This window comes from Rhodobacter sp. NTK016B (assembly GCF_017303295.1).
GTDB lineage: Bacteria > Pseudomonadota > Alphaproteobacteria > Rhodobacterales > Rhodobacteraceae > Pararhodobacter.
Map to the genome: position 1 here is coordinate 1 of NZ_JAFKOK010000002.1, position 57,090 is coordinate 57,090.

Annotated in this window: 52 protein-coding genes and 1 tRNA gene (1 of these 53 only partly in view); 23 read left to right on the forward strand and 30 right to left on the reverse strand. The window is 66.6% G+C overall.

Annotation, left to right across the window (positions count from 1 at the left end):
* A partial coding sequence (locus JI664_RS02315; protein ID WP_207012112.1) for a hypothetical protein occupies positions 1-416 on the reverse strand: 416 nt, incomplete at its 3' end.
* Between the two features lie 271 nt (positions 417-687).
* Here JI664_RS02315 and JI664_RS02320 point away from each other — a divergent pair.
* Positions 688-1,140, forward strand: a complete 453-nt coding sequence (locus JI664_RS02320) for a DUF302 domain-containing protein (protein WP_207012113.1) — start codon at positions 688-690, stop codon at positions 1,138-1,140.
* Positions 1,141-1,170: 30 nt separating this feature from the next.
* On the opposite strand, the gene msrQ is transcribed toward JI664_RS02320, so the two are convergent.
* A complete protein-coding gene (msrQ, locus tag JI664_RS02325) occupies positions 1,171-1,818 on the reverse strand; it encodes a protein-methionine-sulfoxide reductase heme-binding subunit MsrQ (protein ID WP_207012114.1) in 648 nt (215 codons plus the stop codon).
* Positions 1,818-2,720, reverse strand: a complete 903-nt coding sequence (msrP, locus tag JI664_RS02330) for a protein-methionine-sulfoxide reductase catalytic subunit MsrP (protein WP_207012115.1) — start codon at positions 2,718-2,720, stop codon at positions 1,818-1,820. The genes msrQ and msrP overlap by 1 nt, the downstream gene beginning before the upstream one ends.
* Positions 2,721-2,980: 260 nt before the next feature.
* On the opposite strand from msrP, the gene JI664_RS02335 reads away from it, so the two are divergent.
* A complete protein-coding gene (locus JI664_RS02335; RefSeq protein ID WP_207012116.1) occupies positions 2,981-3,472 on the forward strand; it encodes a fasciclin domain-containing protein in 492 nt (163 codons plus the stop codon).
* A 94-nt stretch (positions 3,473-3,566) separates the two neighbouring features.
* Here the strand turns inward: JI664_RS02335 and JI664_RS02340 are convergent, their stop codons facing one another.
* The 6 genes from JI664_RS02340 to xylF form a co-directional block, all read right to left on the reverse strand.
* Positions 3,567-4,943 (reverse strand): FAD-binding oxidoreductase, encoded by a 1,377-nt coding sequence (locus JI664_RS02340; RefSeq protein ID WP_207012117.1) that lies wholly within the window; start codon positions 4,941-4,943, stop codon positions 3,567-3,569.
* Between the two features lie 175 nt (positions 4,944-5,118).
* The gene (gene xylA, locus JI664_RS02345) at positions 5,119-6,420 is read right to left on the reverse strand and encodes a xylose isomerase (RefSeq protein ID WP_207012118.1); all 1,302 of its coding nucleotides are present in this window, start codon (positions 6,418-6,420) and stop codon (positions 5,119-5,121) included.
* A 14-nt stretch (positions 6,421-6,434) separates the two neighbouring features.
* Positions 6,435-7,868 (reverse strand): xylulokinase, encoded by a 1,434-nt coding sequence (xylB, locus tag JI664_RS02350; protein ID WP_207012119.1) that lies wholly within the window; start codon positions 7,866-7,868, stop codon positions 6,435-6,437.
* Positions 7,868-8,632: an ATP-binding cassette domain-containing protein gene (locus tag JI664_RS02355; RefSeq protein ID WP_207012120.1), complete on the reverse strand. Its 765-nt coding sequence runs from the start codon at positions 8,630-8,632 to the stop codon at positions 7,868-7,870. Before JI664_RS02355 ends, xylB begins: the two co-directional genes overlap by 1 nt.
* The gene (locus tag JI664_RS02360) at positions 8,632-10,056 is read right to left on the reverse strand and encodes a sugar ABC transporter permease (protein ID WP_207012121.1); all 1,425 of its coding nucleotides are present in this window, start codon (positions 10,054-10,056) and stop codon (positions 8,632-8,634) included. Before JI664_RS02360 ends, JI664_RS02355 begins: the two co-directional genes overlap by 1 nt.
* A 72-nt stretch (positions 10,057-10,128) precedes the next feature.
* Positions 10,129-11,166, reverse strand: a complete 1,038-nt coding sequence (gene xylF / locus JI664_RS02365; protein WP_207012122.1) for a D-xylose ABC transporter substrate-binding protein — start codon at positions 11,164-11,166, stop codon at positions 10,129-10,131.
* A gap of 218 nt (positions 11,167-11,384) precedes the next feature.
* On the opposite strand from xylF, the gene JI664_RS02370 reads away from it, so the two are divergent.
* Both JI664_RS02370 and JI664_RS02375 read left to right on the forward strand, forming a co-directional pair.
* Positions 11,385-12,659 (forward strand): ROK family transcriptional regulator, encoded by a 1,275-nt coding sequence (locus JI664_RS02370; RefSeq protein WP_286173791.1) that lies wholly within the window; start codon positions 11,385-11,387, stop codon positions 12,657-12,659.
* Positions 12,660-12,661: 2 nt separating this feature from the next.
* Entirely contained in the window at positions 12,662-14,149 is a 1,488-nt protein-coding gene (locus JI664_RS02375; RefSeq protein WP_207012503.1) for a CRTAC1 family protein, read from the forward strand.
* 177 nt (positions 14,150-14,326) lie between these two features.
* On the opposite strand, the gene JI664_RS02380 is transcribed toward JI664_RS02375, so the two are convergent.
* Together JI664_RS02380 and JI664_RS02385 are read right to left on the reverse strand one after the other, a co-directional pair.
* Positions 14,327-15,667, reverse strand: coding sequence for a cytochrome-c peroxidase (locus JI664_RS02380; RefSeq protein ID WP_414707707.1), 1,341 nt, complete (start codon positions 15,665-15,667; stop codon positions 14,327-14,329).
* Positions 15,668-15,716: 49 nt separating this feature from the next.
* On the reverse strand, positions 15,717-16,649 hold the full coding sequence (locus JI664_RS02385) for an AEC family transporter (RefSeq protein ID WP_207012124.1): 933 nt from the start codon (positions 16,647-16,649) through the stop codon (positions 15,717-15,719).
* Between the two features lie 203 nt (positions 16,650-16,852).
* Between JI664_RS02385 and JI664_RS02390 the strand changes: the two genes are divergently transcribed.
* Positions 16,853-18,640, forward strand: a complete 1,788-nt coding sequence (locus JI664_RS02390; protein ID WP_207012125.1) for a gamma-glutamyltransferase family protein — start codon at positions 16,853-16,855, stop codon at positions 18,638-18,640.
* A gap of 88 nt (positions 18,641-18,728) precedes the next feature.
* Complete coding sequence (locus JI664_RS02395; protein ID WP_207012126.1) at positions 18,729-19,487, forward strand: sulfite exporter TauE/SafE family protein; 759 nt, start codon at positions 18,729-18,731, stop codon at positions 19,485-19,487.
* Between the two features lie 18 nt (positions 19,488-19,505).
* Here the strand turns inward: JI664_RS02395 and JI664_RS02400 are convergent, their stop codons facing one another.
* Positions 19,506-20,873: an aspartate aminotransferase family protein gene (locus tag JI664_RS02400; RefSeq protein ID WP_207012127.1), complete on the reverse strand. Its 1,368-nt coding sequence runs from the start codon at positions 20,871-20,873 to the stop codon at positions 19,506-19,508.
* 112 nt (positions 20,874-20,985) lie between these two features.
* Between JI664_RS02400 and doeB the strand changes: the two genes are divergently transcribed.
* Entirely contained in the window at positions 20,986-21,978 is a 993-nt protein-coding gene (gene doeB / locus JI664_RS02405) for a N(2)-acetyl-L-2,4-diaminobutanoate deacetylase DoeB (protein ID WP_207012128.1), read from the forward strand.
* Between the two features lie 81 nt (positions 21,979-22,059).
* On the opposite strand, the gene JI664_RS02410 is transcribed toward doeB, so the two are convergent.
* Together JI664_RS02410 and JI664_RS02415 are read right to left on the reverse strand one after the other, a co-directional pair.
* The gene (locus JI664_RS02410) at positions 22,060-22,437 is read right to left on the reverse strand and encodes a hypothetical protein (RefSeq protein WP_207012505.1); all 378 of its coding nucleotides are present in this window, start codon (positions 22,435-22,437) and stop codon (positions 22,060-22,062) included.
* Between the two features lie 171 nt (positions 22,438-22,608).
* Positions 22,609-23,655, reverse strand: coding sequence for an alkane 1-monooxygenase (locus JI664_RS02415; protein ID WP_207012129.1), 1,047 nt, complete (start codon positions 23,653-23,655; stop codon positions 22,609-22,611).
* A gap of 134 nt (positions 23,656-23,789) precedes the next feature.
* Here JI664_RS02415 and ftsY point away from each other — a divergent pair, with 134 nt between their 5' ends.
* Positions 23,790-24,911: a signal recognition particle-docking protein FtsY gene (gene ftsY / locus JI664_RS02420; protein ID WP_207012130.1), complete on the forward strand. Its 1,122-nt coding sequence runs from the start codon at positions 23,790-23,792 to the stop codon at positions 24,909-24,911.
* A gap of 4 nt (positions 24,912-24,915) precedes the next feature.
* Here ftsY and JI664_RS02425 read toward each other — a convergent pair whose 3' ends face one another.
* Positions 24,916-25,395 (reverse strand): MgtC/SapB family protein, encoded by a 480-nt coding sequence (locus tag JI664_RS02425; RefSeq protein WP_207012506.1) that lies wholly within the window; start codon positions 25,393-25,395, stop codon positions 24,916-24,918.
* A gap of 132 nt (positions 25,396-25,527) precedes the next feature.
* On the opposite strand from JI664_RS02425, the gene JI664_RS02430 reads away from it, so the two are divergent.
* The gene (locus tag JI664_RS02430; protein ID WP_207012131.1) at positions 25,528-26,427 is read left to right on the forward strand and encodes an EamA family transporter; all 900 of its coding nucleotides are present in this window, start codon (positions 25,528-25,530) and stop codon (positions 26,425-26,427) included.
* Here JI664_RS02430 and JI664_RS02435 read toward each other — a convergent pair.
* The 4 genes from JI664_RS02435 to JI664_RS02450 all read right to left on the reverse strand — a co-directional run bounded on the left by JI664_RS02435 (position 26,424) and on the right by JI664_RS02450 (position 30,096).
* Positions 26,424-27,422 carry an LLM class flavin-dependent oxidoreductase gene (locus JI664_RS02435; RefSeq protein ID WP_207012132.1) on the reverse strand — a complete coding sequence of 333 codons (999 nt, stop codon included), beginning with the start codon at positions 27,420-27,422 and terminating at the stop codon, positions 26,424-26,426. The two genes, JI664_RS02430 and JI664_RS02435, sit on opposite strands and share 4 nt — an antisense overlap.
* A 165-nt stretch (positions 27,423-27,587) precedes the next feature.
* Positions 27,588-28,778 carry a UbiH/UbiF family hydroxylase gene (locus JI664_RS02440; protein WP_207012133.1) on the reverse strand — a complete coding sequence of 397 codons (1,191 nt, stop codon included), beginning with the start codon at positions 28,776-28,778 and terminating at the stop codon, positions 27,588-27,590.
* A gap of 83 nt (positions 28,779-28,861) precedes the next feature.
* Complete coding sequence (locus JI664_RS02445) at positions 28,862-29,101, reverse strand: hypothetical protein (RefSeq protein ID WP_207012134.1); 240 nt, start codon at positions 29,099-29,101, stop codon at positions 28,862-28,864.
* Positions 29,102-29,391: 290 nt separating this feature from the next.
* Positions 29,392-30,096, reverse strand: coding sequence for a pyrimidine 5'-nucleotidase (locus tag JI664_RS02450; protein ID WP_207012135.1), 705 nt, complete (start codon positions 30,094-30,096; stop codon positions 29,392-29,394).
* Between the two features lie 144 nt (positions 30,097-30,240).
* On the opposite strand from JI664_RS02450, the gene JI664_RS02455 reads away from it, so the two are divergent.
* On the forward strand, positions 30,241-30,894 hold the full coding sequence (locus JI664_RS02455) for a GntR family transcriptional regulator (protein WP_207012136.1): 654 nt from the start codon (positions 30,241-30,243) through the stop codon (positions 30,892-30,894).
* 42 nt (positions 30,895-30,936) lie between these two features.
* Here JI664_RS02455 and JI664_RS02460 read toward each other — a convergent pair whose 3' ends face one another.
* The 3 genes from JI664_RS02460 to JI664_RS02470 all read right to left on the reverse strand — a co-directional run bounded on the left by JI664_RS02460 (position 30,937) and on the right by JI664_RS02470 (position 34,770).
* Entirely contained in the window at positions 30,937-32,793 is a 1,857-nt protein-coding gene (locus tag JI664_RS02460) for a glycosyltransferase family 2 protein (protein WP_207012137.1), read from the reverse strand.
* Positions 32,794-32,969: 176 nt separating this feature from the next.
* A complete protein-coding gene (gene carA / locus JI664_RS02465; protein ID WP_207012138.1) occupies positions 32,970-34,139 on the reverse strand; it encodes a glutamine-hydrolyzing carbamoyl-phosphate synthase small subunit in 1,170 nt (389 codons plus the stop codon).
* A 190-nt stretch (positions 34,140-34,329) separates the two neighbouring features.
* Positions 34,330-34,770 (reverse strand): GNAT family N-acetyltransferase, encoded by a 441-nt coding sequence (locus JI664_RS02470; RefSeq protein ID WP_207012139.1) that lies wholly within the window; start codon positions 34,768-34,770, stop codon positions 34,330-34,332.
* A gap of 146 nt (positions 34,771-34,916) precedes the next feature.
* On the opposite strand from JI664_RS02470, the gene JI664_RS02475 reads away from it, so the two are divergent.
* Positions 34,917-35,708: an inositol monophosphatase family protein gene (locus tag JI664_RS02475; RefSeq protein WP_207012140.1), complete on the forward strand. Its 792-nt coding sequence runs from the start codon at positions 34,917-34,919 to the stop codon at positions 35,706-35,708.
* 238 nt (positions 35,709-35,946) lie between these two features.
* Here the strand turns inward: JI664_RS02475 and JI664_RS02480 are convergent, their stop codons facing one another.
* Entirely contained in the window at positions 35,947-37,827 is a 1,881-nt protein-coding gene (locus tag JI664_RS02480; RefSeq protein ID WP_207012141.1) for a serine protease, read from the reverse strand.
* A 306-nt stretch (positions 37,828-38,133) separates the two neighbouring features.
* Between JI664_RS02480 and JI664_RS02485 the strand changes: the two genes are divergently transcribed.
* The 4 genes from JI664_RS02485 (at position 38,134) to glyS (ending at position 42,659) form a co-directional block, all read left to right on the forward strand.
* Entirely contained in the window at positions 38,134-39,078 is a 945-nt protein-coding gene (locus JI664_RS02485) for a glycine--tRNA ligase subunit alpha (protein ID WP_207012142.1), read from the forward strand.
* Complete coding sequence (locus tag JI664_RS02490; protein ID WP_207012143.1) at positions 39,075-39,587, forward strand: DUF6446 family protein; 513 nt, start codon at positions 39,075-39,077, stop codon at positions 39,585-39,587. Before JI664_RS02485 ends, JI664_RS02490 begins: the two co-directional genes overlap by 4 nt.
* Positions 39,588-39,649: 62 nt before the next feature.
* Complete coding sequence (locus tag JI664_RS02495) at positions 39,650-40,510, forward strand: DUF1206 domain-containing protein (protein WP_207012144.1); 861 nt, start codon at positions 39,650-39,652, stop codon at positions 40,508-40,510.
* A 91-nt stretch (positions 40,511-40,601) separates the two neighbouring features.
* Positions 40,602-42,659 (forward strand): glycine--tRNA ligase subunit beta, encoded by a 2,058-nt coding sequence (gene glyS / locus JI664_RS02500; protein WP_207012145.1) that lies wholly within the window; start codon positions 40,602-40,604, stop codon positions 42,657-42,659.
* A 103-nt stretch (positions 42,660-42,762) separates the two neighbouring features.
* On the opposite strand, the gene rnpA is transcribed toward glyS, so the two are convergent.
* Both rnpA and rpmH read right to left on the reverse strand, forming a co-directional pair.
* On the reverse strand, positions 42,763-43,098 hold the full coding sequence (rnpA, locus tag JI664_RS02505; protein ID WP_207012146.1) for a ribonuclease P protein component: 336 nt from the start codon (positions 43,096-43,098) through the stop codon (positions 42,763-42,765).
* Between the two features lie 121 nt (positions 43,099-43,219).
* Complete coding sequence (rpmH, locus tag JI664_RS02510; RefSeq protein ID WP_207012147.1) at positions 43,220-43,354, reverse strand: 50S ribosomal protein L34; 135 nt, start codon at positions 43,352-43,354, stop codon at positions 43,220-43,222.
* Positions 43,355-43,644: 290 nt separating this feature from the next.
* Here rpmH and JI664_RS02515 point away from each other — a divergent pair, with 290 nt between their 5' ends.
* The 5 genes from JI664_RS02515 to trpS all read left to right on the forward strand — a co-directional run bounded on the left by JI664_RS02515 (position 43,645) and on the right by trpS (position 48,675).
* Positions 43,645-44,364, forward strand: coding sequence for a TVP38/TMEM64 family protein (locus tag JI664_RS02515; protein WP_207012148.1), 720 nt, complete (start codon positions 43,645-43,647; stop codon positions 44,362-44,364).
* 3 nt (positions 44,365-44,367) lie between these two features.
* Positions 44,368-45,780: a dihydrolipoyl dehydrogenase family protein gene (locus tag JI664_RS02520; protein WP_207012149.1), complete on the forward strand. Its 1,413-nt coding sequence runs from the start codon at positions 44,368-44,370 to the stop codon at positions 45,778-45,780.
* 22 nt (positions 45,781-45,802) lie between these two features.
* Positions 45,803-47,191 (forward strand): sensor histidine kinase, encoded by a 1,389-nt coding sequence (locus tag JI664_RS02525; protein WP_207012150.1) that lies wholly within the window; start codon positions 45,803-45,805, stop codon positions 47,189-47,191.
* A 121-nt stretch (positions 47,192-47,312) separates the two neighbouring features.
* Positions 47,313-47,389 (forward strand) — tRNA-Arg (locus tag JI664_RS02530).
* Between the two features lie 284 nt (positions 47,390-47,673).
* Positions 47,674-48,675 carry a tryptophan--tRNA ligase gene (gene trpS / locus JI664_RS02535; RefSeq protein WP_207012151.1) on the forward strand — a complete coding sequence of 334 codons (1,002 nt, stop codon included), beginning with the start codon at positions 47,674-47,676 and terminating at the stop codon, positions 48,673-48,675.
* Positions 48,676-48,699: 24 nt separating this feature from the next.
* On the opposite strand, the gene JI664_RS02540 is transcribed toward trpS, so the two are convergent.
* Positions 48,700-50,325, reverse strand: a complete 1,626-nt coding sequence (locus tag JI664_RS02540; protein WP_207012152.1) for a thiamine pyrophosphate-binding protein — start codon at positions 50,323-50,325, stop codon at positions 48,700-48,702.
* A gap of 211 nt (positions 50,326-50,536) precedes the next feature.
* Here JI664_RS02540 and JI664_RS02545 point away from each other — a divergent pair, with 211 nt between their 5' ends.
* The 3 genes from JI664_RS02545 to JI664_RS02555 all read left to right on the forward strand — a co-directional run bounded on the left by JI664_RS02545 (position 50,537) and on the right by JI664_RS02555 (position 53,709).
* Positions 50,537-51,301 (forward strand): tellurite resistance TerB family protein, encoded by a 765-nt coding sequence (locus JI664_RS02545; protein WP_207012153.1) that lies wholly within the window; start codon positions 50,537-50,539, stop codon positions 51,299-51,301.
* Positions 51,302-51,400: 99 nt separating this feature from the next.
* Entirely contained in the window at positions 51,401-52,141 is a 741-nt protein-coding gene (locus JI664_RS02550) for a heparan-alpha-glucosaminide N-acetyltransferase (protein WP_207012154.1), read from the forward strand.
* 98 nt (positions 52,142-52,239) lie between these two features.
* Positions 52,240-53,709 (forward strand): class I adenylate-forming enzyme family protein, encoded by a 1,470-nt coding sequence (locus JI664_RS02555; protein WP_207012155.1) that lies wholly within the window; start codon positions 52,240-52,242, stop codon positions 53,707-53,709.
* On the opposite strand, the gene JI664_RS02560 is transcribed toward JI664_RS02555, so the two are convergent.
* From JI664_RS02560 to JI664_RS02575, 4 genes are all read right to left on the reverse strand, one after another.
* Positions 53,704-54,159: a PaaI family thioesterase gene (locus JI664_RS02560; RefSeq protein ID WP_207012156.1), complete on the reverse strand. Its 456-nt coding sequence runs from the start codon at positions 54,157-54,159 to the stop codon at positions 53,704-53,706. The genes JI664_RS02555 and JI664_RS02560 overlap by 6 nt on opposite strands.
* Positions 54,152-54,970: an IclR family transcriptional regulator gene (locus tag JI664_RS02565; RefSeq protein WP_207012157.1), complete on the reverse strand. Its 819-nt coding sequence runs from the start codon at positions 54,968-54,970 to the stop codon at positions 54,152-54,154. Before JI664_RS02565 ends, JI664_RS02560 begins: the two co-directional genes overlap by 8 nt.
* 71 nt (positions 54,971-55,041) lie before the next feature.
* A complete protein-coding gene (locus JI664_RS02570) occupies positions 55,042-56,046 on the reverse strand; it encodes a winged helix-turn-helix transcriptional regulator (protein ID WP_207012158.1) in 1,005 nt (334 codons plus the stop codon).
* A 34-nt stretch (positions 56,047-56,080) separates the two neighbouring features.
* A protein-coding gene (locus JI664_RS02575) for a carotenoid oxygenase family protein (protein WP_207012159.1) crosses the window boundary here: on the reverse strand, positions 56,081-57,090 show its 3' portion. It continues 544 nt past the right edge of the window; only the last 1,010 of its 1,554 coding nucleotides appear in the window; its start codon lies off the right edge, out of view; its stop codon occupies positions 56,081-56,083.

Below are 57,090 nucleotides of genomic sequence, written 5' to 3' on the forward strand. Positions count from 1 at the left end.
TCGAAATGAACCAAACCGCCCACATATCCCTTCATATACCAAATTTTCAAAAAGCGTTCCGAACACAAAACGAAGAACTCGCTAGTCTTGCCTAGCGCCTTCGCTCGCCTCGCATCCAGATATGTTGTTGGCGTTTCCGCCGCCGTCGCTGCTTCGTTCGCGTTTCCGCGTCCCCGCCGCTTCGGTGAGGCGGTATCTAGGCCCCGGCGCCGAAACCCGCAAGAGGAAAAATGCAGGCCCATCGCGATTTTTTTCGCAGAACCGTCACAAGCCCTTGTTTTATTGGCTCTGTCAGCGCGAACAAAATCGACGACCCGCACCGGGCCGCCGGATGCCCGTTCTTTGAGCGGGGTGAAAATTGCGCAGGACCCCGGGCCGGGCGCAATTTCCTGACCGGATGGACAGGATTCGGCCATTTGCGCCCGAATCCCGACTCGGATTCGGGCCCGATTCACGGCGATTCTGGCCAATTTTTTTTCGCTACCCCCTGAATCGGCCCCGACTCGGCTCCGACTCATCCTCGATTCCCGGCGACGCGGGTGTGAATCGCTTCAACGGGCCCTGTTCCTTGCCCATAGCCGCCCTGCCCCGTCGTCTGCGCCGAACTGGACAGGTGCAACTCGGACAGAAACATGCGTGAATGCGAATATTGATCCGGGGCGAGTCGCCCCAATACGGGAGGACCTCATGGCCTATCAACTACGTGCCGCCATCACCGGCGCGCTGCTTACCGGCGCGCTCACCGTCTCAAGCCCTGCCCTGGCCGATGAGCTGCGGCTCACCCCCAGCGGCATGTCTTTCGAGGACACGACCTTCGCGCTGGAAAACGCGATCGTCGGGCGCGGGCTGGTGGTCGACTATGTCAGCCATGTGGGCGAGATGCTGGAACGCACGCGCGAAGCCACGGGCAGCGACGTCGTGCTGTTCACCAATGCCGAGATTTACATGTTCTGCTCGTCCACCGTCTCGCGCGCGGTGATGGAGGCCGACTGGCAAAATGTCGTCTATTGCCCCTATGGCATCCATGTCATCGAACGGCCGGGCGAAGAGGTCATGATCGGCTACATGCACAAGGACGCAGAAAGCATGATCCCGGCCAACGAGCTGCTGGCCGGGATCATCGACGAAGTCACCTGGTAATTGGGCACCTGATAGCAAGGCGTGCCACCCTCAGCGGGTGGCCGCAGCCCCCATCGGCGGCGCGGCACGCGATTGCCGCCGCTTGGGGATCAGCCGGACCGCCAGAAGGCCGATCACGGCACCGAGATAGAGGAACGGCTCCCACGGATAGCCTTTCACCAGCCAGACGAAGTGAATGGCCCCCAGAAGAATCGCCGGATAGGTCAGCATATGGATCCGGCGCCAGACCAGCGGACCCAGCTTGCGGATCGACAGGTTGTTCGAGGTCAGCGCCAGCGGGATCAGCATCAGGAAGGCCGCAAAGCCGATGGTGATATAAGGGCGCTTGACGATCTCACCGCCGATCCGCGACAGCGATTGCAGGTCCAGCACCGTCCAGACGAGGAAATGCGCCAGCAGGAAGAGGAAAGCGGTGACGCCCAGCGCCCGGCGGTACTTGATTAGGCTGACATTGGTGAAACGGCGCAGCGGCGTCACGACCAGCGTCGCCACCAGAAGCTGCAGCGCCAGCAAGCCGTAATCCCGCTCGAGCGCGTTGATCGGCTCGGGCCCCAGCTGCCCGCTCAGACCCAGCCAGAACAGCCAGCCCATCCAGGCCAGCCCGATCAGATAGATCGGCCAAGCGGGCACATGGCGCTGCGCCCGGTTGATCCGCTGCGCAAGGGTGACGGAGGCCATCAGTAATTCTCCCGCAGGTCCATGCCCTCGTAGAGCGCGGCGACCTCGTCCTCATAGCCGTTGAACATCAGCGTATCCTGCCGGCGCGAGAACAGCCCGCCGCCGATCTGCCGTTCGGTGGCCTGGCTCCAGCGCGGGTGGTCCACTTGGGGGTTCACGTTCGAATAGAACCCGTATTCGCGCGCGTTGAGATTGTTCCACGTCGTCTCGGGCATCGTGTCGGTCAGGGTGATCCGCACGATCGACTTGATCGACTTGAAGCCGTATTTCCACGGCACGACCAGCCGGATCGGCGCGCCGTTCTGCTTGGGCATCGGCTCGCCATAGATGCCGGTCGCCAGCAGCGTCAGCGGATGACGCGCCTCATCAAGCCGCAGACCTTCGATATAGGGGAAGGGAATGACACCACGCCGCACGCCCGGCATGTTGTCGGGCTGCACCACCGTCTCGAACGCGACGAACCGCGCGCCTGACTGCACACCCACCCGGTCCAGCACGTCCGACAATTCGACACCGTTCCACGGCACGACCATCGACCAGGCCTCGACGCAGCGGAAGCGATAGATCCGCTCTTCGATATCGAGCCCGTCCAGAAGATCGGCCAGCGCGTAGTCGCCGGGATTGTCGACCATGCCGTCGACGGTGATCGACCACGGCTCGACCTGCAGCGCGTCGGCATAGCGCATCGGGTCTTCCTTGCCGGTGCCGAATTCATAGTAATTGTTGTAGCTCGAAATCTGCTCGAGCGTGTTGGGTTCAAGCCCCTGAGCCATGGCGCCCCGTCCGGCCATGGACAGCGCGGTGGCCCCGGCCATCCCCGCCATGATCTGGCGACGGTTGAGCCACAGCGCCTTGGGGGTCACATCGGCTTGGGTCAGGTCGTTCGTCCAGCGACGGGCCATCTCTGTCTCCTTTGCTTCGCACCGGCGCCGCGCGCTCAATGCCTTTGCAGGACAATACGACCGCCAGCCCCTGTCGTTTCACCGGATTCGAGAAAATTCCCGTCGCATGCGTCAACTAAATGTGAGTGGAAAGCCAAACGCGCCCCGGCTTTGCGCAAATCCGCGCCCGGTCAAGGGTGATGCACGGGTTTGTGAGGGTGATCCACGGACGCGCGCTGACCGTTTCCCCCATACAACCAACATCCAATGGGAGAGTCACCATGCTTCGCACAACTGCTATCACCCTCGCCTCGGTCTGCGCTTTTGCCGGGACCGCATGGGCGGATGATCACGGCACCATGGCCGGTGGCGAGATGGATATCGTCGATATCGCCGTCGAGAACGGCAACTTCACCACCCTCGTCGCCGCGGTCGAGGCCGCGGGTCTGGTCGACACGCTGAAGGGCGAAGGTCCGTTCACCGTCTTCGCGCCGACCGACGAAGCCTTCGCGATGTTGCCCGAGGGCACGGTCGAAGCGCTGCTCGACGATACCGAGGCGCTGACCGGCATCCTGACCTATCATGTGGTGCCCGGGGCCGTCATGGCCGGTGACCTGACCGAGGGCATGACCGCCGAAACCGTCAACGGCCAGAGCGTCACCTTCACGCTGGAAGGCGGCCCGCAGGTCAATGGGGCCAACATCATCATGACCGATATCGAGGCCTCGAACGGCGTGATCCACGTCATCGACACCGTGCTGATGCCGGAATAAGCCGGTTCCACTATCCGGTCTGCCGCCCCGCGTGCCCAAGCGCGGGGCGGCTTTCATTCCGGCCCCGGTTTGCGCCCGCTTACGGCGCGAAGCGTCAGCCCAGAACCTTGCCCGGATTGAGCCGCCCTTCGGGATCGAAAGCCGCCTTGAGCATCCGCATCGTCGCCAGAACCTCGGCCGGGCGGTATGCCTCTAGCGCCGCGCGCTTTTCCAGCCCCACGCCATGCTCGGCGGAAATCGCGCTGCCTTCGAACCCGGCCAGCACGCCATAGACCACGGCATCGACCGCCGGACGCGGCGGGACCTCGCCATCCAGCATCAGCGACAGATGCAGGTTGCCATCCCCCACATGGCCGAAGACCAGAACCGAGATATCGGTGAATTCCGCCGCGACCCGCGCCTGCAATTGCTGCACGTAAGGGTCCAGATCGGCCAGCTTCAGCGACACGTCGTAATGATAGCCCGGCACATCATTGCCGCCGATGACCCCGGCCCCCTCGCGGATGCGCCAGATGCGGGCGCGCTCAGACCCCGATTGGGCCAGCACGGCGTCGCGGATGGTCCCGTCCTCCATCATCGGCACCAGCGCCTCGGCCAGCGCGGATTGCGCGGCGCCATCGTCAGTGCCGAACGCCTCGACGATCAGGAAAAGCCCGGGCCCGTCCGGCCCCGCCTCGACCGGCAGCGGCGTGACGCCCTGAAGCTCGGCGCAGCGGCGGTAGCAATCGGGCCAGATCCCTTCGAGCGCCGCCAAAGCGTCTCCCAGCGCCAGCCGCAGCCGGGGCATGAAATCCGACAGCGCCTGCGGGTCGATGCCCAGCAGCGCGGTGGCGATCGCCTTGGGGCGCGGGAACAGCCGCAGCGCGACCTTGGTCACAAGCCCCAGCGTGCCCTCGGAGCCGATGAAGACCTGTTTCAGATCGTAGCCCGCATTGTTCTTCATCAGGGGCGAGGTCAGGTCCAGCACCGTCCCGTCCGCACGCACGACCTCAAGCCCCAGCACGCTGGCCCGCATCATGCCGTAGCGCAGCACCCGGATACCGCCCGCATTGGTCGAGACCATGCCCCCGATGGTGCAGCTGTCACGAGCGCCGATATCGACACCCGCCATCAGGCCACGCGGTTCCAGCGCGGCATCCAGCTGCGCCAGCGTCACCCCTGCCCCGACCAACGCCACACCCTGCGCCGGGTCGATCTGCTCGATCCGGTTCATGCGCTCGAAGGACACGATGATCTCGCCCGGGGCCGAGGCAGTGCCTTCGACCAGCCCGGTAACGCCGCCCTGCGCCACCACCGGCACGCCCGGCGTGGCTTTCAGCACCGCCGACAAGTCGGCGGCATCGGCGGGGCGCACCAAAAGCCCTGCATCCAGCGAATGTGCGCACCAGCCCGGGTTCCTGAGCGACAGTTTCTCAGGCCCGAGCACATGCTCGGCACCGACCAGTGGCCCAAGGATTTCCGCCAGCGTCATCGCAGCCCCCGTGTCACCGCCCGCGCGGAGCAGCCATGAAAAATCCGGGCGATCCTGTCACGGAGCGCCCGGATATGTAAGAGGCCCGGTTCGGCCCGCCCTGCGCTGTCAGGTCAGCGTCCGGGGCAAGCCAAGGGGGTATCGCGCCGATGTCCCAATACCGGAACAGAGCGCGTTACAGATAGCGGTTGACCAGATTTTCCAGCCGCTCCTGCCGACCCGAACGCGGCTGCGGGTTGATCTTCTTGTCCTCGACCAGATGCGCGATGGTATCGAGATCGCTCTCCATCAGCGCGCGCCCGTCCGAGGTCTCCCAGCCCGCGTAACGCTCGTTCCGCGCCGCTTCCAGCTTGCCGTCTTCCAGCATCCGCGCCGCCGCCTTCAGACCGGCCGCGCAGGCATCCATGCCGCCGACATGGGCAAGGATCAGATCCTCGGGGTCCAGCGACTGACGGCGCAGCTTGGCGTCGAAATTGGTGCCGCCGGTGGTGAAACCGCCCGCTTTCAGGATCTCGTAATAGGCCAGCGTCATCTCGGGGACGTTGTTGGGGAACTGGTCGGTGTCCCAGCCCGATTGATAATCGTTCCGGTTCATGTCGATCGAGCCGAAGATCCCCAGCGAGGATGCCAGCGCCAGCTCATGCTCGAAGCTGTGGCCCGCAAGGATCGCGTGGCCCTGCTCGATATTGACCTTCACCTCGTTTTCCAGCCCGAAATCCTTGAGGAAGCCGTAAACCGTGGCGACGTCGTAATCGTATTGATGCTTGGTCGGCTCCTGCGGCTTGGGTTCGATCAGAATCGCGCCCTTGAAGCCGATCTTGTGTTTGTAATCGACCACCATCTGCAGCATCCGCCCCGCCTGCGCGCGCTCGCGCGCAAGATCGGTATTGAGCAGCGTCTCATAGCCTTCGCGCCCGCCCCACAGGACATAGTTCTCACCCCCCAGCCGATGCGTGGCATCCATGCAGGTCTTGATCGTCGCCGCCGAGAAGGCGAAGACCTCGGGGTCGGGGTTGGTCGCGGCACCGGCCATAAAGCGGCGGTGGCTGAACAGGTTCGCCGTGCCCCAAAGAAGCTTGGTCTCCGAGCTTTCCATCTTCTCGGCGAAATACTCGGTGATCTCGCGCAGCCGCGCGGTGTTCTCGGCAAAGCCCTCGCCTTCGGGGCGCACATCGACATCGTGGAAGCAGAAATACGGCGCGCCGAGGATCTCGAACATCTCGAAGGCCACGTCGGCCTTGAGCTTGGCGTGATCCATCGACTCGCCGAACCACGGGCGTTCGAAAGTCTGGCCCCCGAACGGGTCGCCGCCGGGCCATGCGAAGCTGTGCCAATAGGCCACCGCAAAGCGCAGATGATCCTTCATCGGCTTGCCCAGAACCAGCTCGTCCGGGTTGTAATGCCGGAAGGCGAATTCGTTGTCGCTGTCGGGGCCCTCGTAGCGGATCTTGTCGATGCCGTGGAAGAAGTCGGTCATGGGAGTGTCCTGTATCAGAGGGTCTTGATCGCGGCATAAGCCGCCTTGTAGCGCTGATGCGCCTCAGCAAAGGCCGGGGCCAGCGCGGTGTCGGGATCGTGGCTGCGCGCGACGGGGGGCGCGGTGGCGATTTCGGGTCCGGCGCCGGTGGCCGCCATCATCCCCAGACGCGCCGCACCCAGCGCCGCGCCGAATTCGCCCTGTTCGGGTACATCCAGCGGAAAGCCGCAGGCCGTGGCCAGCACGTCGAGCCAGTAGCCCGAGCGCGCACCCCCGCCGATGGCCAGCGCACGCGCGATGGTGGTGCCCGTGGCGCCCAGCGCATCGCGGCAATCGGCAAAGGCGAAGGCCACGCCCTCCATCACCGCGCGCGCCGCCGCCTGTGCGTCGGTCGCATGGTCGAGATGCAGGAACTGGCCCCGGATCGCCGCGTCGTTATGGGGCGTCCGCTCGCCGCCCAGATAGGGCAGGAACAGGGTATGCGCGGGCGCGCGCAGCGCCCCCAGATCCGAAGTCAGCGCCGCCGCCGATTGCCCGGTCAGCCGTGACAGCCAATTCAGCGCATCGGTCGCAGCAAGGATCACGCCCATCTGGTGCCATGTTCCGGGCACGGCGTGGCAAAAGGCATGGACCGCCGTCGCCGGATCGGGCCGGTAACGGTCATTGGCGGCAAACAGCACGCCCGAAGTTCCAAGGCTGAGAAACGCCTCGCCCTCGCGCACCACGCCCGCACCGATCGCGGCGGCGGCATTGTCGCCCCCGCCCCCGGCCACGACGCAGGCGGGCAACCCAAGCTCGGCGGCCAGATCGCCGCGCAGCGCCCCCGAAACCGCGGACCCTTCGACCAGTCGCGGCATCGACTCGCGCGACAAACCGCAGATGGCCAGCAGCCGGTCCGACCAGTCGCGCGCGCCGGTATCGAACCACGCGGTTCCGGCGGCATCCGACATCTCGGCCACATACTCGCCGGTCAGATAGAAGCGCAGGTAGTCCTTGGGCAGCAGGATCTTCGCGGTCTTCGCGAAGATCTCGGGCTCGTTGCGGCGCACCCATTCGACCTTGGGCGCGGTAAAGCCCGGAAAGACGATATTGCCGGTGATCTCGCGAAACGCGGGATCGGCATCCATCTGCGCCGCTTCAACATGGCTGCGGGTATCGTTCCACAACATGCAGGGCCGCAGGACCTTGCCGTCCTTGTCCAAAAGAGTCGCGCCGTGCATGTGCCCCGACAGCCCGATGCCGGTGAGTACGGCGCAATCATGCTGTGCCCGGATCGCCGCCAGCGCTTCGCGCACGGCTTTTTCCCAACTTTCGGGGTTCTGCTCGGACCAGCCGTCATGCAGCCGTTCCACCGTCAGCGCGACGCTGTGCTCGGCCAGAACGCGCTGGTCGTCATCGATGAGGATCGCCTTCAGAGAAGACGTCCCCAGATCCAGTCCAATATACATCAGGCCGCCAGATGTTCGGGTTTCTTGCCCAGGATGATCATCGCGAGGATGTCGTCCTCGGTCACCTCATCCACCTTCACCACGCCGACCAGCTCGCCGTTCTTCATCACGGCCGCGCGGTCACACAGCTTCTTCACCTGATGCACGTCGTGGTCGATCAGGAAGATCCCCAGCCCCTGACGCTTCAGTTCGTCGATCAGGTCGGCGACCATCTGCGTTTCCTGCGGGCCAAGCGCTGCGGTCGGTTCGTCCATGATCAGCACGCGGGCATTGAAATAGACCGCGCGCGCGATGGCGACCGACTGACGCTGACCACCCGACAGGGCCGAAACCGGCGCGTTGAACTTGCGGAAATTGGGGTTCAGGCGCCCCATGATCCGGCGCGTCTCGGCCTCCATCGCGCCATCGTCGACGAATCCCAGCGCGGTGGTGATCTCGCGGCCAAGGAACAGGTTGGCCGAGGCATCGAGATTGTCGGCCAGCGCCAGCGTCTGGTAGATCGTCTCGATATTATGAGTGCGCGCGTCGCGCGGATTGGTGATCTCGACTTCCTTGCCGTCGACGAAGATCTGCCCCGCATCCTTGCGATACGCGCCGGACAGGCACTTGATCAGCGTCGATTTGCCCGCGCCGTTATGGCCCAGAAGGCCCACGACCTCGCCCGGGAAAAGATCGACACTGACGTGATCCACGGCCTTGATGCCGCCGAAGGAAATCGAGATGTCGCGCATCTCGACCAGAGGGGTTCCGGTACGATCGACCATCACAGCACTCCCTTGCGCTTGAAGAAGACACCCAGGACCACGGCAGCGACGGCCGAGACCGCGAAATACAGCGCGCCGAAGAACATCAGGATCAGGATAGGCAACACAATCAGGTGGAACAGCAGCGCCTTGGGCCGGACCGCCGGAACGCGGTAAGCGATGTCGAGAAGCACGGCTTCGACCAGCACGGCGCCGACGACGATGTTCTGGAACGGCGCATCGACACCGATCATCGCCATGCCCGATTGCAGCGATTGCATGATCAGCGCGCCCAGCACGGCCCCGTAGATCGTGCCAAGCCCGCCCGACAGCGCGGTCCCGCCGATCACCGCCGCCGCGATGACCCGCAGCTCATCGAGCGTGCCGATATCGTTGGCGTGGTTGGTCAGACGCGCCGAGGCCACGACCGCCGACAGGGCGCACAGAAAGCCCATGATGGCGAAGACCTTGACGGTCAGGAAGCGGGTATTGATGCCCGACAATTCAGCCGAATCCGGGTTGCCGCCGGTAGCAAAGATATAACGGCCCAGCCGGGTCTTGCGGGCGATCACGGTCATGGCAATGGCCACGAGGATCAGCAGAAGAACCGAGATCGGCAGCCCATAGCCCATCGAGAACCCTTCGGGCACCGTTTCGCCGCGCGCCTCGAAGATGCGGCGCAGGCGGCCGATCGGCACCTGATAGGCGTTGAGAATGCCGACAAATCCAAGGATCAGCACCACGAACACGGCCGCCAGCGCGCCTTCGGCCCAGAGCGGCTTGACCGGGAATTCATGCGAGATTTTCGCGCGCCGGGCCGAGAACACGATCCACACCGCCGCAGCGGCGGCGATGGCGCCCAGGATCCAGCTCCAGCTTGTGCCCAGCGTGCCGTTGATGCCGCCGAACAGCTGGAAATTCTCGTCCAGCGGGCCGATTGTCTGGCCGCCGGTCAGGTACCACGCCACGTTGCGCCACACGAGCAGACCGCCCAGAGTGACGATGAAAGCGGGGATGGTCAGATAGCCCACCAGCCAGCCCTGCGCGGCCCCGATCGCGGTGCCCGCGACAAGCCCCGCAAGGATGGCGAGCGGTGCGATGGCCCAGTGGCCCAGCTCCAGCCCCATCAGGTTGGGCAGCCACGCTTGCTGCATCATCGCCATCACCGCCGAGCAGGTCGCCAGCAGCGCTCCGACAGACAGGTCGATATGGCGGGTGACGATGACGAAGACCATGCCGGTCGCCATGATCGCCACGCTGACGGTCTGGATAGACAGGTTGAAAATGTTGCGCGGGCTGAGGAAACGGCCACCGGTCATCAGATCGAAGGCAATGCAGATCAGCGCGAAAGCGGCGATCATGCCCAAGAGCCGCGTGTCGATCTCCAGCGACTCGATCAGGGAACGGCGCCGGGGCGTCTGGGCGGGGCGCGCGGTATCGCTCATGGCGGAACTCTCGGTGCAGGGAATGGGGATAAAGGGGCCCCGGCAACGTGGTCGCCGGGGCCTGTGCTCAGATCAGTTGCACGGCGCGGGGCCGTCGGACACGCCCTGGCAGAGCGCTTCCTGCGAGATCCAGCCGGCATCGACCACGACCGACAGGTTGTCGGCGGTGATCGGCACGGGGGCGAGGAACATCGACGTCATCGTCGTGCCACCCGGCGAGGTCCATTCCTCGGCACCCTCGATATCGGCCATCGCGGTGCCGCGGGCCAGTTGCACGGCGATCTCGGCGGCGGCGCGGCCCAGTTCGCGGGCATCTTTCCACACCGACACGGTTTGCGTGCCCAGCGCGATGCGGTTCAACGCGGCATGGTCGCCGTCCTGACCCGAAACCGGGATGCCCTGCATGCCCTGCGCGGTCAGCGCCGCGACGACGCCACCGGCGGTGCCGTCATTCGACGCGACGACCGCGTCGACACCGTTATCGGTGGCGGTCAGGATCTGCTCCATGTTGCGCTGCGCGTTGGCGGGCAGCCAGCCATCGGTATAGGCCTCGCCGACGATCTCGATGGCGCCCGAATCGATGGCGTCCTGCAGGATCTCCTGCTGGCCGCCGCGCAGGAAGTCGGCGTTGGGATCGGTGGGCGAGCCCTTGATCATCACGTAGCGCCCTTCGGGCATCGCCTCGAACACGGCGCGGGCCTGCATCCGACCGACTTCGACATTGTCGAAGGTCAGGTAGAAGGCGCGCGGGTCTTCGATCAGGCGATCATAAGCGATGACCGGAATGCCCTCGTCTGCCGCAGCCTGAACCGCCGGGCCGATGGCCTGAGCGTCCTGCGCCAGAACGATCAGAGCGTCGACGCCCTGCGCGATCAGCGCCTCGATATCGGAAAGCTGCTTGGCCGAGGACGATTGCGCGTCGGCCGAGACATACTCGGCCCCCGCCGCTTCGAGCGCGGCAACGATGGCGGTCTCGTCGGTGCGCCAGCGCTCTTCCTGGAAATTGGACCAGCTGACACCGACCGTGATGTCCTGCGCCAGCGCCGTGGTGGCCGCGGATGTCATGAAACCCGCAGCCGCGACGGCTGCGGCGTACAATGCCTTGCGCATGTATTTCCTCCCTGGATAACGACCCGAAAGCACGGGCCTCGGGCTCCTCCCGATGCAGGGAGAATAATTTATTTTGTTTAGGTGTCAAAATAAATATTCTCGCATCCGCCTGATTTTCGTGTTTGAATGCCCTTCAAAGGGCGATCCATGAACGCTTCGGGGAGGAAGCCGGGTCGCGCCGCGCCGCAGCGAGGAGATATTATTTTATGGATGAACTAATGTCGGCCGCTTCCCTGACGCAGCGCCCCGATGAGTCGACGGCCCCGTCCGGCTGTGGTCCGCTGCTGCCCGGTCCCGAGATCGACACCAAACCGCTGCGCCAGAAAGTGTTCGAACATGTCCGCGCCACCGGGCAGGCCGCGCGCGCCGAGGTCTCTCGCGCGCTGGGGATCAGTGCGGGCTCGGTGACGCAGGTGACGTCGGATCTGATCGAGCGCGGTTATCTGCAGGAATCCGACGACGCAACGCGCGACCGGCGCGAAACCGGGCGCGGACGGCCCTCGGTCGCGCTGTCGGTGGTGCCCGAAGCGCATCGCGTTGTCGGTATCAAGCTGTCCGACGAACGCCACACTGCCGTGCTCGCGGATTTCGCCGGCACGATCCTGGCCGAGGCGATGCTGCCCACTCCGGCGGTGCGCAAGTCGCTCGACCAGATCGCCGGCGAAACCGCACAGCTTGTCGATCTTGTGCTCGACAAGGTCGGGCTGACGATCACCGACATCGCGGCGGTGGGCGTCGGGATTTCGGGCCTCGTCGATCCGATCGAGGGGCTGGTGCCGTGGTCGCCGCTGCTCGAAGGCGAGAATCTCGCGCTGGCTGAACGGCTGACGCGCAGGCTGGGCTGCCCCGCGCTGGTCGACAACGACGCCAACATGCTGACGCTTGCCGAGCTGTGGTTCGGCGCCGGGCGGGCGAATTCCGACTTTGCGGTCGTGACCATCGAACACGGCGTCGGCATGGGACTGGTGGTGGGTAATCGGCTTTATCGCGGCACGCGCGGGATGGGGATGGAGCTGGGCCATATCAAGGTGCAGCTCGACGGCGCGCTGTGCCGCTGCGGACAGCGTGGCTGTCTCGAGGCCTATCTCGCCGATTACGCACTGGCGCGCGAGGCGGGCACGGCGCTGGGACGCAACCCGCGCAACATGGCCTCGGCACAAACCATGCTCGACACGCTCTTCACCGAAGCCAAGGGCGGCAACAGCGCGGCGCGGTCGATCTTCAGCCGTGCGGGTCGCTATCTCGCCGTGGGGCTGTCCAACATCATCCAGCTTTTCGACCCCGCGCTGATCATCCTGTCGGGCGAGCGGATGCGCTACGATTATCTCTATGCCGACGAGGTCATGGCCGACGCACTGTCGCTAACGCTCAATCACGGTCGCCCGGCCTGCAGGGTCGAGATCCATAATTGGGGCGACATGGTCTGGGCACGCGGCGCGGCCGCGCTGGCGCTGGGGCATGTGACGGATACCGCGCTGGGGCAATCCGCGTGACGCTGCGCGCAGTCCTTCCGGTGCTGGCTCTGGCCGCCGCCCCCGCCCTTGCGACCCCGCGCTTCGAAGATCTGTCGGCCACCCTGCCCGAGCATATCTATGCCGGCGGCTGGGAGCATTTCGTCGGCGGCGGCGTCGCGGTGTTCGATTGCAACGGCGATGCCCGGCCCGAAATCCTTGCCGCCGGTGGCACGAATCCGATGCTGTTGCTGCTCAATCAGGGCGATATGGCGTTCGAGACTGCGCCTTTTCCAACTCTGACGGGTACGACCGGCGCCTATCCGCTGGACCTCGATGGCGACGGGATCCTTGATCTCTATATCCTGCGCGCAGGTCCCGACCGGGTTCTGCGCGGCGGGGGCGATTGCCACTTCGAAGACGTGACCGAAATCTGGGGCTTTCCTCAGACGGATCGGTGGTCCACCGCCTTCACCGCATGGTGGGAAGATCAGGCGTCCCGTCCGGTGCTGGCCATCGGCCATTACGTCGACCGCAGCGATCCCGACGGCCCGTTCGAAGCCTGCGACACCAACAGCCTGATGATCCCCGAGACCGAGAGCTGGCGCGAAGAGCGGCTGGAGCCGGGTTTCTGCGCCCTGTCGATGCTCGCTGCGCGCGATGCACGGGGCCGCCCGACGCTGCGCATCTCGAACGACCGGCATTATTACGTGCGCGGCGGCTACGAGCAGATGTGGGATATCGCCGAACATCGTTTCCTGACGCCGGAAGACGGCTGGCAGCACGTCTCGCTGTGGGGCATGGGCATCGCGTCGCGCGACCTCAATGGCGACGGGCGCGACGAGGTGATGCTGACCTCGATGGGCGATCAACTGCTACAAATCGCACAATCCGACGGCACGTATGCCGCTGCCCCCTACGCGATGGGGACTTATGCAACCCTTCCCCATGATGGCAGCGACGGCCGCCCCTCGACCGGCTGGCACGCGCAGTTCGGCGATGTGGACAATGACGGCCTGCCCGATCTGTTCATCGCCAAGGGGAATGTCGACCAGATGCCGACGAATGCCATCGAAGATCCCAACGATCTGCTGATGCAGCAACCCGATGGCCACTTCGTGCAATACGCGACCGAGGCGGGCGTGGCGACACGGACCCGCGCGCGCGGCGCGGCGCTGGCCGATCTGGACGGCGATGGCGGGCTGGATCTGGTGGTGGTCAACCGCCGCGCGCCCATGGAGCTCTATCGCAACGTAACACCGGGACGCGGCCACTGGATCGCCCTCGACCTGCGTCAGCCCGGCGGCAACAGCCGCGCCATCGGCGCGGTGGTGACGGTTGAGAGCGCGGCGGGAACACAGGTTCAGCAGGTCACCGTGGGCGGCGGACATGCCGGCGGACAGGCGCTGCCACTGCATATGGGACTGGGGGACGCGACCGAGGTCCGGATCCGCGTGGACTGGCCCGACGGCACGATCAGCACGCATGACAGCGGCGTGGACCGGGCGCTTGTTTTGTCGCCGGAAGAGTGAAGCCGCCATTGCGGGGCATCGAGCCCCGCAATGCCGCGCGGGCCGCAGGCCCACACCCGCCCGGGAGGGTTTTCCACCCTCCCGGACCCTCCCGAGGATATTTCCGGAACAAAGATGGGGCGTGGCCGGGCGGGCGGGTGTCGCCCAGCGAAGCGCAGGCGCAGGCGCCAGCCCGGCTTAGGGGTTGGGCACCAGCAGGCCGGATGGAACCGTTTGGGGTACGCCCAGCCGGCCCTCGCGCGCGACGGGATCGGTGAGGGTTTCGAGAAACGCCACCAGCGCCGCGATCTGCGCGCTGTCGAGCGTCGCCACAGGCTCGGCCGCCGCGCGGATATCCGCGACCTGTTCGGGATCGTCCATCACCGCCCAATCCTCGACCGGCATCGCCGGCAGGACCGCCTGGGCACGGTCATAGCTGTCGACCCCCTGCGCCCCATGCCCGGCAAGGAACCCCGCCAGAGTCGCATGTGCGCCCGCGTGCCCATAGGGCGCCGTCAGCGCAACGTTGCGCAGGGCGGGGGTGCGGAACGCGTACCAATCCGCCGGATCGCCGGTAACCCGGTAACGCCCCTCGTCGCGGTGATGGGTTTCAAACCGGGCGCCTTTGCCCGGCCCGAGCTGCGGTGCGCCCATCGCGTGGAAATCGTGGTCGGTCAGGAACGGCCCCGCATGGCAGCCCGCGCAGCCCGCCTCGCCATAGAACAAGGCCATGCCCTGCCCCGCGAGCGGCGCCATCGTCGCCTCGCCCCTCAGCACCGCGTCGAAGGGGGCAGTGTCCGAGCGGAACTCGAATTCCATGAAGGCCGCGATCGCGTTCGAGACATCGGCGAAGGTGATCGCGCGGCCTTCGGCGATCTCGGGATAGACCTCGGCGAACATCCGGGCGTAATCGGGCACGCCCGCCACGCGCGCGGCCAGCCGGGCCCAGGCGCCGTCCTCGCCCGTCAGCATCCCCATCCGCACCGCGGTCGAGATCTCGTTTTCCTGATAATGCCCGGCCATCTCGTCGGGCGAGACCACCGGGAACATCGTCTGCGCCGCCAGCATCGAGGCGAAGCCGTCGAGCATGTCGGCGCCCAAAGGCGTGCGCATGCCGTGGTATTGCGCATCGTCGATCTCGACCCGGCCGTCATGGAACATCGAGCGGTATTCGAGCGCGCCGAGATTCCACAAAGCCTGCGCGTTGCGCGGCACGCGTTCCTCAGGCGGGTTGTCGGGATTGACCACGCGTGCCGGGCCGAGTCCGATGCCGCCGTCGCCCAGCCCCAGCGACAGCCCGTCCGAGGTTCCGAAGGCCGGGTGGTGGCAGGTGGCGCAGGCAACCTCACGGTTGCCCGACAGGATCGGATCGTAGAACAGAAGCTGACCCAGCCGCGCCTCGGCCGGATCGACGGGGCGGAAATCGGCGTCAGTCAGGGGCGACGGCAGCGTCTCAGGCCGCGCCGCGCCCAGCGTTGCCGCCGCCTGCCAGCCCAGCGGGATCAACGCCAGCGCACCAAAGATGAAAGCGTGTCTCAAATGGCCCTCCCCGGCCCGGTTTCCGGACGCGCGAAGGGTGGCACGCGGCTCAGAGCCCGGTCAACTGGTGCAGCACGAAACTGACGCTGACAAGGCCCAGCACCGTCGTCACCATCGTCGCCCCCGAGGCGACGGCACCGAAACCGAAAAGCCCGGCGAAGATCGGGAAGACCGTGAGCATCGGCATCGCCGCGAACAGGATCCCCACCGGGATCAGCTCGGGCGGAACACCGGGCACCAACATCAGCGCCAGCGCCACCATCAGCGGGTGCAGCACCAGTTTCCCCGCCGCCACGGCCAGCGAGCGGCGCCAATGTCCGCTCAGGGACATGGTGGCGACGGTCCCCCCGATCACGAACAGCGCCACCGGCGAGGCCGCCCCCGCCAGCAGGCGGATGCCGCGCTCGACCGGCTCGCCCAGATCGAGGCCCGAGATCCGGATCGCCAGCGCCACGGCCACGGCGATGACCAGCGGGTTGGTCACGATCCGCTTCGCGACTGGCCGCAACAGCGCCAGAAACGTGCCGCGATGGCCAGCCGCCCCGGCAGCGATGGTCGGAATGGGCAGCGTGACGGCATTCTCGATAATCATCGTCATCGCGAAGACCGTAGCGGCCTGCTCGCCGAAGAACAGGCTGGCAATTGGAAAGCCCAGATAGCCGCTGTTGGAATTCGACATCCCCATCGCCAGCACCCAGGATTCGGGCGCGGCCTTGCGCATCAACAGCCGCAGCGCCGCGAAACCGATGAGCAGCGTGATCACCGATCCCGCCGTATAGGCCGCGAAGAACGAGGCATTGAGGCCGCTATCGCCGCGCGGAAAGGCGATGGCCGTCAGGATGAGGGCGATCAGCGCGATTTTCAGGGTGAACTGGCTCAGCGCCGCGATATGTGCCTCGGGCAGATAGCGCGTCCGCACGGCCAGAAAGCCAATGGCGATCATCAGATAGATCGGCAATGTGGTGAGAAAAATATCCAGCATGATCGTCCCCGGCTCGTCTGCCGCCCCTTAACACGGCAAGGAACGCGGGGCGAGAGGCCGCTTGCCTTTCACCGTCGCCGCGCGGGCAATGCCAGCGATTATCGCCGCCAAAGATCCGCGCTATATCTGCCTCAGAACCTCCCGCGCCGCCCGCCGGAACTGACCGGCGCCCCGTGGATGTCCTTTGACCGCAAGGAGCCGAGATGCGTTTCACCACCCGACCCGAATTGTCCGGCACGTTCGGCATGACCGCCTCGACCCACTGGATCGCGACTGCGGTGGGCATGTCGGTGCTCGAACGCGGCGGCAATGCGTTCGACGCGGCCGCGGCCACCGGCTTCGCGCTTCAGGTCTGCGAGCCGCATCTGAACGGTCCCTTGGGCGACATGCCCGCGCTGATCTGGCCTGCGGGCGACGCGGCGCCGACGATGATCTGCGCGCAGGGGACCGCGCCCGCCGGGGCGACGATTGCCCATTACCGAAGCGAGGGGCTCGACCTGATCCCCGGCTCGGGGCTTTTGGCCACGGTCATTCCCGGCGCTTTCGACGGCTGGATGCTGATGCTGCGCGATCACGGGACATGGCCGCTGGCCGATATCCTCGCCCCCGCCATCCATTACGCCCGTCACGGGGTCCCCACCCTGCCCCGCGTGACCGATGCGATTGCCGAGCTGGCCGATTTCTTTCGCACGGAATGGCCCACATCCGCCGCGACCTGGCTGCCGGGCGGCGCCCCGCCCGAACCCGGCACGCTGTTTGCCAACCCGGATCTGGCCGATACGTGGGAAAGGCTGTGTTCCGAGGTCGCAGGCATCCGGGGGCGCGAGGCGCAGATCGACGCCGCGCGCGACCAGTTCGCGCAGGGTTTCATCGCCGAGGCCATCGATCGCTGGATGCGCGAGGCCTGCGTGATGGACGCGACCGGTCATCGTCGCAAAGGCGTGCTGCGCGGGCAGGACATGGCCGGGTGGCGCGCCAGCTACGAGCCGGTTCTGTCCGGAGACCATTCAGGCTGGCAGGTGTTCAAGGGCGGGTTCTGGTCGCAGGGGCCGGTGCAATTATCGGTGCTGGGGATGCTGGCGGGGGACGATCTGGCCGCCCTGCCGCCCGAGGGCGCGGATTTCGTCCACTGCGTCACCGAGGCGCTGAAACTCGCGCTGGCCGACCGCGAGGCCTATTACGGCGACGCGCCCGAAACCGCAGGGCCGCTGACGCTGGATCCCGACTATCTGCGCGCGCGCCGGGCCGGGATCACCGGGACAGCCGGCGCCAAGCTCGACCCCGGCCAAATCCCCGGCTTCGAGGCCCAGCGCGCGGCGGCGCTTGCCCGCAATGCGTGGCTTGCCCGCCGCGAGGCGCATACCGGGCCGGGCGTGGGCGAGCCGACGATGGGGCATCTGAAAAACCCCGGCGATACCGTGCATCTCGATGTCGTCGACCGGTGGGGCAACATGGTCAGCGCCACGCCTTCGGGCGGGTGGCTGCAATCCTCGCCTGTCGTGCCGGGGCTGGGGATGCCGCTGAATTCCCGCGCGCAGATGTTCTGGCTGGACGAAGGGCTGCCCACCAGCCTGATACCGGGGCGCCGGCCGCGCACGACGCTGTCGCCCAGCATGGCGCTGGCGCCCGATGGCACGCGGCTGGCCTATGGCACGCCAGGCGGGGATCAGCAGGACCAGTGGCAGGCAGGCTTCATCCTGCGGGTGATCCATCACGGCCTGAACCTGCAGGAAGCCATCGACGCGCCGCTGTTCCATACCGATCACCTGCAGGCCAGCTTCGACCCGCATGGCTTCACGCCCGCGCATCTTCTGATTGAGCCCGCCTTCGCGTCCGAGGTGATCACGTCGCTCAGGGCGATGGGACACCGGCTGCAAGTTTCGGCGCCATGGTCGGCGGGGCGCCTGACCGCCGTCAGCCGCCGTCCCGACGGGCTGCTGAAAGCGGCGGCAACGCCCCGGCTGATGCAGGCCTATGCCGCCGGGCGCTGAAGCGGCCTTTTTCGACATCCGCCGCTTGCATCCGCCGGGAAGCGGGGCAATGCATGGCATATTCTCAATTTCAGGCTGCGCCCCGTAAATGACACACCTTCTTGCCGCCCTGATGCCTCCGGACCTGTCGGGCGGCATCGTCCTGCTTCTGATGGCGACCAGCTTCGCCTCGAGCTTCATCACCATCTCGTTCGGTATCGGCGGCGGGGGGCTGATGCTGGTGGTGATGGCCTCGTTGCTGCCGCCGCTGGCTCTGGTGCCGGTGCATGGCGTGGTGCAGTTCGGCTCGAATGCCGGGCGCACGTCGATGATGCTGAGCCATATCCACTGGCCTGCGGTCGCCCGGTTCGGCGCGGGGATCGTGCTGGGCATCGTGATCGGGGCAAGCATCGCCATCAACCTGCCCGCCCCGGTTCTGCTGATCGGCGTGGGGCTGTTCCTGATCTGGACGGTGCTGGCCAAGCCGCCTGCATGGATGCGCAACTGGCCGTTTTTCACCGGCACGCTGACCTCGGTGCTCAGCATGTTCTTCGGCGCCTCGGGGCCGTTCGTGAACACCTATGTCAAATCGCTGGATCTGGGCCGCCACGCCCATGTCGCCACGACCGCCTCGCTGCTGACGGGGCAGCATCTGCTGAAATCAGTGGCCTTCGGCGCACTGGGTTTCGCCTATCTGCCCTGGGCGGGGCTGATCATGGCGCTGATCCTGTGCGGGCTGGCGGGCACATGGACAGGCAAGCGGGTACTCAACCGGATGAGCGACGCGCGGTTCAAGCAGGCGCTCAACGCGATGCTGCTGCTGTTGTCCGCGCGGCTGGTCTGGCAGGGCGTGACGGCGCTGATGTAGCGCCGTCACGCCGGGTGGTTACAGGACTTCGCGCAGTGCCTCGGCGGTGACGCGGGCGATCTGATCGGCCTCGCCCTCGGTCAGGCACAGGGGCGGGGCAAAGCCCAGAATGTCGCCCTGCGGCATGGCCCGCGAGATCACGCCGCGCTTGACCATCTCGCCCACGACCTTGCCCGCGACGCTGCCCACCGGCGAGAAGCTGCCGCGCGTCGAGCGGTCCGAGGTCAGCTCGACCGCGCACAGCATCCCCTCGCCCCGGATCTCGCCCACATTGGGGTGATCGCCCACCGCGTCGGCCATGGCCCGGCGCAGATAGGCGCCGACCTTGCCCGCATTCTCGACCATGTTCAGATCGTCAATCAGCTTGAGGTTCGCCACCCCGGCCGCCGCACCGATCGGGTGCGCCGAATAGGTCCAGCCGTGGCCGATCGGGCCGTTTTCATCGGTGCCCTGCATCAGCACCTGCCACATCTTGTCGCCGACGATCGAGCCCGACAGCGGCGCATAGGCCGAGGTCAGGCCCTTGGCGATGGTGATCAGGTCGGGCTGCAGCCCGTAATGCTGCGAGCCGAACATCGTGCCCAGACGCCCGAAGCCGGTGACGACCTCGTCGGCGATCAGCACGATGTCGTATTTGCGCAGGATTTCCTGCACGCCTTCCCAGTAGCCAACGGGCGGCGGCACGATGCCCCCGGTGCCCAGCACCGGCTCGCCGATGAAGGCGGCGATGGTGTCGGGATCTTCCCGCTGGATCAGCTCTTCCAGCTTGGCCAGCAGCCACTTGGTGAAATCGCCCTCGGACATATCGGCCTCGGGGCGGCGGTAGAAATAGGGGGCCTCGGTATGGACGACACCGTCAAGCGGCAGGTCGAATTTCTTGTGGAACAGCTCGAGCCCTGTCAGCGACCCCGACATCAGCCCCGAGCCGTGATAACCGCGCCAGCGCGAGATGATCTTCTTCTTTTTCGGCAGGCCGCGGATATTATTGTAATACCAGACCAGCTTGATGTTCGTTTCGTTCGCGTCCGAACCGCCAAGGCCGAAATAGACCTTCGACATGCCCTCGGGCGCGCGGTCCATGACCATCTTCGACAGCGTGATCGAGGCTTCGGTCCCGTGGCCGACATAGGCGTGGTAATAGGACAGCTCGCCCGCCTGCTTGGCGATGGCGTCGGTCACTTCGCGCCGCCCGTAGCCCACATTCACGCAATAGAGCCCGGCAAAGCCGTCGAGCAGACGATTGCCGTCACGGTCGGTGATATAGACGCCTTCGCCCCCGGTGACGATGCGCTGCGGGGCCTCGCCCCGGGCGAATTGGCCCAGATGGGTCGAGGGGTGGAAAAAGCTCTCGCGGTCCCATTGGGCGAGTTGGTCATTGGTCAGCATCGGGAACCTCCTGTTATGCGCGCACGCTAGCAGCCTAAGGCCCGGGGTTGAACCCTCCCCCACTCCGGCGGCAGGATGGAGCCGCGACGCGCCGCCCAACTGGCAGGAAATCATGACCCAGAACCCGATCCGCCCGACCCTTTCCCTTGACGCCCCCGGCAAGCGGCACGGGCATCTGAAACTGCCCTATTCGCGCAATGACAGCGCCTGGGGCGCGGTGATGATCCCGATCACGGTGATCGTGGGCAAACCGGGCCCCACCGCCCTTTTGACCGGCGCCAATCACGGCGACGAATATGAGGGGCCCATCGCCCTTCAGGCCCTCGCGCATGAGATCGAGCCCGAGGATGTCACCGGGCGCCTCATCATCGTGCCCTACATGAACACCCCCGCCTTCCGCGCCGGGACACGGGTCTCGCCGCTCGATCAGGTCAATCTGAACCGCGCCTTTCCCGGCGCGCCGGGGGGCAGCGTCACGCAAAAGATCGCCAATTACTTCAACGACACGCTGGTGCCGATGGCCGATCTGGTGGTCGATTTCCATTCGGGCGGGAAGACGCTGGATTTCGTCCCCTTCGCCTGCGCGCATTACCTCGACGACGCGACCCAGCAGGCGGCCTGCGTCGCCGCCGTCACCGCCTTCAACGCGCCCTACACGCTGATGCTGCGCGAGATCGATGCGGTCGGCATGTACGACACAGCGGTCGAAGAGCAGGGCAAGACCTTCGTCACTACCGAACTGGGCGGCGGCGGCACGGCCACGGCGCGCAGCGCGGGCATCGCCCACAAGGGGATCCGCAACGTGCTGAAACATGCAGGCATCCTGCCCGGTCAGCCCGAGACCGCGCCGTCGATCATGCTGGATATGCCCGATGACGATTGTTACCACACCGCGCCCGAGGCCGGGCTGATCGAACCGCTGGCCGATCTGGGCGATGCCGTCACTCAGGGCCAGCCGCTGGCGCGGATCTGGTCGATGGATCGCAGCGGCGCCGCCCCGGCGGTGGTTCACGCGCAGCGCGACGGGGTGCTGGTCGCGCGGCATTTCCCCGGGCTGGTGCAACTGGGCGACACGCTGGCCGTGCTGGCGGTCGAGGTCGGCTGACCCGCCCTTTTTCGACGTCAGAGCACAAAAAAGGGCGGCCCCGGCGGGTCGCCCTTTGACTTATCCGACATTGCGCGAAGGTCAGACGCCCACGCCCGGCCCCATGCAGGTCAGCGGCTGATCGCTCTGCTCAACCTCATAAAGCTCGGTCGACGGACCGTCGCCGCCCTGAAACACCGCGCGCAGCCCGTCGCCTTCGGCGTAGAAATGCCAGCATTGTTCATCATTGGGCGCGGCTTCGTAAAGAAAGCAGATCGCGTCGCCACGCTCATACCACACGCCGTCATTGCATTCCTGATTTACGAAGGCCCAGCGCACGCGGCGGTTGGGCAGGTATTCCTCGATCCCGTAGGGGGTGCCGTCGATGGCATAGGACAGGGTCCGTCCCTCGGTATGCGCCTGAAATTCCTCGGCGCTCAGCGGGGCGCCTTGCGGCGTGGGGGCTGCGTTCTGCGCCATGGCGGGCAGAACCACACCCGTGGCGATAGCGAAGACCCCGGCGGCGGACAAAAGACGGGCAACGGAACGGATCATGAAAACCTCCGAAAAAACCATGGCCCAGTGTGACAGAGCCCCGCCGCCTGAGCCAGCACCCGCCCCGTCACGAAGCCGCGAGACCGGCCTCAATCGTCAATGCACGGGCATCGCATCGGGCGAGACGCGCGGCGCGGTTTCCTGCTCGTCCAGAAGCGCGGCAAGACGCGGGTCCATCACCCGCTTCCAGAAGGGCGGCAGCATCGCCAGCATCGCCATCGCGGGCAGCGGCGCGGGCAGCATGGCCGACCCTTCAGGCAGGGTCAGCTGCGGATAGGGACGCGCGGGATGGGCGTGGTGATCGGAATGGCGCGGCGCGTTCAGCGTCACCGCCGAGGAATACCAGCCCTTGGAATTCCACGCATGCCACGGCCCGGCGGCCTCGTAGCGGCCATTGGGCAGGCGACGGCGGCGCAAACCGTAATGCTGCACGTAATCCGCCACCAGCATCTGCGCCTGCGTATGGGCACACAGCATCACGTAGATGAACAGCCCCCACGGCCCGCACAGCGCGAAACAGATGGCAATCAGGATCAGCTCGCCCCCGACGTAATAAACATAGGGATTGCGCTTCTTGACCGTGCCGCGCTGGCGCAGGGCCTTCTCGGCCTTGTAGCCCGACATGAAGCTGCCCCACCACGCGACCGGCAGGTAGATCCAGAAATTCGTTCCCTTGGTGGCCGAGACCGGGTCTTGCGGCGTCGCGACATGGGGGTGATGCACCAGCCGATGCGCCGAAACGTGGTGCCCGAACAGGAAGCCGATATAGACCACCGTCCCCAGCCGGGTCATGAAGCGGTCCGAGCGGTGGATCAGCTCATGCGCGGCGGGGTTGCCCACCTGCCCGAAGAACAGACCGAAGCCGATCATCCCCATGATCCAGTCGAAGCCATGCAGGTTGAAGGTCATCGCCCAGACGCCCAGCACCATATGGGTGAGCTGCAAAAATCCCAGGATCACCAACAGCCCGTCGCCCACTGGCAATTCGCGCCCATCGGTCGGGTCGGGCATCTGGTCCATGACGATCCACATCAGCCCGATGGTGACGGGGGCCGCCCACAGGATCCAGCCGCCGGTAAAAGCGCCGATCACAAGCAGGATCGCAGGCAGGAATGTGGCGAAACTGTAGAGGATCAGACGCATGGGCACACCTAAACGAACGGTTTATCCGAGTATATCAGGGGATTGGGGCAAGCATAAGGCTTCGCGCCCCTTCCATCCATGCGACTCAAAGGCTACTTGCTGAAAGACGCCCAAGCCAATCTCTGCGAGGCCCCATGTCCTTTTTCGGCAAGCTCAAGGAACGGATGTTCCGCTCGTCCTCGAAACTCGACGAAGGGCTCGATGCGCTGGTGGCCTCGGACCCCGCGCCCGCCGAGCCCAGCGAAGCGCGTGAAGACGCGCCCGCCGCCCGGCAACCGCAAGCGGCGCCCGAGGCCCCGGCACAGACCGGCGGCACGCCCGCCATCGCGCCGATCCCCGCCCCCGTTCCCACGCCCGATGCGCGGACCGATGCCGCCCGGCCCGGCCTGCTGTCGCGCCTGACCGGGCGCGCAGAGACGCCGCGCCGCGTGCTGGACGACGATTTCATCGAGGAACTCGAAGATCTTCTGGTGCAGGCCGATCTGGGCGTCGAGACCGCGCTCAAGGTCACTGCCAATATCGCCGCCGGGCGTTTCGGTCGCCGCGTCACCACGCAGGAGATCAAGCAGGCCCTCGCAGACGAGGTCGCCCGCATCATGGAGCCGGTGGCGAAACCGATGCCGCTCTATCCCAACAAGCCACAGGTGGTGCTGGTCGTGGGCGTCAACGGCGCGGGCAAGACCACCACGATCGGCAAGCTCGCCTCGCAGTTCCGCGCGGCGGGCAAGTCGGTCATCATCGCCGCGGGCGACACGTTCCGCGCCGCCGCCGTCGAACAGCTTCAGGTCTGGGGCGACCGCGCAGGCGTGCCGGTGATGACCGCGCCCGAAGGCTCGGATCCCGCCTCGCTCGCCTTCGACGCGCTGTCGCGCGCACAGGCCGAGGGCGCGGACCTGTTGATGATCGACACCGCCGGACGGCTGCAGAACCGCGCCGACCTGATGGAGGAACTGGCCAAGATCGTCCGCGTGATCCGCAAGAAAGACCCCACGGCGCCGCACAACACCCTTCTGGTGCTCGACGCGACGACCGGCCAGAACGCGGTCACGCAGGTCGAGGTCTTCCGCCAGATGGCCGATGTGTCGGGGTTGATCATGACCAAGCTCGACGGCACGGCGCGGGGCGGTGTGCTGGTGGCGCTGGCCGACCGCTTTGGCCTGCCGATCCACGCGATCGGCGTGGGCGAGCAGATCGACGATCTCGACGCTTTCGACCCGCAGGATTTCGCCGCAGCGCTGACCGGCACCGGGCGCTGACGCCTCAGTCGGGGTTGCGCCGCTCGAACAACCGCAGGATCGACAGCACCACCACGACCAGAACCGTGGTCATCAGCGCCAGCGTCTCGCGCCCCGCGCCGCAGCCCAGTCCCACCGCGCCCGCCAGCCATAGCGAGGCGCCGGTGGTCACGTTGCGCACTTTCTCGCCCGAGGTGAAGATCATCCCGGCCGCCAGAAACGCCACCCCCGCCGTAACCGCTTCGATCATCCGCAAAGGATCGTTGCGCTGCTCGCCGGTGCCGCCGAATTCCAGCGCGCTGATCTCAAGCCCGAGGATCACGAACAGACAGGCCGCAACCGAGACGAGAATATGCGTGCGCAGTCCCGCCGCCTTGTGCTGCCATTCCCGCTCGATCCCGATCGCGGCGCCCAGCGCCATGGCCATCATGATGCGCAGAAAAGCCACCGGCGCGGGGACGATGGCAAAGGTATCGGTGAATTCGGACTGGATCTGTTGCCACATCCGCCGATTGTAGTGCGCGCCGTGATTCCGGCCAGCGCGGATCCGGCAGGCGGCGGGAACCTGCCATGTCTGTCTTGTCATTCCCGCGCGGGCGGGTGACATCTCGGTCATCTCCGCAAGAAGGCACGGATCGTGAGCGACTGGCTCCTCTCACTCGACGGCACGCAGACCGGGCTGACCCTGTCGATGGGTCTCGCCCTTGCTGCGGCCCTGCTTCACGCGGTGTTCGGCGCGCTGCAAAAGGGGCGGCACGACCCGTGGCTGTCGCGCGCCGGGATCGACGTGTTCACCTTCCTTCTCGCGCTGCCCGTAGCCCTGTTCGTCGTGCCATGGCCGCAGCCGCATATGTGGCTGATCTTCGCGGCGATGTGGGCGATCCACGTCGTCTACAAGATTCTGCAGGCCATGACCTATACGCGCGGCGCCTATACCGTCGTCTACCCGGTGGTGCGTGGCACCGCGCCGCTCTTTGCCGTGCTGGGCGCGGGGCTGCTGTTCGGCGAGCATTTCAACGCCGTGCAATGGCTGGGCGTGGGCGTGCTGCTGGCCGGGATCTACGGACTGGCGCTTTACAACCTGCGCAAGATCACCGTGAACCGCGACCGGCTGGTCCCTGCCCTGGGCTTCGCGGTGGCGACCGGCGCCATGGTCGCGCTCTATACGACCTTCGACGCCTACGGCATCCGACAGGCCGCTGATCCCTTCACCTTTCTTGCATGGTTCTTCGTCATCGACAGCGTCTTCATGCCGCTCGTCTGCGCGCGCCGCCTGATCGCGATGCCCCGCGTTGACCGCACAGACCTGCTGCGCCGGGGCGTGCTGGGTGCGCTGGTCGCTTTCGCCAGCTTCGGGGGCATCATGCTGGCCACGCGGCTGGGCCCGGTCGGACAGGCGGCGGTCCTGCGGGAAACCTCGACAGTCTTCTCGGCGCTGATCGGCTGGCTCATGCTGGGCGAAAGCACCGGCCCCCGCCGCGTCGCGCTGATGGCGATGATCGCGGCGGGGGCGGTGATCGTACAGCTCGCGGCCTAGGCGGGTTCGCGCACCAGCCCTTTCAGCACTTCCGAGGCAATCTCGAACGACCGCACCCGCTTCTGCGGATCGTGGATACCGCCCGTCAGGATGATCTCGTCGGGCTCGGTGCGGTCGATGAGCCGCTTCAGTTCGGCCTCCAGCGTGGCAGGCCCGCCCGTGGCCGAGAAAGACAGCGCGCCCTCGACCTGTCGCATCAGCGCCGGCGGCACCTCGGCCTCGATATCGGCAACCGGGCGCGGCAGCTTGCCGGGCTGACCGCTGCGCAACCGCGCGAAAGCCAGCATCTGCGACGAACGAAGATAGCGCGCCTCGTCATCCGTCTCGGCCGCGAAACAACCCGCCGCGACCATCGCATAGGGCCGCTTCAGGTAGTCCGAAGGCCGGAAGCTCGAGCGATAAACCGCCAGCGCCTCGTCCAGCATCTGCGGCGCGAAATGCGACGCGAAGGCATAGGGCAGCCCCAGATAGGCCGCAAGCTGTGCGCCGAACAGGCTCGACCCCAGAATCCAGACCGGCACATGCGTGCCCATACCCGGCACCGCCTTGACCCGCGCCTGCGGATCGTCGCCGAAATAGCTTAGAAGCTCGACCACATCCTGCGGGAAGGTGTCCTCGGGCGACATATGCCGCCGCAGCGCGCGCATGGTCAGCCCGTCGGTCCCGGGGGCCCGGCCCAGCCCCAGATCGATCCGGTCGGGATATAGCGTGGCTAGCGTACCAAAGGCCTCGGCCACGACCAGAGGCGCGTGGTTGGGCAGCATGATGCCCCCCGCTCCCACCCGGATGGTCGAAGTCGCGCCCGCGACATGGCCGATGGCCACGGCGGTAGCGGCGCTGGCAATGCCGGTCATGTTGTGATGTTCGGCCAGCCAGAAGCGGTGATAGCCCGCCCGCTCGCCCGCCTGGGCCAGCGCAACGCTGGCTTTCAGCGCATCGGCGGTGCTCGCCCCTTCGGGCACGGGCGACAGATCGAGGATCGAGAAATGGTGCACGTGTGAACTCCTTTCTCCGGACTTAAGCCGCAAGACGCCCCGCGCAAGAGGCAGGCCCGAACCGCCCGCCCCCGCGCCGCTCATCTTTGATCCGGAAATATCCTCGGGGGTGAATTGGCCGCAGGCCAAGAGGGGGCAGACAGCCCCCTCCATTCTCGCCATGCCTCAGCGCATGCCGATGCCCAGCTGCATCAGCCCCCGCCGCACCGGCGCCAGCGAATAGAGCGCGTGCAGGGCCGCGCCGCGCGCATCGCGCAGCGCCCGGTTCTCCATCATCGATGCCCGGTTCAGCGCATCCACCCCCGCCAGCCGAAGCTGGATCTCGGGCCAGCGCCGCCGGTGATAGGCGTCCAGAGGCCCGGCCTCGCCCAGCGTCGCGGGCGTGCACAGATCCATCAGCGCCGTCAGGTCGCCCAGGCTCATGTTCAGCCCCTGCGCCCCGATCGGCGGGACGACATGCGCGGCCTCGGCCATCAGCGCCACGCGCTGGCCCGCCATCCGCTCGGCATGCTGGGTGATGATCGGCCAGACCGTCAGCGGCGTCGCCCGTTCCAGCCAGCCGTACAACCCGCAGGACCGCGTGTTCATCGCCGCGTCGAAATCGGCACGGTCCAGCTTCCGCAGCCGCTCGATCTCGGGCCCGGTCGCCATCCAAACCACCGCAGAACAGGGTTTGCCCTCGTGGTCGGGCAACGGCACCAGCGTGAAGGGTCCGCCCGAGCGGTGGATCTCGGTCGAGACATTCCGGTGCGGTTCGGGATGGGTTACGGCGAAGGCCAGCGCCTTTTGCCCATAGCGGCGGGTATGGACCGGGATGCCCAGCGCGCGGCGCACCGGCGAATGGCGGCCATCGGCGGCGACCACCAGCTTGGCGGAAACCTTGGTGCCATCCGACAACGTCACCAGCGCCTCGCGTTCGCGGGTGAAAACGCGCGCAGTCGCGGTGCCGGGGCGGAAATCCACATTGGGAAGATCGCCCAGCCGCGCCACGAATTCGCGCCGCAGCAGCCAGTTGGGCAGGTTCCAGCCAAAGGGTTGGTCCGAGACATCGGCGGCGTTGAAATCATGCGTGATGCGCGCTTCGGGCTCGGCCCCGCCCGCATCGACGATCCGCATCACCTGCAGGGGCATCGCGTGCGGCTCAAGCCGCTGCCACAGACCGGCCTGCGTCAGAACCGGGATCGAGGGCTGCAGAAACGCCGTCGTGCGCAGATCCGCGCCCGGCGCGTCACCCGTGGTGATCGGCGGCGCGGGGTCCACGCAGATCACCGAATACCCCGCCGATCCGAAGGCGGCGGCGGCGGCAAGCCCCGCAACCCCGCCACCCGAGATCAGCACATCCACCGTTTGCCGCATCGCTGCCTCCGTTGGCCCAGCCCGTGTTACGCAGGCTATCTAGCGCAAGTCGCGGACCGGGGCGAGACGGCACAGGGTCGCGCTCACCCGCGCGAGATCATCACCAGAACGACGATCATCAGGGGCGAGGCCACGACCGCCGGCAGATAAAGCGCGGGCAGGCCGAAGAAGGTGATCGCGATCCCCCAGATCGCCAACAGCGCGACGATCAGGTAAAGCGGGTAATCCGCGTCGCCCTCGGCCAGTTCGCGCAGGACAGCGCCGAGCAGCGGCAGGCGATAGGCCACGGGCGTGGGGACATAGCGAGAATCGGCAACGGCCATTGGTATCTCCGGGCTAAAGGATTTAGCTGGATATGGCTTTTGCCTGTGCCTCTGCCCATTCGGCACGATGCCGCAGTGCGGCAACGCGCCGCGTGCGTCATCCTGCCCGCCGGATCGGGCGTTTCCACGGCTCTTGCAGGGCTTGCTCCGGCACCGATGGGACCGCCGGCCCCGCGCGCCGCCGCAGGCGGCGCGCCCGGTCGCCCGAGACCTCGGCGCCAGAGGCGTCGCGGATGAGGGCGAAACCCCTCTCGCGTGGCCTGCGCGCGCAGGCCCCGCGCAGGCCCCGCTCACAGCCCGCGCAGAAACGCGGTCAGATCGTCGGTATGGTGATGGACATGCGCATGGGATTGCAGTTCGGGCGTAACCAGCACCGTGCGCATCCCCAGCGCATGGGGCACTTTCAGGTTGCGCGGATCGTCCTCGAACATCGCCGCGCGGGACGGGTCCAGCCCGTCCAGCCCGAAGATCCGCGCAAACGCTTCTTCCTGCGGCTTGGGCAGGTAATCCGCGTTCTCGACCCCGTAGACCGCGTCGAACAGCCCGTCGAGCCCCCGCGCCTCGAGCACCCGGCGCGCATAGGGGGCCGAGCCGTTGGTATAGACGATCCGCCGCCCGCGCAGCCGCTCGATCTCTGCGCGCAGGCCCGGATCGGGGTCGAGCACCGAGAAATCGATATCGTGCACCTCAACCAGATACGGCACCGGATCGACATCGTGATGTGCCATCAGCCCGGCCAGCGTGGTGCCGTATTGCAGCCAGTAATCGCGCCGCAGCCGATCCGATTCGACCGGGTCGGCGCCGGTCACCCGCATGACGAAATCGGTCATCTTGCGGTCGATCTGATCGAACAGCCGCACGCGCGGGTGATAGAGGGTGTTGTCCAGGTCGAACACCCAGGTGTCGACATGGTGAAAATCGTCGCGGTGGCTCCCGGGGCTTTGCCGGGCGTTGCGGTCGCTGCTGGGTTCAATACGGGGTTCGATACTGGGCATGGGCCACTGGCTAAGCCAAGCGCGCGCGGCGCACAAGTCCGCCGCGCGCCCTCCGCGCCTCCTCCGCGTCGCCGTCTCGCCGGGCGCTTCAGGGCTTTTCACCGCCGCCGCCCCCGCCTATCCTTCGCCGCCTTGGAGTGACAGATGACCGAACAGCGCCAACCCCTTCTCGACGCCTATTCGCTGATCCTCGCCGCCATCGACGACGGCGTCTATCGCCCCGGCGACCGGCTGGTCGAATCCGAGCTGGCCGAGCGTTTTGGCGTCTCGCGCACGCCGATCCGCGAGGCGTTGCAGCGGCTGGAAACGCAATCGCTGCTCTCGCGCGACGGGCGCTCGCTGATCGTGGCCTCGCTCGACCATAATCAGCTTGCCGAACTCTATGTGGTGCGCGCGCAGCTCGAAGGGCTGGCGGCGCGGCTGGCATCGAAACACGCCTCGATCGAAGAAGTCCGCGTGCTGCGCGACATGGTGGCCGAGGACAAGCGCCTCGTCGACGATCCCAAATCGCTCAGCCGGGCCAACAAGCGGTTCCACAAGCAGATCCACCTTGCCTCGCATAACCGGTTTCTGGTCCAGCAGCTCGACCTCGTGCACCGCTCGATGGCGCTTCTGGCCACCACGTCGCTCGAAGCCGAAGGGCGTGGGCGCACCGCGCTCGAAGAGCACGCAGCCATTGTCGAGGCCATCGCGCGCGGCGATGGCGACGCCGCCGACAAGGCCTTGCGCGACCATATCTCGCGCGCCTTTGAAACCCGGCTCAAGCTGGAATCGGGCGACCGCCGGCGGCAGATGTAACACGCCGCGCCAACGCTCCCGCGCCCTAAACGTGCCGGTGCCCTAATGCGCCGCGAAAGCCTCGCCGTCATGGAAGCCATGCGCGGTCTTGTCCCAATAGAACGGGCTCGACAGCATTTCCCAGATGCCCTTCCACGCAGCCACCGCCGCCAGCGGGAAATACAGGTGCAGACTGACCACCCATGGCCGCAGGAAGCGGTGGCGCGGGGCGTTCAGGGCGACGATGTTGATCGTCATCGACACGATCTCGGTCAGCAGGAACATCAGCGCCAGCGCCACACCGGCCTTCGAGCTCAGCAAATCGGCCAGCGGATGGCCGAAGCCCACCAGCATCAGCCAGAAGCTCCACAGGATCGGCGCGAAGAGGAATTGCACCAGCGTCCCCAGAAACAGCAATTGCACGCCGCAGAACCGCCACGCGCCCAGCTGACGCCACAGCAGAACCGGGTCGCGCATATGCACTGCATAGGTCATCGCATAGCCTTTCAGCCAGCGTGAGCGCTGCTTGATCCATGGCCATACCCGGCAATTGGCCTCTTCCATCGTCACGCTGTCGAAGAGCTCGGTCCGGTAGCCGTGGCGCGCCAGCCTGAGGCCCAGATCGGCATCCTCGGTAACGTTATGCGCGTCCCAGCCGCCCAGCTCTTCCAGCAGGTCGCGGCGGAAGAACAGCGTCGTGCCGCCCAGCGGCACCACCAGCCCCATCCGCGCCAGCCCCGGCAGGATCAGCCGGAACCACGCGGCATATTCGATGGTGAAGCAGCGGCTCAGCCAGTTGGTCTGCGGATTGACGTAATCCAGCACCCCCTGCAGGCAGGCCAGATCCGGCCCGCCCTGAGCGAAGCGTTCGGCCACGCGGTGAAGTTGATCGGGCGCGGGCGCGTCCTCGGCATCATAGACCCCGATCACGCTGCCCCGCGCGAGGTTGAGCGCGTAATTCAGCGCGCGCGGCTTGGTGCGCAGCGCCGAATCGGGCACCGGGATCACCCGCATCCAGTGCGGCAGCGCGGCGCGCGCCAGCGCCTGACGGGTGACGTGGTCGTGTTCCTCGACCACCAGCATGACATCGAGCAATTCGCGCGGATAGGCGATGGCGCCCAGCCGCTTGACCAGCCGGGGCGCGATATCAGGCTCGCAGTAAAGCGGCACCATGATCGAGATATGCGGTTTGCGGACCACCGATTCGGGCGGCTTGTGGTCCCGCCCGCGCGCCGCGCGCCGCCGCGCCATCAGCTGCGTCACCGTCGCCGCCAGTTTCATCACGTTGCCAGCGCCCTGAAAGGCCAGCACAATGCCGAACAGCACGAAGAAAGTGGGCAGCGTGGCGAAGATCAGCCCCGCCAGCATCGCCGCGCCCATAAACCCGATGATCCAGCTAAAACGTCGACCGTCCCAGGCGCGGCAGCTTTCCTCGGCGGCGACGCAGGTTTCGGCCATCAGCCGCAGCGTGTTGCGGCGCGAGGCAATCAGCGCAGCGTGCAAGCGCTCTTCGGAAATCACCGCCATCGCCACCGGCCCCAGCACCTGTTCAAGCGACTCGCGATGCTCGGCGAAATGGTCGGGCTGCGAACAGGCCACCACCGTCACCGCCCCCGCACGAAGCCATGGCAGGCAGCCGATTTTCAGACAGCGCCGCGTGCCGACAAGGTCGATGAGCCGCGGGTCGGGTCGGCCTTGCCTTTGGTCGATGACGCCGGTGCCGAACTGCTCGGCCAGAGCGGCCATCACCTCGGCTTCGGAGGCCATGCCATGCGCACGCAGGATATCGCCCAGTCGCGAATGCTGCCGACGCTGCAATTCCAGCGCGCGCAGCAGATCGCTCGACCCGATCGCACCCCGCTTCAACAAGATCGCCCCCAGCAGCGCCCCCTTCGAGACGCTGACGGCCGGCGAAGGCAACCCTGCCCCCTCGCCCCCGCTGGGCGCGGTTAAGTGCGCGGGCTCCGGCACGGGTGGCGCCGGGCTGACAATCTCGTGGAAGCCAATCTCGGCCAGCGCCATGTCGATCCCCCCTGCACCGCCATGGTGCGGGCGAGGATCTTAACGGCCGGTTAACGTCACCGGCGCGCGGGCCGTCAGCCCGCGAGTGCCTTGCGCTCCGCCATGGCCGCAGAGAACCGCTCGAACAGGTAATAGCTGTCCTGCGGGCCGGGGCTGGCCTCGGGGTGGTACTGGACCGAGAAGACCGGTTTGTCGGCCAGCCGGATCCCGCAATTCGACCCGTCGAACAGCGACACATGGGTCTCGAGCACGCCTTTCGGCAGCGTCTGGGTATCGACCGTGAAGCCGTGGTTCATCGACGTGATTTCGACCTTGCCGGTGTCGTTATCCTTCACCGGATGGTTCGCGCCGTGGTGGCCGTGGTTCATCTTCACGGTCTTCGCACCTAGAGCCAGCGCCAGCATCTGGTGGCCAAGGCAGATGCCGAAGACCGGCAGATCGGCCGCCAGAACGCCCTTGATCATCGGCACCGCATATTCGCCGGTCGCAGCCGGATCGCCCGGACCGTTCGACAGGAAAACCCCGTCGGGATTGAGCGCCAGCACCTCTTCCGCGGTTGCGGAGGCCGGCAGAACCGTCACGTCGCACCCCGCCGAGGCGAGGCAGCGCAGGATGTTCTTCTTCGCGCCGTAATCAATGGCCACGACCTTGTGCACCGGATTTTCCTGCGGCTTGTAGCCTTCGGGCCATGCCCAGCGCATCTCGTTCCAGCGGTAGCTTTGCGCGCAGGTCACGTCCTTGGCCAGATCGAGCCCGACAAGGCCCTTCCAGCCGCGCGCCCGGGCGAGCAGATCGTCCAGATCGAAATTCCCCTCGGGGTCATGCGCCAGCGCGACATGCGGCGCGCCCAGCTGACGGATCGCGCGGGTCAGGCGGCGAGTATCGACGCCGCCGATGCCGATCCGGCCCTGCAGGCGCATCCAGTCGGTCAGCTCGGACGCCGCGCGCCAGTTCGACGGCTCGGTCGGATCCCATTTCACCACCATGCCTTCGGCCACGGCGCGCTGCGCCTCGTCGTCATCGGTGTTGACGCCGACATTGCCGATATGCGGGAAGGTGAAAGTCACGACCTGCCCTGCATAGGACGGATCGGTCATGATTTCCTGATAGCCGGTCATGGCGGTGTTGAAGCACAACTCCGCGACCGTCACGCCGGTGGCACCGAAGCCGTGACCGTAGAAAATCGTTCCGTCGGCAAGGACAAGGCAAGCGGTCGGGCGCGGCTGGGCGGGTGCTGCGGACATCGGACGGCTCCTGTGTGAATCGGGCTGTCTCTACGGGGTCGGACGGGGGGAATCAAGGCCCGCAACGACACAAGGCGCGCGGGCCCGCCCGGCCCGGCCGACGTTCGGGGCGAAAGCGCCGGAATAAGCGCTGCGGCAGCCCAAGGGCCCGGGCGCAAGACAGCTCTCAGATCGGCGCCCGAACCCCTTATCAGATCAGCAGATCGTAAGTCCGCCACGCCGTCGCGCGGGCAAGCTTGTCATAGAGATTGCGGGCGCGGGCATTGTCCTCGGCGGTGATCCAGCGAACGAGCGTCCAGCCCCGCTTGCGCCCCTCGTCGCGCAGCGCTTCGATCAGCGCGGGCGCCGCGCCCGAACCGCGCGCCTCGGGCGCCACGAACAGATCGTCCAGATAGCCGCCGATGCTGGCCGCGAGCGGGCGCGCGAAGGGCCGGAAATGGGCGAGCCCGACCAAGCGGCCCGCATCGTCTTCGGCCACGAACGCCTCGACCTCGTGGGCATGGTCATGGATCCAACCCCAGACCCGCGCGCGCATCGCCGCGTCCTGCTCGACGCCGTAGAATTCGGCATAGCCGGCATAGAGCCGCTCCCAGTCGGCGCGGTCGCTGTCTTGGGGATGGCGGATGATCATGACGAGCCCTCCTGTCAGTCCCGGCGACCCTAGCCGGACCCCGCCGCAGCGTCCATGCGCCCGATCGCGCCTATTCGCCAGCTTTCCCTTTTCAACCGGACGCCTTTCCCGTATGGCCCTGCTCTGTTGTAAACGGAGCCGCATCGATGCAGGGAAGCGCCAATCTCAACCTGATGATCAAGGCCGCGCGCAAGGCGGGCCGCTCGCTGGTCAAGGACTTCCGCGAGGTCGAGAACCTCCAGGTCTCTTCCAAGGGGCCGGGCGACTTCGTGTCGAAAGCCGACCGCGAAGCCGAGCGGATCCTCAAGGACGAACTCATGGCCGGCCGGCCGAATTACGGCTGGCTTGGCGAGGAAACCGGCGAGACCGAGGGCGTCGACCCGACGCGCCGGTGGATCGTCGACCCGCTCGACGGCACCACGAACTTCCTGCACGGCCTGCCGCACTGGGCGGTATCGGTGGCGCTGGAACACAAGGGCGAGATCGTCGCGGGCGTGGTCTTCGACGCCGCCAAGGACGAATTGTTCTACGCCGAGAAGGGCCTTGGCGCGTATATGAACGAAACCCGCCTGCGGGTCTCGGGGCGCCGGTCGATGATCGAATGCATCTTCGCCACCGGCGTGCCTTTCGGCGGTCGCCCGGCCCTGCCGGCGACGCTGCAGGATCTGGCGCGGCTGATGCCGGTCTGCGCGGGCGTGCGCCGCTTCGGCTCGGCGGCGCTCGACCTCGCCTATGTCGCGGCGGGGCGCTACGACGGCTATTGGGAACGCGGGCTGCAATCCTGGGACATCGCCGCGGGCGTGATCCTTGTGAAAGAGGCGGGCGGCTTCGTCGGTCCGATCCGCGACGGGCAGGACCCGGTCGAATCGGGCAACCTGATCGCCGCGAATGCCGAGATCTTCGAAGGCTTCGGCAAGGTCATCCGGTCGCGCGACTGACCCGCTGCGGGGTCAGGGGGCTGTCTGCCCCCTCTTGGCCTGCGGCCAATTCACCCCCGAGGATATTTATGGATCAAAGATGAGGGCCGCCTCCCGGATAGGGAAGCGGCCCTGTTTCATTCTGCCCTAAATACTCATCCGCCTTTCGGCAAACGCAGCAGCGGCAAGGGCGCGCGCGCAAGCGGGGCGGGTGGGTGGGAGCGACGCGCGCGCGCCGCCCCTCACCGCCCGAGCCGCGTCAGTTCCAGCAGGAGACCAGCACCGTCAGGTCCCCCGACATGCGCGTCAGCATCTCGGCCGACATCGGGCGCGAGACGCGGGCCACGCTGCCGCGCAGCCCCGAATCGGCCAGCATGCGCTGCACCGCATCCCCCGACAGCGCAAAATTCACGTCGTCGGGCAGCATGCGGCCGGGCGTTTCCGGGCGCGGCAGCAGCATGCCGACGACGCCGCCATTCATGTCGAAGACCGGACCGCCGGAATCGCCCTCTTCCGCCTCGAGCGACAGGCGCCAGAGATATTCTTCGCCCTCGAGCCCGGACAATTCGCTCAGCTGGCCGAAGCTGACGATGGGGCGGGTCAGCGTGTCCTGATAGCTGAAGCCCGACACGCGGACTTCGCTGCCGGGCGTGGGCGCGGCAGGGGCGAATTGCGCGAAGGCCAGCGGGACCAGCGGATCGTCGGGGGTGATCACGGCGATGCCGAGTTCCTCATCGACCGACCGCACGGTGGCGGTATAGGCCTCGTCGATGGTGACGCGGTCGCATTGGTTCACGGCCTCGGCGCTGGTCACCACGCTGCCCACGGCATCGACGAAGAAGCCGGTGCGCGAGCGTTCCGGGCGGCGCACGTCGAGACCCGAGATCAGGTCGCGGCGCGCCACGGTCGAGGCGGTCGCCCCCATCGTCGAGGGCAGAACGCCCGCGATCGGCGTGAAGCTGTCGCGCATCGTCGACAGGATGACCTGCGCATCGTCGTCGGCCGAGGCATCCCACAGCAGCATCCAGCCCTTGATCTGGCCGTTCGACAGGCGCGCTTCGACATGCGCGCGCTCGGAGGCGTTGCGACCGGTGATGGTAAAGCTGTTGCGGCCGCGCTCACGCTCGCCTTCGAGCGGGATCACTTCCAGCGTCTGCAGGATTTCATAGAGACCGAAGAAGGTGCTCTGCGTGCCCTCCTGGCTGATCAGCAGCACGCGCATGCCGCTGTCGTTGATCTCGTTGAAATGCGCAAAGGGGGCCTCGTGCCGGTCGAATTCGACCATGCCGAGCGGCAGGGTGATCTCGATCCCCGCCGCCTCGTCGCGGAACGGGCCGAACGCATAGCGGGCGACCGCTTCTTCGTAATCGCGCATCAGCGTGGCGCGGCCACGGGTGGTCAGGAAGCCCGAGGGCTCGAACCCGTTCGCCGCCTGCCAGTCGCTGATCGCGCCGCGCGTGCCGGGACCGAAGGCCGCGTCGATGCCGCTGCGATAGAAGCCGAACCATTGCAGGGCGATCTGGATCTCCATGCGCTCGTCGCGGGTCAGCTGGTATTCCATCTGCCGCGCCTCGGCGACGGATTCGATCGGCAGATCCTCGATCGTGGGCTCGGCAGGCGCTGCCGGAGCGGTTTCGACGGCCTCCTGAGCGGGCGCGGTTTCGGCCTGCGCTAGCAATCCCGACAGCTCGGCTTCCGTCTCAGGCGCCTCGGCCTCGGCGACCGGCTCATCGGCGACAGGCTCGTCCGCTTCCGCCGCGGGCTGGGTCGCGTCACGCGCGGGCGTCGCGGTGCCGGACTGACCGCCGACCGGCCAGAAGCGCTGACCATAGATCGAATCGTCGGTCACATAGCTGTCTTCGCGGATCTCACGCGCGGCGATCAGCGCGGCGCGGCGTGCTTCGGCGTCTTCGGTGCTTTCGAACGGGCCCACGGCCAGCGCATACCAGCCCCCGGCGATCCGGAAGCCCGAGATATTGCCGATCCGTTCCTCGTAGCGGGTGGCGAATTCCTCGGCGGTGCGCAGCGTCGCATGCGCTTCGATCTGCACCCAATGCGACGCCTGCGCCAGCGCCGCAGCGGGAACGAGGATCACCGCCACAAGGGTTGCGAAAAAGGCTTTAACTATTCGATCGGTCACGTTCGTTCCACGATTGGTTGTTTTTTTATGATTCCCCGAGACCCTAGCAGGGTCGTCAAGCAAGTGCCGATAAAAATTAGGTTAGATAGGGGCCTTGACCACGGGGCGTGTCATTTTTTCCGCGCCTTTTCCGCATGGCCTGCAACCGGCTCGTGTGAACCGGGACGATGCCACCCACCGAGGGCGAAACGTCACACCGCACGGTGGCCGCCGCACGGGCGCGCGACGTTGACCCTGCCCCGCCCTGAGCCTATTGAAGCGCTGAACCAAGGTTCCGCCATTTCTGTCCCTGTCTATAGGCCCAGCATGTCCGCCAGTTCCGACAAACCGCGCAGCTTCCAGGAAATCATTCTGAGGCTTCAGGCCTATTGGGCGGCCAAGGGCTGCGCCGTGCTGCAACCGTACGACATGGAAGTGGGCGCGGGGACCTTCCACCCGGCGACCACACTGCGTTCGCTCGGCTCGCAGCCCTGGGCTGCGGCCTATGTTCAGCCCTCGCGCCGCCCGACCGACGGGCGCTATGGCGAGAACCCGAACCGCCTGCAGCACTACTACCAGTATCAGGTCCTGATCAAACCCTCGCCGCCCGACCTGCAAGAGCTGTATCTCGGCTCGCTCGACGCGATCGGCATCGACACCGCGCTGCATGATGTGCGCTTCGTCGAGGACGACTGGGAATCGCCCACGCTGGGCGCCTGGGGTCTGGGCTGGGAGGTCTGGTGCGACGGGATGGAAGTGTCGCAATTCACCTATTTCCAGCAGGTCGGCGGCCATGATTGCAAGCCGGTCTCGGGCGAGTTGACCTACGGGCTTGAGCGTCTGGCGATGTATGTGCTGGGCATCGACCACGTGATGGAGATGCCGTTCAACGACCCGCAGGCGCCCATTGCGCTGACCTATGGCGACATTTTCCGCCAGACAGAGCAGGAATATTCCCGCCACAATTTCGACGGCGCCACCACCGAGATGCTGCTTCGCCATTTCGAGGATGCCGAGGCCGAATGCGAGCACCTGCTCTCCTTCGAGCCGCAGGATCCCAATAGCGGCAAGCGCATCGTCATGGCCCACCCGGCCTATGACCAGTGCATCAAGGCCAGCCACCTGTTCAACCTGCTGGACGCGCGCGGCGTGATCTCGGTCACCGAGCGGCAGGCCTATATCGGCCGGGTCCGCGCGCTGGCCAAGAAATGCGCCGACGCCTTCGTGCAGACCGAGGCAGGCGGCTGGACGCCCGAAGGGGCCCGGGCGTGACCGGCCGCATCGCCGCGAGCGTCATCGTGCTGGCCGCTCTGCTGACCGGCGGGTTCATGTATTATCTGCAGGTCTACGGCTATTACGAAGAGCTCGAGCCGCAGATCGGCTATCAGGTCGCGACGCCCGACGGCGGCACCGCGCGGCTCGAGATCGCGGATTTCCGCGGCATCGACAGCTATTCGTCGCCGCTGCGCTATCGCGCCTGCTTCCAGATTGCCGGCGCAATCCCCGATCTGGTCGAGCGTGACCATTCCGAGCCCCTGAACGCGCCCGGCTGGTTCGATTGTTTCGACGCCGAAACCATCGGCGAGGATCTTCTGGCGGGCCGCGCCCGCCCGGTCATGGTCGAGGAAAACGCGCCCTACGGATTCGACCGCGTGATGGCGCTCTATCCCGATGGCCGCGCCTATGTCTGGCCGATGATCAACCATTGCGGCGAAGCGGTCTATGACGGCGATCCGGCCCCCGCCGATTGCCCGCCCCCGCCCGCCGTGCCCCGCGACTAGGGAACCTTTTCGCCCCTTCGCGCGCTTTCCTTCCATGCCTGCGCAGCCATGGGAGAAGCCGCATGACCGATCAACGTGCTCCGGACTGGGTCGTGCCAATGATGCGCGCGGGCTATTCTTCGCGGGGAATCGTCTATCTCATCCTCGGCGCCCTGTCGCTGACAGCCGCCGCCACCGGCGGGCGGGCCGAGGGCACGCAAGGCGCCGTCCAGACCCTGCGCGAGGCGCCATTCGGACAGGTGCTGCTCTGGCTCGTGGCCATCGGGTTTCTCTGCTACGGCATCTGGCGCCTTATCGCCGCGTATTACGACCTTGAGCAACGCGGCGATGACGAGGAAGGCCACGCCAAGCGCTTCGGCCTTGTTGTCACCGGGCTGATCCATATCGGTATCGGCGGCGCCATCGCCACCTTTCCGCTCAGCATAGGCGCCGGCTCCGGGGGCGGATCGGGCGGGGCCTCGGACTGGACCGCGACGATCATGCAGATGCCGGCAGGTCGCTGGCTCGTGAGCGTCGGCGCGCTGTGCATCATCGGTGCCGGGGTGCACTACGTCCTCAAGGGCTGGCAGAAGAAGTACCAGCGCTACATCCAGAGCACCGAGACGACGCAGAAACTGCAACCGCTTCTGCGATGGGGTTTCGTCAGCTACGGCATCGTGCTGGGCATCGCCGGCGCCTTCCTGCTCTACGCCGCGATCAGCACCGACCCGTCCGAGGCCAAGGGCATCGGCGGCGCGCTGGAATACATCCACTCGCTGACCGCCGGGCGCATCCTGCTGGGCGTGATCGGTCTGGGCATCCTCGGCTTTGGCGTCGAGAACCTTGTCGAGGCGCGCTACCGCGTGGTCCCCGGCGTCAGCGGCTCGCGCAGGCTGACGACGATCGCGCAGCATGTCAGGGCGCAGGCCGAGCGCGCGACCTAGGAAATCGCGCTATCGGCTTGCCGCGCAACGGCAGGACCGATAAGCACCGGGGCGTCAAGACAGATGCCCCACAGAGCGCCCCGGTGATGCCATGCCCGATATCCTGATCGAACTCTTTTCCGAGGAAATCCCTGCGCGCATGCAGACCCGCGCCGCCGAGGATCTCCGCAAGCTGGTCACCGACGGGCTGGTCGAGGGCGGTCTCACCTATGCCCATGCCCGCAGCTTTTCGACCCCGCGCCGGCTGGTTCTGGCCATCGAGGGCCTGACCGACGAAAGCCCCACCCTGCGCGAAGAGCGCAAGGGCCCCAAGGTCGGCGCGCCCCAGCAGGCCATCGACGGCTTTCTGCGCGCAACCGGGCTGACGATGGACGACCTGATCACCAAAGAGGACAAGAAGGGCGCCTTCTACCTCGCGATGATCGAGAAACCCGGTCAGCCCGCCGCCGAAATCCTCTCGGCCGTGCTGGAAAAAACCATCCGCAACTTCCCCTGGCCGAAATCCATGCGCTGGGGGGCGGGCAGCCTGCGCTGGGTGCGTCCGCTGCATTCGATCATCGCGCTGATGGTGTCCGAAGCGGGCGCCGAAATCGTGCCGCTCGACATCGACGGCATCAAGGCGGGCAATACCACGCGCGGCCACCGCTTCATGGCGCCCGAGCCCTTCACCGTGTCCGGCTTCGAAGATTACGCGGCCAAGCTGAAACGCGCCTGCGTCGTGCTCGACGCGGCCGAGCGCGCCGAGACGATCCTCAACGAGACGCAGAACCAGGCCTTCGCGCTGGGGCTTGAACTGGTCGAGGACAAGGGTCTTCTGGCCGAGGTCGCAGGCCTCGTCGAATGGCCCGTCGTGCTGGTGGGCGAGATCGGCGCCGACTTCCTGTCGCTGCCGCCCGAAGTGCTGCAGACCTCGATGCGCGAACATCAGAAGTTCTTTTCGCTGAAAGACAAGTCTGGGCAGATTGTTCGTTTCGTGACAGTCGCCAACCGCGAGACCGCCGATAACGGCGCCACCATCCTCGCCGGCAACCAGAAGGTGCTCGCCGCCCGCCTGTCGGACGCGAAATTCTTCTGGGAGAACGACTTGCGCGTAGTGGCGAATGTCGGACTTTCGGGCATGGCCGAGGGCCTCGCCAACGTCACCTTCCACAACAAGCTGGGCAGCCAGAAAGCGCGGATAGATCGCATTTCTGCCCTCGCCCGCGAAATCGCCCCGCTGGTCGGCGCCTCGCCCGACCTCGCGCATGAAGCCGCCGAAGTCGCCAAGGCCGATCTCCAATCGGCCATGGTGGGCGAGTTCCCCGAACTGCAGGGCACGATGGGCGTCTACTACGCCAAGGCCGCAGGCCTGCCCGACGCCGTCGCCCATGCCTGCAAGGCGCATTACCAGCCCCTCGGCCCCTCGGACGACGTCCCGACCGAGCCGGTTTCCGTCGCCGTGGCGCTGGCCGACAAGATCGACACGCTCACCGGCTTCTGGGCCATCGACGAGAAGCCGACGGGCTCGAAAGACCCCTTCGCGCTGCGGCGCGCGGCGCTGGGGGTGATCCGGCTGATCCTGACCAACGATCTGCGCGCCCCTCTTACCGAGGTTTTCGCCAAAGCTTATCCCGGCGCCGATGTCACCGACCTCCTCGCCTTCTTCCACGACCGCCTGAAGGTGTACCTGCGTGATCAGGGCATCCGCCACGACGTGATCGACGCCTGCTTGGCCATGCCCGGCAATGACGACCTCACCCTCCTCGTCGCCCGTGCCCGGGCGCTGCAGGCCACGCTGGAAACCGATGACGGCGAGAACCTGATCCAGGCCTATAAGCGCGCCAACAACATCCTGACGCAGGCCGAGGAAAAGGACGGCGTCGAATACTCTTTCGGCGCCGACCCGAAATTCGCCGAAACGGACGAGGAACGCGCGCTCTTCACCGCCCTCGACACCGCACAGGCGCAGATCGCCCCCGCCATGGCACAGGAAGACTTCGCCACCGCCATGGCGGCTATGGCTGCCCTGCGCGCCCCGGCCGATGCCTTCTTCACCGCCGTGCAGATCAATTCCGACAACGAGATCCTGCGCCGCAACCGGCTGAACCTGCTCAGCCGCATCCGGCAGATCTGCCTGTCCGTCGCCGATCTCGGCAAGCTCGACGGCTGAACGACAAAGGGGCGCCCGAAACCGGCGCCCCTCATCTTTAATCGACAAATATCCTGGGGGGTGAGGGCGCAAGCCCGAGGGGGGCAAAGCCCCCCTTCCCGCCTCAGCCGTGGACCCGCGCCAGCGCCTTGCGCAGATCGCCGCGCAGCGCGTCGAAATCCCGCTCGGCCGTGGCGCCCGGCTTGCCCACCAGCACGTAATCCCAGCCCGTCAGCCCCTCGGCCAGCAACACCTCGTGTGCCAGCGCTCTCAGCCGCCGCTTGGCGCGGTTGCGCGCCACCGCGTTGCCGACCTTCTTGGAACAGGTAAAGCCCACCCGCAGCCCCTCGCCGGGCTCGCCCTCGGCGCGCTCGCGCGCCTGCAGCAGAAAGCCGGGCGCCGGGGCGCGGCGGGCCTTGGACGCGGCGACGAATTCACGGCGTTGCTTGAGGACATTCATGCCAGCACCCACGCATGACGAAGCCGCCGGGGCCGCCTGTCCTCCGCAGAAAAGCGGGTCAGGGGCACATCCGGCGGCGTCAAAGGCGTCACCTCGGGCCGAAAAGCCCGATCCCGAAAGATCAGGCCGACAGCTTCTTGCGACCGCGCGCACGACGCGCGTTCAGGATCTTCTGGCCGGCCTTGGTGGCCATGCGCGAACGGAACCCGTGACGCTTCTTGCGAACCAGGTTCGACGGCTGGAAAGTACGTTTCATTGCTTCGGTCCTTCTTGTCGGCCCGAATCCAATGGCCGGGATTCGAGGGCTTCATGTTCTGAGGGCCGGGCAATAGCCGGGGTCGCGCCCCAAGTCAACGCCGCGCGGGCCGAAACACGCCGATATTCAGGCCCGGAACACCAAAAAACGCCACCCTTAACGCTGTCCTGCGCCAACCGGCCCCGTGCGAGCGCGCATGGCGGTTGCTCTCGGGCCGTTAGCCTGCCACGAAAGAGCGAATCCCGGCAAGCGCGTGTAACAACACCGTGCTCCGTTTCGTCCCGGCAGGCATGACACAGCAGACTTCGTTCTTTTCCGCCCTGCGCCGCTGGCTGCCGCTGGCGCTGATCGTCACCGGCGCGGTGGCGGGCTTCGTGCTGTTTCGCGACCGGCTGACCTTTGACACGCTGGCCCAGAACCGCGAGGCGCTGCTCGCCTTCGCCGCCGCGCATCCCGTGGCCACGCCCGCGCTGTTCATGGCCAGCTATCTGCTGATCGTCGCCTTCTCGCTGCCCGGCGCCACATGGGCCACGCTCACGGGCGGCTTCCTGTTCGGGCTGTTTCCGGGCGTGTTCTACAATGTCACCGGCGCCACGCTGGGCGCGCTGGCGCTGTTTCTTGCCGTGCGGCGTGGCTTCGGACGAGGGCTGCGGGCCCGGATCGATGCCTCGGACGGGCGGGTGCGGCGCCTGAGCGACGGGATCCGCGCCAACGAGGTGCCGATGCTTATGTCCATGCGGCTGATCCCGGTCGTGCCGTTCTTCGTGGCCAACCTGATCCCCGCCTTGCTCGATGTGCCGGCGCGGCGTTTCGGCTGGACGACTTTTGTCGGAATCCTGCCCGGCGCGCTGGTCTATACATGGATCGGCGCGGGTCTGGGCGCGGTTTTCGAGCGCGGCGAGCGGCCCGATCTGTCTGTCATATTTGAACCTTATGTGCTGGGGCCTATCCTTGGGCTGGCGGCGCTGTCGCTGCTGCCCGTTCTCATCAACCGCAAGCGGAGACCCTAGACCATGCTCAAGACCGATCTCTGCGTCATCGGCGCCGGTTCCGGCGGCCTTTCGGTGGCGGCAGGCGCGGCGCAGATGGGCGCCTCGGTCGTGCTGATCGAGGGGCACCGGATGGGCGGCGATTGCCTGAATTACGGCTGCGTGCCGTCGAAAGCGCTGCTGGCCGCAGGCAAGGCCGCGCAGGCGGTCCGCACCGGCGGGCCGGGTGTCGAGGGCACACCGCCGCAGGTGGATTTCGCCGCCGCCAAGCGCCATGTCACCGATACCATCGCCGCCATCGCGCCCCATGACAGCCAGGAGCGGTTCGAAGGGCTCGGCGTTACCGTGATCCGCGACTGGGCGCGCTTCACCGGCCCCGACGAGGTCGAGGCGGGCGGCGAGCGGATCCGCGCCCGGCGTTTCGTCATCGCCACCGGCTCGCGTCCCTTCGTGCCGCCGATCGCGGGGATCGACGCCACGCCCTATCTGACCAACGAGACGATCTTCGACCTGCGCGAAGCGCCGGGCCATCTGCTGATCATCGGCGGTGGGCCGATCGGGCTGGAAATGGCGCAGGCGCATCGGCGGCTGGGCAGCTCGGTCACCGTGATCGAGGCCGGCGCCGCGCTGGGGCGTGAAGACCCCGAGGCGGCGGCGCTGGTGCTCGAGCGGCTGCGCGGCGAGGGAATCGAGATCGTCGAACACGCGCAGGCCAACCGCGTCGGCGGTCGCACCGGCGGCATCGAGGTCGAGGTCGCGGGCGGTACGATCTTCGTGGGCACCCATCTGCTGGTCGCGGTCGGGCGCCGCCCGTCGCTTGAACGGCTTGATCTGGACTGCGCGAATGTGCGGCAGACGAAAAGCGGGATCGACACCGACGACAGCCTGCGCAGCCGCACCAACCGGCGCGTCTATGCCGTGGGCGACGCGGCGGGGCGCGGCCAGTTCACCCATCTTGCGGGCTATCATGCCGGGCAGGTCGTGCGCTCGGCGCTCTTTGCCCTGCCCGCGCGGGTCCGCGACGACCACATACCGCGCGTCACCTATACCCAGCCCGAACTGGCGCAGGTGGGGCTGACCGAATCGCAGGCGCGCGACCGATTCGGCGGACGGATGCAGGTGCTGCGGGTCGCGATGGACGGCAACGACCGCGCCCTTGCCGAGGGGCATGTGCAGGGCTTCCTGAAGGTCATGGAGGTCGGCGGTCGCCCTGTCGGCGCCACGCTTGTGGGCGCAGGGGCTGGCGAGCAGATCGCCCTGTGGTCGATGATGATCGCCAACAAGATGAAAATGGGCGCTTTGGCCGCAACCGTTATGCCCTATCCGACCATGGCAGAGCTTTCCAAACGCGCGGCCTCTGCCTATTTTAGCCCGAAACTGTTTGATAATCATTTGATCAGAAACGTGGTACGGGCGCTTCAGCGCTGGGTCCCGTAGCCACGACGATCGCGGGACGGGTATGTTCTTTCGGACGCTTTCAGGCCGCTTCCTGCTGCTCACGATGATCTTCGTGCTGCTGGCCGAGGTGCTGATCTTCGTGCCCTATGTGGCACGCTACCGCGAGGATTACCTGCTGACGCGCGTCGAGCGGGCTCAGATCGCGTCGCTCGCGCTCTTGGCCTCGGACGGGCAGATCAGCGACAAGCTGGCCGAGGAACTGCTCGATACCGCGGGGGTCTACAACGTCGTGCTGCGGCGCGACGCGGTGCGCGAACTCGTGCTGTCCTCGCCCGTCCCGGCCCCCGTCAGCGCGACCTATGATCTGCGCGACGGCTCGATCTGGCCGCTGATGCGCGACGGCCTCGCCGCGCTGTTTCTGCCCGACAACACCGTCATCCGGCTGATCGGCGACCCGGTACAGGAAGCGGGGCTGCTGATCGAAGTCACGATGAACGCGGACCCGATGCGCGACAGCCTGCAGGATTACGCGATGCGTATCCTCGTTCTGTCTCTGATCATATCGGTCGCCACCGCCGCCTTACTGTTTTTGTCGGTGCAGCGGCTGATCGTGACGCCGATCCGGCGCGTCGTGCGTTCGATGGCGACCTACGCCAAGGCGCCCGAGGATGCGCGCTCGCTCATCGTTCCCGACAGCCGGGTGACCGAATTGCGCGAGGCCGAGGAAGCGCTGCTGCATCTGCAGGAAGACCTGATGAAGGCCCTGCGTCAGAAAGAGCGGCTGGCGCAGCTTGGCGGCGCCGTCGCGCGCGTCAGCCACGATTTGCGCAACATCTTGTCCACCGCCTCGCTGCTGGCCGACCGGATCGAGCGCTCGGACGATCCCAAGGTCGCGCGCGCCGCGCCCAAGCTGCTCAACTCGCTCTCGCGCGCGATCAGCCTGTGCGAATCGACGCTCGCCTTCGGCAAGGCCGAAGAACCGCCGCCCCGCCTGACCCAGTTCGTCCTGCGCCCGATGGTCGAGGATCTGGTGGAAAGCGAAACGATGGCGGCAGGCGACGGCACACAGCTGGTCGAATTCCTTGTCGATGTCCCTGCCACGCTGAGCCTGCGCGCCGATCCCGAACAGATCCACCGCGTGCTGACCAATCTGGTGCGCAATGCGCGGCAGGCGATCGAGGCCACCGGCAAGCAGGGCTGCATCGAGGTCACCGCCCGCGACACCGAAGAGGGTACGGCGATTCGCGTCATCGATACCGGGCCGGGCCTGCCGCAGCGTGCGCGCGAAAACCTGTTCGCGGCCTTTCAGGGCGGCGCGCGCAAGGGCGGAACCGGGCTGGGTCTGGTGATCGCGGCCGAGCTGATCCGCGGCCATGGCGGCGCGCTGAGCCTTGAGCGCAGCGACGAGGAAGGCACCGAATTCCGCATCCTGCTGCCGCATTCGATGTAAGCGCCGAGGGAAGCGGCAGGCGCGCACCAGCCCCCCGAACGCCCCCTAGAAATTTCGCACAAGAAATCCGCATGCCCCCCTTGCGCTGTCCGACAGAGGGCGGTACATGACGCCCCACAGCGCACCCGTAGCTCAGCTGGATAGAGCACCAGACTACGAATCTGGGGGTCAGAGGTTCGAATCCTTTCGGGTGCGCCAAAGAATTCAAGGGCTTGGACCGCGTGTCCGGGCCCTTTTTCTTTGCCGTCCCGCGCTATCCGTCATACCGCGACTGCCGCTGCGCGCTTGCCGATTGACGGCCTCGGCGCCCGCCGCTACATGCCTTGGCCATGGAAAACACGATGAACATCGCAACCCTCTGGTGGCTGGTCTCCTGACAAGGCGGCCGGAACATCCACTTTCCCCGAGGCCGCCGCATGGGCGGCCTTTTGTTTTCCACGTGTCCCCCCTGCGGCCCCTCGCCCGTTTCACGAGGACACATCATGACCAGACCCGTCATCCTGACCGGAGACCGCACCACCGGCCCGCTGCATATCGGCCATTACGCGGGCTCGCTTGCGAACCGGCTGCGCAGTCAGGACAGCCACGAGCAATTCCTGCTGCTCGCCGATACGCAGGCCCTGACCGATAACGCCCATGACCCGGACAAGGTGCGGCGCAGCGTGATCGAGGTCGCGCTGGATTATCTTGCGGTCGGGATCGACCCGGCGCGCTCGACGATCTGCCTGCAATCGCATCTGCCCGCGCTGGCGGAATTGTCGATGCTCTACCTGAATTTCGTCACCGTCGCGCGGCTGGAACGCAATCCCACCATCAAGGACGAGATCCGCGCGCGTGGCTTCGGGCGCGACATCCCGGCGGGCTTTCTGTGCTACCCGGCGGCGCAGGCGGCCGATATCACCGCCTTCAAGGCGACCGTGGTGCCGGTGGGGGCCGATCAGGCGCCGCTGATCGAACAGACCAACGAGATCGCGCGCCGCATCAACGCCGCCGCCGGGCGCGCGGTCCTGCCCGAAGCCCAGGCGGTGATCCCGGAAACGGGCCGCCTGCCGGGCATCGACGGCAAAGCGAAAATGTCGAAATCCGGCGGCAATGCCATCACGCTTTCGGCCTCGCCCGACACGATCCGTGCCGCCGTCCGGGCAATGTTCACCGACCCGGACCATCTGCGCGTCGAGGATCCGGGCCGGGTCGAGGGGAATGTCGTCTTCACCTATCTCGACGCTTTCGACGAAGACCGCGACGCTCTGGCCGAACTCAAGGCGCATTACCGCCGCGGCGGTCTGGGCGACGGGAAGATCAAGGCGCGGCTCGAAGGCATCCTGCAGGCCCTGATCGCGCCGATCCGGGAACGCCGCGCCTTGCTGGCCCGGGACAAAGCGCATGTGCTGGACATCATCCGCGACGGCACCGAGCGCGCCCGCGCCCGGACCGAAGCCACAAAGCGCGAGGTGGTCGAGGCTCTGGGCCTGTTCCGGCTCTAAGCGCCGGACCGCCGCCCCGTCCCGTTACATCCGCATGCGTGGCACGTCGTCGGGGTCGAGCTTCAGTTCGATCAGAAGCGGGCGGTCGCGGTTCGCGATCGCCTCGGCCGCCGCGTCGAGATCGTCGGCCGAGGCCACCGTGACCCCCGCCCCGCCCAGCGCGGTCGCGATGTCGGCGAAAGAGGGCCAGTCGAATTGCGACAGCGCCGGGTCCATCTGCCGGTCGCGGAACTGGATATGCTCGGCGCCGTAAGCCGCGTCATTGGCGATGATGACGATCAGGTCCAGCCCCATCCGTACCGCCGTGTTGAACTCGGTCAGCCCGCCAGCCATGAAGCCGCCATCGCCCGTAAACAGCGCCACCGGCACGCCCGGCGCGGCCAGTCCCGCGCCGATCGCCTGCTGCAGGCCCAGCCCGATCGAGCCGAAATTGGTCGAGACAAGGAATCGCCTCGGCTCGGGGGCGGAAAGACGGCACCAGACCTCGGTCATGAAGCGCCCGCCATCGGTGGCCAGCACCCGCCCGCGCGGAAGCGCCGCGTCCAGCCGGTCCAGCGCATGGGCGAAATCCACATGACCGGGGGATGCCCCCTCGGGGCGCCCCGGCGGATGCTGTGCCACACTGGCCGCGTCGATCTCACCCGCGAAGCCCGAAGGCGCGATCTCGGCTTCGTCGAGCCAGTGCAGGATATTTCCGGCAGTCAGACCGGCATCGGCGATCAGCGCGGCGTCAGGGCGGTAATTTGCGGTGAAGGTCGCGGGATCGGTGTTGACCTGCACCACCCGCTTGCCCTCCAGAAGCTTGCCCTTGTCGGTGGTGAACTGATGCAGACTGGCGCCGAAGGCGATGACGCAATCGGCCTTGGCGATCACGTCATAGGCGCCGGGCGCGCTGAGCGTGCCGAAGATGCCGATATTGTTGGGATGGCCCGCGAACAGCCCCTTGCCCTTGAGCGTGGTGGCGAGCGGCGCTTCCAGCCGCTCGGCCAGCGCGATCAGCCTGTCCTTCGCCCCGACCGCGCCACGGCCCGCCAGAATCACGGGCCGCCGGGCCGAGGCGATCATGCCGATGGCCTCGTCCAGCGCGTCCCCCTCGGGCACGAAAGCGGGCGTGTCGAAGACCGGCAGGACCGTCCGGCGATGCGCCACTTCCTGCCACATCAGGTCCGAAGGCATGTTCACAACGATGGGCCGCCGCTCGACCCGCGCGCGGTAGAAAGCGGTGGCGACATCCTCGGCCGCGTGGGCCGCCGAGCGCATCTGCTCGAACCCGGCCCCGGTTGCTTTCACAACCTCGCGCTGGTCGATATTTTGCGAATTCTGCGGCGTGGTCACCGCCGTATCGCCCGCCAGCAGCACGATCGGCACCCGCCCGCGCACCCCTTCGGTCAGCGCGGTCGAGCAATTGGTTAGCGCCGGGCCGTGGGTGATCGTGGCCAGCCCCACCTTGCCCGAGACCTGCGCATAGGCCAGCGCCATCAGCACTGCACTGCCCTCATGCGCGACGGGAACGAAGGTGCCGCCGCCTTCGCGGACGTAGTGGTTCACCATGAACAGGTTGGCATCGCCCATCAGGCCGAAGATCGTGTCGATGCCGTGATCCAGTACCGCCTGCGCGATGGATTGGTGGCAGTAAGTCGTGTCGCTCATGGTTCCCCCCTCGTCTGTGCCGTGTCCGGGCGGGCCCGGGGTTCGGCGCGCGGCGGAGGAGACACCATTTCCCCCCGATTGGAAAGCGCCGCCCAGCGGAAAACCGGCGATACGATCACCATGGCGTGGGCGCACCTTTTGTCATTCTTGAATTTCCCCGGATCGTCCCCACGTCGAAATCGGACCCCGGAAACACGGAAGGATTGCACGGATGTTCGACGCGCGGCGCTTGCTGGATCAAGTTATGAACTCGGCCCAAGGGGGCGATCTGTCCCGCATGGCGCGCGACCTGACAGGCGGCGCGGGCAATGCCGGTCTGCCAGAGGCCGCATCCGGCACCGCCCCGCAGGCGCCGTCGGGCAACAGCCAGCTCTGGAAAGGGGCCGCCGCCGGGGGCCTTGTGGGCCTGCTGATCGGCAACAAGAAATCGCGCAAGATGCTGGGCAAGGGCGCGGGCACGGCATTGAAGCTCGGCGGCCTCGCCGCTGTCGGCGCGCTCGCCTATACCGCGTGGCAGCGCCACAAGGGGGCGCAGGACGGCGCGCAGGGCGCGTCCCGGACGGCGCAGCTTCAGGCGCCGCCCGCAGACAGCACCTTCGCGCCCGAGCGCACGCCCGCCGGAGCCGAGACGCTGGCGCGCGGGGTGATCGTCGCGATGATCCAGGGCGCGAAGGCCGACGGCCATGTCGATGCACAGGAACAACAGCGCATCTTCGGCCATATAGAGACGCTCGATCTGTCACCCGATGCCAAGGCTTTCGTGATGGACGAACTCGCCGCGCCGCAAGATCCCGCCCGCGTAACCGCCTTTGCCTCGTCACCCGAAGTGGCCGCGGAGCTCTATGCGGCCTCGCTGCTGGCGATGGATCCCGACACGCCCGAGGAACGCGCCTATCTCGACCAGCTGGCCCACAGCCTGCGGCTTGAACAGGGTCTCGTGCGCGAGATCGAGGCGACCGTGGAAAGCGGCGTCTGAGGCATGGGCGCGCGCTCCCTGCGCGCGCGCCGCCCTTGACAGCGCAGCGCGCGGCGCTTTCTGTCCTGAACGGACCCAAGGCAGAAGGCGCGGCGCGGCATGGACGAATACTCACCCCCCGAAGCCGCGCGCACCCCTTCCCGCCTCGCCTCGATAGACATCGCGCGGGGCGTGGCTCTGATCGGCATGGTGATCTTTCATTTCACCTTCGATCTGGAATTCTTCGGACAGATCGACCCGGGCACGATCACCTCGCTGCCTTGGCGGCTTTTCGCCCGGCTGGTTGCTGGCAGTTTCGTCCTGCTCGCCGGGGTCAGCCTGATACTGGCCGCGCGCGGGGGACTGAACCGCCCGGCCTTCTGGCGCGACACCGCCAAAATCGCGCTGGCGGCGCTGCTGGTCAGCATGGTCACCTATGTAGCTCTGGGCGAGGTCTGGGTGTTCTTCGGCATCCTGCACATGATCGTCGTCGGGCGCATCCTCGGGCTGCTGGTGCTGCGCTGGCGCGCATGGGCGCTGGCGCTTCTGGGCGTCGCGGTCTGGGCGCTACCCTATCTGGTGCAGTTCCCGGTCTTCGATACGCGCTGGCTGGCATGGATCGGGTTTTCCGTGCTGCAACCGCCCAGCATGGATCTGGAACCGATCTTTCCGTGGTTCGGCCCGTTTCTGCTGGGCATGGCGCTGGCGCGCGCTTTTCTGATCGATGCCAGACCCGGCCCGCAACCCGGCCAAACCGGACTGGCACTGGCTTGGGCCGGGCGGCACAGCCTGATCATTTATCTGTTGCACCAGCCGGTGCTTCTGGGTGGAATGTTCGTCCTGTTCACGCTGATTGGATGAGCAGCCACGTTCCATCATCCGGTACTTCGTTCTGAAAATATTGACGACTTGCCCGTCTTGGCGTTACCTCCCCGCACGGACAGTGCTGGAGGGACGTGATGGACTGGGTCGACAAGCTGATCGACGGGCATGACGGCGCGCTGACCGCGATCATCGACGATTCAGGCAAGCGGACCGATTATCGCACCCTGCGCCGCGAGACCGAGGATTGCGACGCAGCGCTGGTCGCGGCGGGCGTGCGTCCCGGCGACCGGGTGATGCTGGTGGCCGAGAACAGCCCGCTCATCGCCCCCGTGCTGCTGGCCTGCGCGCGGCTGCGGGCGTGGTGCGTGCCGGTCAATGCCCGCCTGACCGCCGCCGAACTGGACGCGCTGCGCGCCCATTCCACGCCGCGGGTGACGATCTTTACCAACGTGGTCTCGCCCGATGCCGCTGCCCATGCCAAGCGTCTGGGCGCAAAGTCGGGGCCGCCGGTGATGCGCCGGCAACTGACCTATCTGACCGATCTCAAGGCGCGGCCCGAACCCGTCGGCAAGACGCCGCAGACCCAGCCGATGCTGCTGATCTATACCTCGGGCACGACCGGCGCGCCCAAGGGCGTGATGCTCAGCCATGCCAGCGTCAGCTGGAATGCCCGCATCGCCGCCGAGATGCGCGCGATGACGCCCGAGGACGAGCTTCTGCTCACCATCCCCGGCACCCATATCATGGCGCTGGCGACCGGTTATCTTGCCGCGCTGCGGGCCGGGGCGGCGGTGCGACTGATGACGCGTTTCAGCGTCGACGGCGCACTGAACGGGCTGGCGCAGGGCGCGACGATTTTCTCGGTGGTGCCGCAGGTCTACCGCCTTTTGCTGGACCGGATCGACGCCGGAACCCCGCTTGTCGCCCCACGCCTGCGCCAGATCGGCTGCGGCGGCGCCCCGCTCGATCCCGGACTCAAGGCGCGGATTGAAACCGTGTTCGGCCTTCCGCTGCATAACGGCTACGGCATGACCGAGGCGGGGCCGGGCATCGCCTCGACCACGATGGGGCCAAAACGCGAGGACGGCTCGGTCGGTTATGCCTTTCCCGGCTGCGAATTGCGCGTCGACAGCCCGGGCGAGGACGGCGTGGGCGAGTTGCAGGTGCGTGGCCCCAACGTGATGCTGGGCTATTTCCGCGACCCCGACGCCACCGCGCAGGCGATGACCGAAGACGGCTTCCTGCGCACCGGCGATCTGGTGCGGCTCGACCCCGACGGCGCCCTGCATCTTGCCGGGCGCTCGAAGGAACTGATCATCCGCTCGGGCTTCAACGTCTATCCGGCCGAGATCGAGACACTCTTGCTGACCTGCCCCGGCGTGCGGCAGGCCGCCGTCGCGGGACGGCAGGCGCAGGACAACGAAGAGGTCCTGGCCTTCGTCACCACCGATGGCAGCACCGACGCGGCGACGATCAAGAGCTTCCTCGACGACCGTCTGGCAGCCTATAAGCGGCCGCAGATCGTCACCGTCGTGGCGGAGATGCCGCTCAATGCCAATGGCAAGATCATGAAGGCCCAGCTGGTCGCCGGGCTGGCCTCATGAGCGCGGCCTGACGACCTTGAACGTGCCGGTCGCGGTCGCGATGAGAACGCCGGTATCGTCGCGGATCTCGCCTTCAGAGAAATAGATCGACTTGCCGCCGCCGGTCCGACGCCCGTCGGCGATCAGCCGCGAGCCTTTGGGCTGGGCCAGATAGCTGACATTGAGGTTCAGCGTGACCGAGGGGCGGAACCTGTCGGGCGCGCCATCCCAGCACCCCGCCGCGCCCAGCGCGCTGTCCAGCATCGTCGCATAGACGCCGCCATGCGGAATCCCCAGCCTGTTCATGTGCCGGGGCTCGACCGCCAGCTCGAAGCGCGCGCGGTCCTCTTCGAACAGGCTGCGCCTGAGGCCCAGCCCCTGCAGAAACCCGCCCTGAGCAAAGAACGATTCGGGTTCATCCCCTGTCGTCGCGTCGGCATTTTTCGTGACTGTCTTCGTCGTGTCAGGCATCGGCTTCGGGCCTCAGGCTAAGGGTCCGTGCCGCGCGCAGAAGGCGCGGCGCATAATGGGTGAGAAGATCTTCGGGCGGGTTCAGGAAGCCGAAACCGCCGACATTGATGCTGTAGAGCGCATTGCCCTGCTGCGGAATGACCGGTGCCGCGACGCCGTTGATCTCGCGCCGCCATTCCCCGAACGAGGTACAGAAACCCCACCGCGCATAGTCTTCGCGCGCGCGGGCCAGACCGTTAGCCATCCGCTCGCGATCTTCGGGCGCGGCGTCGTGCTGCGCTTCGGCCAGCAGGGCGTCCTGCTTGTCTTCGGGCAGGCCCATCAGGGTCGCGCGCCCGATCGAGCTGTGAAACAGCGGCACCTGCGCCCCCAGATGAAACACCATCGAGACCGAGTTCGGAAAGCGATAGGTCGAGAGATACACGATCGACTGGCCATAGCGCTCACCAAGGGCGGCGGCGACGTTGTGGTTGTCGCCCTTGCAGACCTCGGCCAGTTCCATGGCCGCGCGGTCCTTCAGTTCCATGCCCGACAGCACACCGTAACCCAGCGTCAGCGCCCCCGGACCCAGGCGATAGGCGCCGCCCGGATCGGCCTGCACCAGATAGCCGAGCTTGCACAGCGTATAGGTCAGCCGCGTAACGGTGGCCTTGGGCAAGCCCGTGCGCTGCGCGAAGATCTGGTTGGACAGATAGACTTCGTTGGGCCTGAAGGCCCTCAGAATCGACAGGCCCCGCGCCAGCGCGGTGACGAATTTCGGATCGCTGCTCTCGGCTTCAACCACGTCGGGGCCGTCGTCATCGTCTCTCAAATCCGTGTCCTCGCCACCGATATTCCGCATGGCAGAATACTATTCCAAAATTGAAACGCAACTCCCGGTAGTTATGTACTCCGTCTCGGGCGAATGGCCAGCGACTCGCGCGCCAGCCATTCCCCGCAATGATCGCAACGGTAGCGCCCGCGCAGGATCGCGCCACAGGCATGACGGCGCGGATCGGGCGGGGGCTGGCCTTCGTTGCACCAGCGGTCGCCCCATTCGGCAATCGCCAGAAGCAGCGGAAAGAACCCTTCGGCGCGCGGAAGCACGGAATAGAGCAGCTTGCGCCCCTGCGCTTCTTCCCGGATCAGACCCAGCGCGCGCAGCTTGTCCAGCCGGTCGCGCACCACGTTCGGACCGAGCCCCAGCTCGCCCGCGATGGCCAGCATGTGACGCGGGCCCTGAAACAGCAAATACAGGATCTCGTTGCACGGCAGATCCCCCACCAGCGATGCCGCGACCATTCCCCCGGCCTGCGGCGCGGCGGCGGTGAAGCTGGCATCGTTGCGCCGCGCCAGCCGGGGGCGCGGTCCGCTTTCGAACTGCTCGGGCTGGCTGCGCTCGACCGTCACGCTGGCGCCGGTCGCAGGCTCGCCGCAGGCGCTACAGCAATATTGCGCGCCCAGCACATGGCCGCAGCCCTTGTGCACGATATCGAAGGGCAGGATGTCGGCGTCGTTGGGATTGGCCTGATGCCACAGCCAGATCGCGTACATCGCGTCCGACAGATCGTAGGTCTTTGCGGTCGGCGCGTATTCCAGCACCCCCTGCCCCGGACCGACGAAACGGCGATAGAGCATCTGTTCGTGACACAGGGTCGCCAGACGCAGCGACAGCGTCTGCTTGGGGATGTTGAGCGCGCGCTGCATCACCGCGAAACGCCGCGTGCCGTTGAAGATCTCCTTGAGGATCAGCATCGTCCACGGATCGGCCAGCACGCGCAGCGCCCGGCGCAGCGCCGTGGCGGGCGGTCCTGCCGGGGTATCGGCTTCGGCGTCATAGGACGTGTCGGCGTGCGGGTGCAGGGGGTCGGGGGCAGTCAGATCGGCATCCTTTTTGCGCCGACCCAAGCACGCCCCCGCGCCGCTGTCCATCCGGGCGACCTCAGGCCGGCCAGATATCCGCGCCGTCGATCCAAGTCGTATGGAACCCGATCGAGATCCGGCGGGGGATCTTCACCTTGGCAATCGGCTTGGTGATGTCGTCGGCGTCGAAGATCAGACAGGCCGACGACCAGTCGTTGGAATCGGTGACGAAGGTGACGGGATAGGCCTTGCCCTCGCCGCCGTCGCGCCCCGCGCCCCGGGCCGGCGCGACCGGCGCTTCCGAACCGTAGACGCCCGCGCCGTAATCGTAGGTCTGCGTCTCGCCGGTTTCGAGATCGTAGCGCATCATCCCGTTGAAGGTCTGGCAGCGCCCCTCAAGCGTGCCGTCGCGCGCTTCGGGGATGATCTGGTTGTAGGAATAGCGCGTCTTGCGGCCCAGATAATTGCCGTTGACCGTCGGGAATTCGGTGTTGCGGTCGTCGATCGGGCCTTCGCGCGTCTCGCCGGTGCGGGTGTTGAAGCTCCAGCGATAGAGGATATGCGAGCGGCGGCGATAAGCCATCATCGAGGCCAGATGGTGATCGGCGGGGTCCTTGACCGGCATCGGGTCTTCCTGACGGCAGCCGATCATGTGGACCCACTCGCCCTCTTCCCACGAATTCGAGATATGCAGGATGTAGCAGGGCTCGGCCTCGAACCACTGCACCTTGTCCGAGCGCCCGAACCGGTCGATCAGCCCGAATCGCGCGGGCACGTCGCGATGAAAGCCCATCACCCGGCGCTTGTGTTTCTTCAGCAGCTCGACATCGTGGTAGAACGGCAGATCGTGCAGGATCGCGTAATTCTCGGTCAGGCCCATATCGTGCGGCGAGCGCGGGCCGCCCAGATCGATATCGATGTCGAACAGCAGATTCCCGTCGGGATCGGCCATGCCGTAAGACATGTAGGGCGGCTCGTCCTGATAATTGAAGAAGAACAGCTCCTTGGTGAAGGGATCGGTCTTCGAATGCGCCGAGACCGAATGGTGCAGCTTGCCGCCCAGCGTCTCGCGCCCCACGGTTTCCAGCG

Coding starts and splice junctions, on each gene's coding strand:
- JI664_RS02320 (WP_207012113.1), top strand. CDS start 688: ATGGCCTATCAACTACGTGCCGCCATCACCGGCGCGCTGCTTACCGGC.
- msrQ (WP_207012114.1), bottom strand. CDS start 1,818: ATGGCCTCCGTCACCCTTGCGCAGCGGATCAACCGGGCGCAGCGCCAT.
- msrP (WP_207012115.1), bottom strand. CDS start 2,720: ATGGCCCGTCGCTGGACGAACGACCTGACCCAAGCCGATGTGACCCCC.
- JI664_RS02335 (WP_207012116.1), top strand. CDS start 2,981: ATGCTTCGCACAACTGCTATCACCCTCGCCTCGGTCTGCGCTTTTGCC.
- JI664_RS02340 (WP_207012117.1), bottom strand. CDS start 4,943: ATGACGCTGGCGGAAATCCTTGGGCCACTGGTCGGTGCCGAGCATGTG.
- xylA (WP_207012118.1), bottom strand. CDS start 6,420: ATGACCGACTTCTTCCACGGCATCGACAAGATCCGCTACGAGGGCCCC.
- xylB (WP_207012119.1), bottom strand. CDS start 7,868: ATGTATATTGGACTGGATCTGGGGACGTCTTCTCTGAAGGCGATCCTC.
- JI664_RS02355 (WP_207012120.1), bottom strand. CDS start 8,632: ATGGTCGATCGTACCGGAACCCCTCTGGTCGAGATGCGCGACATCTCG.
- JI664_RS02360 (WP_207012121.1), bottom strand. CDS start 10,056: ATGAGCGATACCGCGCGCCCCGCCCAGACGCCCCGGCGCCGTTCCCTG.
- xylF (WP_207012122.1), bottom strand. CDS start 11,166: ATGCGCAAGGCATTGTACGCCGCAGCCGTCGCGGCTGCGGGTTTCATG.
- JI664_RS02370 (WP_286173791.1), top strand. CDS start 11,385: ATGTCGGCCGCTTCCCTGACGCAGCGCCCCGATGAGTCGACGGCCCCG.
- JI664_RS02385 (WP_207012124.1), bottom strand. CDS start 16,649: ATGCTGGATATTTTTCTCACCACATTGCCGATCTATCTGATGATCGCC.
- JI664_RS02390 (WP_207012125.1), top strand. CDS start 16,853: ATGCGTTTCACCACCCGACCCGAATTGTCCGGCACGTTCGGCATGACC.
- JI664_RS02395 (WP_207012126.1), top strand. CDS start 18,729: ATGACACACCTTCTTGCCGCCCTGATGCCTCCGGACCTGTCGGGCGGC.
- JI664_RS02400 (WP_207012127.1), bottom strand. CDS start 20,873: ATGCTGACCAATGACCAACTCGCCCAATGGGACCGCGAGAGCTTTTTC.
- doeB (WP_207012128.1), top strand. CDS start 20,986: ATGACCCAGAACCCGATCCGCCCGACCCTTTCCCTTGACGCCCCCGGC.
- JI664_RS02410 (WP_207012505.1), bottom strand. CDS start 22,437: ATGGCGCAGAACGCAGCCCCCACGCCGCAAGGCGCCCCGCTGAGCGCC.
- JI664_RS02415 (WP_207012129.1), bottom strand. CDS start 23,655: ATGCGTCTGATCCTCTACAGTTTCGCCACATTCCTGCCTGCGATCCTG.
- ftsY (WP_207012130.1), top strand. CDS start 23,790: ATGTCCTTTTTCGGCAAGCTCAAGGAACGGATGTTCCGCTCGTCCTCG.
- JI664_RS02425 (WP_207012506.1), bottom strand. CDS start 25,395: ATGTGGCAACAGATCCAGTCCGAATTCACCGATACCTTTGCCATCGTC.
- JI664_RS02440 (WP_207012133.1), bottom strand. CDS start 28,778: ATGCGGCAAACGGTGGATGTGCTGATCTCGGGTGGCGGGGTTGCGGGG.
- JI664_RS02445 (WP_207012134.1), bottom strand. CDS start 29,101: ATGGCCGTTGCCGATTCTCGCTATGTCCCCACGCCCGTGGCCTATCGC.
- JI664_RS02450 (WP_207012135.1), bottom strand. CDS start 30,096: ATGCCCAGTATCGAACCCCGTATTGAACCCAGCAGCGACCGCAACGCC.
- JI664_RS02455 (WP_207012136.1), top strand. CDS start 30,241: ATGACCGAACAGCGCCAACCCCTTCTCGACGCCTATTCGCTGATCCTC.
- carA (WP_207012138.1), bottom strand. CDS start 34,139: ATGTCCGCAGCACCCGCCCAGCCGCGCCCGACCGCTTGCCTTGTCCTT.
- JI664_RS02470 (WP_207012139.1), bottom strand. CDS start 34,770: ATGATCATCCGCCATCCCCAAGACAGCGACCGCGCCGACTGGGAGCGG.
- JI664_RS02475 (WP_207012140.1), top strand. CDS start 34,917: ATGCAGGGAAGCGCCAATCTCAACCTGATGATCAAGGCCGCGCGCAAG.
- JI664_RS02485 (WP_207012142.1), top strand. CDS start 38,134: ATGTCCGCCAGTTCCGACAAACCGCGCAGCTTCCAGGAAATCATTCTG.
- JI664_RS02495 (WP_207012144.1), top strand. CDS start 39,650: ATGACCGATCAACGTGCTCCGGACTGGGTCGTGCCAATGATGCGCGCG.
- glyS (WP_207012145.1), top strand. CDS start 40,602: ATGCCCGATATCCTGATCGAACTCTTTTCCGAGGAAATCCCTGCGCGC.
- rnpA (WP_207012146.1), bottom strand. CDS start 43,098: ATGAATGTCCTCAAGCAACGCCGTGAATTCGTCGCCGCGTCCAAGGCC.
- rpmH (WP_207012147.1), bottom strand. CDS start 43,354: ATGAAACGTACTTTCCAGCCGTCGAACCTGGTTCGCAAGAAGCGTCAC.
- JI664_RS02515 (WP_207012148.1), top strand. CDS start 43,645: ATGACACAGCAGACTTCGTTCTTTTCCGCCCTGCGCCGCTGGCTGCCG.
- JI664_RS02520 (WP_207012149.1), top strand. CDS start 44,368: ATGCTCAAGACCGATCTCTGCGTCATCGGCGCCGGTTCCGGCGGCCTT.
- JI664_RS02525 (WP_207012150.1), top strand. CDS start 45,803: ATGTTCTTTCGGACGCTTTCAGGCCGCTTCCTGCTGCTCACGATGATC.
- trpS (WP_207012151.1), top strand. CDS start 47,674: ATGACCAGACCCGTCATCCTGACCGGAGACCGCACCACCGGCCCGCTG.
- JI664_RS02540 (WP_207012152.1), bottom strand. CDS start 50,325: ATGAGCGACACGACTTACTGCCACCAATCCATCGCGCAGGCGGTACTG.
- JI664_RS02545 (WP_207012153.1), top strand. CDS start 50,537: ATGTTCGACGCGCGGCGCTTGCTGGATCAAGTTATGAACTCGGCCCAA.
- JI664_RS02550 (WP_207012154.1), top strand. CDS start 51,401: ATGGACGAATACTCACCCCCCGAAGCCGCGCGCACCCCTTCCCGCCTC.
- JI664_RS02555 (WP_207012155.1), top strand. CDS start 52,240: ATGGACTGGGTCGACAAGCTGATCGACGGGCATGACGGCGCGCTGACC.
- JI664_RS02560 (WP_207012156.1), bottom strand. CDS start 54,159: ATGCCTGACACGACGAAGACAGTCACGAAAAATGCCGACGCGACGACA.